Raw genomic sequence first — 56951 nt, 5'->3', positions numbered from 1 at the left:
CGTGCTGGACGAGGCGGCGCGCGCCAGCACGTCGCCGGACGATGTCGTGAGCTGGGCGCGCGGCGCGATGGCGAGCTACAAGGCGCCGCGCGCGGTCGTCTTCGTCGACGAGCTGCCGCGGACCGCGAGCAACAAGATCAACTGGCGGCTTTTGCAGGATGCCGAATGGGGGCGAACGGCATGAAAACTGCTTGGCTGGGAACCCGGCGCACGACCGCGCTATGCTGCGCGCGCCGATACCCGCTTGAAGCTGCAATCCGCAGCCTCGCCAGGACATTCATGAAGAGATCAGGAATTCGCTGATGCGTATCGTCACCGTCGCCGCCGCCCAGATGGGCGCGATCCAGAAAGCCGATAGCCGCGAGGCCGTGGTCAAGCGCATGATTGCGCTGATGGACGAGGCCAAGGCAAAGGGCGCCGACCTGATCGTCTATCCGGAACTGGCGTTGACGACGTTCTTTCCGCGCTGGTATTCGGAGGACCGCGCGGAGGCCGACATCTGGTTCGAGCGCGAAATGCCGAACGCGGCGACCAAGCCGCTATTCGAACGTGCGGCGCAGCACCAGATGGCGATGAATTTCGGCTACGCGGAGCTCACGCCCGACGGACATCATTTCAACGCCGCCATCCTGACCGACAAGTCCGGCAAGATCGTCGGCAAATATCGCAAGGTCCATTTGCCGGGCCATGTGGAGTACGACACCAGGCGTTCGCACCAGCATCTGGAGAAGCGCTATTTCGAGCCGGGCGATCTCGGCTTCAAGGTCTGGCGCGAGCTCGGCGGCATCATCGGCATGGCGATCTGCAACGACCGCCGCTGGCCCGAGACCTATCGCGTCATGGGTCTGCAGGGTGTCGAGATGGTGCTGATCGGCTACAACACGCCATCCGTGAACGCGGAGAAGAGCGAAGAGGGCGTCGAGAAACGGCTGTTTCACAATCGACTCTCGGTGCAGGCCGGCGCCTACCAGAACGCGACCTGGGTGGTCGCGGTGGCCAAGGCCGGCAATGAGGATGGTCACCCGCTGTTCGGCGGCAGCCTGATCGTCGACCCCAACGGCGAGATCGTCGCCGAGGCCAGGACGGAAGAGGATGAGCTTCTGGTTCATCCCTGCGACCTCGACGCGACGACGTTCGGCAAGACCACGATCTTCAACTTCGCGCAGCATCGCCGCATCGAGCACTATGGCCTGATCACCAGCCAGACCGGCGCTGTGCCGCCGCCGGAGAAGTGATGCGGATGGCAGACGAGGGCATATCGCTGCGCGAGCTCGATCCGCGCGATCGCTACAAGCTGCTGTGCGGCGTGATCGTGCCGCGGCCGATCGCGCTGGTGACGACGCTGGACGAGAACGGAGCGGTCAATGCGGCGCCGTTCAGCTTCTTCAACGTGTTCTCCGAGAGCCCGGCTCTGGTTGTGCTTGGGCTGCAGCACAGGCCGGATCACAGCCCGAAAGACACCACCCGCAACATCCATCGTGACGGTGAGTTCGTCGTGCACATGGTGGACGAGGCGCTGTCCGGGGCGATGAACGATTGCGCGGTCGACTTCCCGTCCGGTGACAGCGAGGTCGCCGCGACCGGGCTTGCGACGCTTCCCTCCGTCGATGTGAAGGTGCCGCGCCTTGCCGCTGCACCCTTCGCGCTGGAATGCCGGCGCCACGTCGTGATGACCTTCTCGCCGGATCGCGAGTTGCTGGTCGGCGAGGTGCTTCGCGTTCACGCCCGCGAGGGCTTGGTCGACGAAGCCAACATGTATGTCGATCTCGACGCCTACCGGCCGATCGGCCGCATGTTCGGCAATCTCTACACGACGCAGCGGGACACGTTTGCGCTTGCCCGCGAGAGCCATGCGCAATGGCTCGCGCGGCAGGACGCCAAAGAGCTGAAGGACGCCTAGTGAGCCGAGAACTGCACCGTACCCAGCGCCATGGTGACGGCCGCCTGTGTCGGGTCGATCACGGCAATGCCGAGCGCGTCTTCCAGCGGGCGGCGGTGGCGCGCCATGCCGGCGCAGCCCATCACGATGGCGCGGGCGCCGTCCTCGTCGCGCAGCGCGCGGCCGATTTCGATCATCCTGCCGAGCGTGTCTTCGCCCGACGCGGTTTCCGCAACGCTCATGTTGAGCGGCCGCTCGCCGGCAAGGCGCTCCGTCAGTCCCATCTGCCTGAGATAGCGCATGTGGCGCGGGATCGAGCGCTGGGCAATCGCGATGACGCCGAAGGTTTCGGCGCGGGCCAGCGCCGTCAGCACGCCGCACTCGGCGATGCCGAACACGGGCCGGCTCGTACCTTCCCGGCAGACCTGAAGCCCGGGATCGCTGTAGCAGGCGATGACGAACGCAGCCGAGCTGTTGTCGCCCTCGACCAGCTTTCGCAGCGGCATCGCGACGCCGTCGACATCGGCCTGGCTTTCGATGCCGAACGGCCCCTCGGCCAGCGATTGGCAGACGACTTCCGGTCCGCCGTCGAAGCCGAGCGGCTTCAAGGCTTCCTCGAGCCCTTGCGTGACCGCGGGGTTGGAGTTCGGATTGATGACGAGAATGCGCGGCCGGGCCATGGTGGTCTTCCCTCGAGATGGCGATCACTTGCCTCAGGCATATCATGGAGTGCCTCATGACTGAACCAGTTTACGACCTGATCATCCGCGGCGGCCGCGTTGCCACCACGACCGATGTATTCGAAGCCGATGTCGCCATCTCCGGCGAGACCATCGCAGCGATCGGCAAGCGCCTTCCGGCGGCCAAGCGTGAGATCGATGCGCGCGGCAAGCTGGTGCTGCCGGGCGGCGTCGACAGTCACGCGCATATCGAGCAATTGTCCGCGGCCGGCATCATGAATGCCGACACGTTCGAGAGCGCGACCGTCTCTGCCGCCTTCGGCGGCACCACCACGGTGATTCCGTTCGCCGCCCAGCATGTTGGCATGAAGCTGCCGCAGGTGGTGGAAGACTATCACGCGCTCGCCAAGAAGGGCGCCGTGATCGACTACGCCTTTCACATGATCATCGCGGATGCGACCAGGGAGACCGTCGAGGAGCACATTCCGGCGCTGGTGAAGCAGGGCCATGCGTCGATCAAGATCTTCATGACCTATGACCGGCTCAAGGTCGACGACGAGCCGCTGCTCGACATCCTGCTGGCCGCGCGCCAGTCCGGCGCGATGTTGTGCGCCCATGCCGAAAATCATGGCATCATCGCCTGGATGGTGAAGCGGCTGCTCTCGCGCGGCTACACCATGCCGAAATACCACGCCGTCAGCCATGCCCGCGTCTCGGAAGCCGAAGCCTTCACGCGGCTGATCGGCATGGCGGCGCTGATCGACCAGCCCATCATGATCTTCCATGTCTCGACCGCCGAAGGCGCCAAGGTGATCCGCGATTCGCGCGGGCAGGGCCTGAAGGTGTTCGCCGAGACCTGTCCGCAATACCTGTTCCTCACCGCCAATGATCTCGACAAGCCGGGCGCCGAGGGCGCCAAGTGGATGTGCAGCCCGCCGCCGCGCACGCATTCGGACCAGGAGGCGTTGTGGCAGGCGCTGTCGCTCGGCGATCTCCAGACCATCTCGTCGGATCATGCGCCGTATCGCTATGACGAGACCGGCAAGCTGCGCGCTGGTCCCAACCCGAACTTCAAGCAGGTCGCCAACGGCCTGCCAGGATTGGAACTGCGGCTGCCGCTGCTGTTCGACGCGATGGTGTCGAAGGGCCGGCTGGGCCTGGAGAAGTTCGTCGAGCTGACGTCGACCGCGCCGGCCAAGATCTACAATCTGCGTCCGCGCAAGGGCTCGATCGCGGTGGGCGCCGACGCCGATATCGCGATCTGGGATCCCAATCGCGAGGTCACGATCGCCGACGCGATGATGCACGATCTCGCCGGCTACACGCCGTTCGCGGGACGCACGCTGAAGGGCTGGCCGGTGTCGGTGCTCTCGCGCGGCCGCGTCGTCATCGACGGCGACAAGTGCCTCGCGTCCGCCGGCAGCGGAAAATTCCTCGCGCGCAGCGGCGGCGAGGCGGCCAGGCCGACCGGCCGGCTCGTGGCCGACATGGACCCGGAACGGAATTTTGGAGCAAACCTGCTGTGACGGTGGATTGCGTGCGATGAAGATCGTCATCTTCGGCGGCACCGGCTTTGTCGGCCTCAATGTTGCGGAGGCGCTGCTCGCGCGCGGCCATGACGTGACGCTGTACGACCGTGCTGAATTGCCGCCGTCGGCCCGGCGCGCGTTGGCGGATTACGGGGAGCGGCTCACTGTCGTGCAGGGCGACATTACGGACGCAACAGCCATCGACGCCCTCATCGCCGAGGGCGTCGATGCAATCGTGCTCGGCGCGGCGATCACCGCCGGCGATGATCTCGAGAGGGCGTCGACCGCGCGCATTCTCGAGATCAACGTGATGGCTCAGATCCCGATCCTGCAAGCCGCGATCCGTCATGGCGTTCGCCGCGTCGTCAATCTGTCGTCGGCTGCGGCCTATGGCGCCGCGGGCGCGCGGGTCGAGAGCTTGGACGAGGACACGCCCTGCGATCCCGTCTCGTTCTACGCGATCAGCAAGTTCACCTCGGAGCGGTCAGTGGCGCGCCACGCCGAGCTCTTCGGCGGTGATTTCCTGAGCGTGCGGCTGAGCGCCGTGTTCGGTCCGTGGGAACGCGCCAATGCTGTGCGGGACACGCCAAGTCTCCAGTTCCAGATCCTCGCTGCTTTTGCGCGCGGCGAGCCGGCGATCCTGCCGGGTCCGGGAAGCAAGGACTGGACCTATGCTCCCGATGCGGCCGAGGCGGTTGCGCTGCTGATCGAAGCCGAGCGGCCGCGTCACCGGCTCTATAACATTTCCAGCGGCGCGGCTTGGTCGGCGCTGCAGTGGGGCGAGGCGTTTGCGGCGCTGCATCCTGGCCTGCAATGCCGGCTCGCCGCGCCCGGCGAGAAGACCGCAATCAAATTGCATGGCGGCGACCGCGCGCCGCTGTCGGTGGCGCGGATGGCGGACGAATTCGGCTGGCGCGCGCGGTTCGGCTGCGCCGAGTCTGCGGCCCACATGAGCGCCTGGTGGATGCAGCACAAGGAGGCGATCTGACATGCGGCTGCAGGGGCGCACGGCCATCATCACGGGCGCAGCTTCGGGCATCGGCTGCGCCAGTGCAAAGCTGTTTGCCGAGGAAGGCGCGCAGCTTGCTCTGGTCGATCGAGATGCCGCAGGACTTCAGGAAACGATGGGCTTGGTGGGGGAGGCGACGATGCATGTCGGCGACGTCGGCGATGCCGGTTTCGCCGAGGCCGTCGTCGGCGACGTCGTGGCTCGGCACGGCCGGCTCGATATCCTCATGACTGCCGCAGGCTTTTCCTGCGGCGGCACGGTGCTGACGACGAGCGTGGACGACTGGGACGCGGTGTTCCGCGCCAATGTCGGCGGCACCTGGCTGTGGGCGCGCGCCGCGGTGCCGCAGATGCAGCGGCAGAAGGGCGGCTCGATCATCACGCTGGCCTCGCAGCTCGCGATTGCCGGCGGCAAAGGCAACAGCGCCTATATCGCCGCCAAAGGCGCGATCATCAGCCTGACGCGGACCATGGCGGTGGATTTCGCCACCGACGGCATCCGCGTCAACGCGATTGCCCCCGGCGCGATCGACACGCCGATGCTTCGCCGCAGCTTTGCCCGTCATGCCAATTCGGACGAGGTACGCGAAGCCTCCCGCAACCGCCACGCCATGAAGCGCTTCGGCCAGGCGGAAGAAATCGCGCAGGCTGCGCTGCATCTGGCCAGCGATGCGTCCTCGTTCACGACCGGCACCGTCATGGTGGTCGACGGAGGCTGGCTCGCGGCATGAGTGATGGGTTGATCAAGCTTGAAGCCGAAATTCGCGCCGATCTCGCCATGATCGCGCATCCCGGCGCAGCGTGGCTCGAACCGAAGACGGGACCCGACGGCAAGCCAGCGCTGGACGTGCTGATCATCGGCGCCGGCCAGTCCGGCATTGCCATCGGCTTCGGCCTGATGCGGTCCCGTGTCAGCAACATCCTGCTGCTCGACAAAGCCGAGGAAGGCAAGGAGGGCCCGTGGCTCACCTATGCCCGCATGCCGACACTGCGCAGCCCGAAGGACTACACCGGACCTGACCTCGATATTCCGAGCCTGACCTACCAGTCCTGGCACGAAGCCCGCTTCGGCAAGGAGAGTTGGCAGGCGCTGAACCTGATCCTGAGAGAGCACTGGGCCGAGTATCTGCTCTGGCTGCGGCGCACGCTCGGCTTGCCGGTGCGTAACGGCTGCGAACTGCTGGAGCTTGCGCCTGCGTCGGACGGCCTGCTCGCCGCGCGCGTCAAGCGCGCCGATGGCATCGAGACGCTCTATGCCCGCAAGATCGTGCTGGCGACCGGGCAGGAGGGCATGGGCGATTGGATGATCCCGGAGCCGCTGCGCGGTCTGCCGAAAAATTCGGTCGCAACGGTTGCCGACGACATCGACTTCAATAACCTTCGCGGCAAGCGGGTTGCCGTGATCGGCGCGGGTGCCTCCGCCTTCGACAACGCGGCCACGGCTTTGGAATCGGGCGCAGCAGAGGTGCATCTGCTCTGCCGCCGCGCGCAGATCCAGGTGATCCAGCCCTATCGCTGGCTGACCTTTCGCGGCTTCCTGCGTCATCTCAGCGATCTCGACGATGCCTGGCGCTGGCGCTTCATGCGTACCATCCTGGAAATGCGCGAAGGCTTTCCGCAGCCGACCTACGATCGCTGCGCGCGTCATGCCAATTTTACATTGCACGAAGGCGCGCCGCTCGAGGCGGCCAGGCAGACCGCCAGCGGTGTTGAACTGCAAACGCCGCACGGCGCGATCGCTGCGGATTTCGTCATCTGCGGCACCGGCATCGACATGAACTATGCCAATCGCGGCGAGCTCGCGAGATTCGCCGGCAACATCGCGAGCTGGGCCGACCGCTACCAGCCGCCGGAGAACGAGCGCAACGCGCGGCTCGGCCGCTTTCCCTATCTCGCCGACGACTACGCCTTCACCGAGCGCGTGCCCGGAAAGACGCCGTGGATCTCGGACATCCATCTCTTCGCCGTCGCCTCCACCATGAGCTTTGGTGCGTCGGGATCGTCGATCAACGCGATGACGACCGCTGTACCGAAGCTGGTGAATGGCCTGACGCGCGGCCTGTTTCGCGCGGACGTGGAACGGCACTGGGCTTCGCTCAGCGCCTATGACGTGCCGCAGGCCGTGGTTACGCGGCCGGCGCGAAAAATGGAGGAATCGCGATGATGATCCATGCGCCGCCGCGGCGAAGTATGCGCGGACGTCTCATGAGATTGGCGCGCAACTTGCTTCTTTCTTGACCAGCCTTGCCGGCCTTCCTGTTCTAGAATTCAAGGGAAAACGAATGCGTTTTGTGTCTTTCAGGTCCGCGACCTCAGTTCTCGCTACCGCTGCGCTGTTGCTCGTCGCCACAGCGCCTTCACAGGCACAATCCAGGGCGGAAACGCTGCGCTATGTCACCGGCGCGTCTGTCAACACGCTCGATCCAAACATCCCCGGCGCGACCCGCGAATCCTTCGGGCTCAGCATGAGCACCTACGATCGGCTGGTGTCGTTCGGCCGCAAGCAACTCAACGGCAAATGGGTGTTCGATCTCGACACCATCACCGGTGAGCTCGCCGAGTCCTACGACGTCAGTCCCGACAAACTGAAGATCACCTTCCATCTGCGGAAGGACGCCAAGTTCCAGGACGGCTCGCCCGTGACGGCCGACGACGTGAAGTGGTCGCTCGACCGCTGCGTCACCGCGCCGATCCTCGGCAAGGCGCAATTGCTGACGGGATCGTTGACTTCGGCCGACCAGTTCAAGGTGATAGATCCCTTGACGATCGAGGTGACGTTGCCAAAGCCCGACAAGCTGGCGCTGCCGAATCTCGCCACCGTCTATCCGATGATCATCAACTCGAAACTCGCAAAGGAGCATGCGACCGCGGACGATCCGTGGGCGATGGCCTGGCTGAAGGAGCACGCCGCCGGCAGTGGCGCCTACGTCGTCGAGACCTTCAAGCCCGGCGAGCAGGTGACCCTCAAGCGCAACGAGGCCTGGAACCGCGGTTCTCCCGCCAGGCCGGCCTTCTTCAAGCGGATCATCGTGCAATCGGTGCCGGAGCCGGCGACCCGCGCCAATCTGGTCGAACGCGGCGATGCTGATATCGTACTCGATCTCCAGGCCAGCGACGTCCAGTCGCTCGAAGCCAAGGGCAAGCTGAAGGTGGTCTCGACGCCGCAATACAACGCGATCACCTTCGTCTCGATGAACAACCAGATCCCGCCCTTCGACAACGTCAACGTCCGCCGCGCTATCGCGTTCGCGCTGCCCTATGAGGACATGTTCAAGGCCGCCTTGTTCGGCCGCGGCGCGCCGCTTTACGGCGCGAGCTGGCCGGACGGCAAGCCGCTGAACGGGACCTATCCGTTCCAGCAGCCGGTCAAGCTCGACCTCGACAAGGCAAAGGAATATCTCAAGGCCGCCGGCTTCCCCGAGGGCTTCTCGACCACCTTCAGCTTCAATGTCGGATGGGCCTCTCAGGCGGAGCCGATGGCCGCGCTGATCAAGGAGTCGCTCGGCAAGATCGGCATCAAGGTCGACATCCAGAAGCTGCCGGATGCGCAGATGTCGACGCTGATCAACGAGAAGAAGCTGCCCTTCTTCACCGAAGGCATCGTCGCCTGGTTGCCGTCGACGGACTACTTCTACCGCAACTTCTACACCGGCAATCAGCGCTGGAACTACTCGTCGATCAACAACCCCGATCTGGCCGAGATTGCGCAGGGAGCCCGCTTCGAGCCGGATAAGGCGAAGTACGAGGAAGCCGGCCGCAAGCTCAACGCGATGCATTTCGACCTGATGCCGCAGATCATGCTGTGGCAGCCCAACCAGGATGCGGTCATGGCTCCGACCATCGAGGGCTATACCTACGAGTTCCATCGTCAGGTCGACTATCGCAACGTCAGCCGCAAGTGATGTTGGCGAAACCCAAGGAGCTCTGAAGAGTGAAGACCGGTCTTGGTGCGACATTGCTACGGGCGGGCAGGCGGCTGCTGTCGTCGCTGCCGGCGCTGTTCGGTGTGCTGGTCTTCACCTTCCTGCTGATGCGCGTCCTGCCCGGCGACCCCGCGGTGTTCTTCGCCTCGGGGCCCAATGCGGGCAAGGAGGAGATCGAGCAGATCCGCAAGCAGATGGGGCTCAACAAATCGGTGCCGGAGCAGCTCGTGTTCTATCTCTCCGACATCGGCCACGGCAATCTCGGCCGCTCCATGATGACGGGGCAGCCGGTGCTGAAGGATCTGCGCGAGCGGTTGCCGGCTTCGCTGGAGCTGACCTTCACCGCGCTCCTGATTGCGCTGATCGCGGCGGTGCCACTCGGCGTGGTCGCGGCGCTGCGGCCGGGGTCTGTCGTCGATCACGGCGTACGGATGTTCTGTGCGCTCGGCGTCTGCGTACCGACCTTCGTGTCGGGCCTGCTGCTGATCTATGTCTTCTACTACCTGCTCGGGCTGGCGCCCGATCCGACCGGGCGGATCGACGTTTTCACGTCGCTGCCGCCGCAGCGCACCGGATTCCTCTCGATCGACTTCCTGCTTGCTGGTGATGTCGAAGGCTGGTGGGCAGCCTGCAAGCAATTGATCCTGCCGGCGGTGAGCATGGCGCTGTTCGTGATCGCTCCGCTGGCGCGGATCACGCGCGCCTCGATGCTGGTGTCGCTCGGCAGCGATTTCGTACGCACCGCGCGCTCGGTCGGATTGTCCTGGCACAAGGTGGTCGTTACTTATGCCCTGAGGAATGCCATCCTGCCCGTCATCACCATCGCCGGCATCGTGTTCTCGACCATGCTGGGAGCCAACGTGCTGGTGGAGAAGGTTTTCTCCTGGCCGGGCGTTGCCTCCTACGCGCTCGATGCGCTGCTGTCCTCCGACTATGCGCCGGTGCAAGGCTTCGTGCTGCTGATGGCCAGCCTGTTCGTGCTGGTCAATCTGGTCGTCGATGTCTGCTACGGCATCGCCGATCCCAGGGTGTCGATCGAATGACCAGCGCAACCCTCCGTCATTCCGTCTGGATCCTGCGCGGCAACCCGCTCACGGCCGTCGCCGCGGCCGGCGTCGCGCTGTTCGTGCTGATCGCGATCTTCGGGCCGTGGATCGTGCCATATGATCCCGTGGTCTCTAACGTCTCCGAGGCCTTGCAGCCGCCGAGCGCGGCGCATCTGGCCGGCACGGACCAACTCGGCCGCGACGTGTTCAGCCGCCTCATTGTCGCCGCACGGCTCGATCTTGCCATCGCGGTCTCGGCGGTCGGCATCTCCTTCGTGATCGGCGCGGTCGTCGGCGCGTTCTGCGGTTATGCCGGCGGCAAGCTCGATCGCGGCGTCGGCCGCTTCGTGGACGTCATGATGGCGTTTCCGCTGTTCGTGCTGGCGATGGCAATGGTCGCAGCGCTGGGCAACCGGATCGAGAACATCGTGATCGCGACCGCGATCATCAACCTGCCGTTCTACATCCGCTTCGCGCGCGCCGAGGTGAACGTCCGCCGCAATGTCGGCTGGGTCGAGGCTGCGCGCGCCTGCGGCGAGAGCCATTTCTCCGTGGTGCTGCGCTTCCTGCTGCCGAACATCCTGCCGGCGATGGCGGTGCAGATCTCGCTCAACCTCGGTTGGGCCATTCTCAATGCAGCGGGCCTGTCCTTCATCGGCCTCGGCGTCCAGCCGCCGACGCCGGAATGGGGCATCATGGTCGCCGAAGGCGCGCGCTTCATCTCGACGGGGCGGTGGTGGCTGGTGGCGTTTCCGGGTCTTGCGCTGATGATGGCCGTACTGTGCTTCAATCTGCTCGGGGACGGGATGCGGGATATTCTCGATCCCCGGATGCGAACATGAGCGGGCAACTGCTAGGGATCAGCGACCTCCACGTCTCGTTCTCGACGCGGCGTGGCATGGTCGAGGCCGTGCGCGGCGTGACGCTCTCGGTCGACGAGGGCGAGATGCTCGGCCTCGTCGGCGAGAGTGGCTCGGGCAAGTCGGTGACCGGCTTTGCAACCACGCGGCTGCTGGATGCGGCCGGGCGCGTCACCGGCGGCAAGATCATGTTCCGCGGGCAGGACGTGACGAAGCTTGGGGGAGACGACCTCCGTCAGCTCCAGGGCGCCGCGATGTCGATGATCTTCCAGAACCCGCGGGCGGCGCTCAATCCGATCCGGGCGATCGGCCTGCAGATCGCGGACGCGATCCTCACGCACAAGAAGATATCGAAGGACGCGGCGCGCGCCGAGGCGCTGGAGCTGCTGCGTGCCGTCCAGATCCGCGACCCCGAGACGCGGATGAATGCCTATCCGCACGAGCTCTCCGGCGGCATGTGCCAGCGCGTGATGATCGCGATCGCGATCTCCTGCAATCCCTCGCTGTTGATCGCCGACGAGCCGACCACCGGGCTCGACGTCACCACCCAGAAGGTGGTGATGGATCTTCTGGCGGACATTGCCGCCGCGCGCGGCATGGCGACGATCCTGATCACGCACGATCTCGGCCTTGCGGCGCGCTATTGCCGCCGCATCGCCGTGATGGAACGCGGCCGCATTGTCGAGGAGGCAAGCCCCAAGGCGCTCTTCAGCGCGCCGCAGCATGCCTACACCAAGCGGCTGGTCGCGGCATCGCCTACCGCGAATTCGCGGATCGAAGACCTCGTGACGGAGGAGGAACGGGAAGGCTACGCGGCTGTGCTCGGCAAGCCGAGGCAGGAGCCTGCGTACGGGACGCCGCCGCTCCTTGAAGTGCGCAAGCTTGCAAAACGTTTCGACGAGGGTTCCGCGGCAGTCGCGGATTTCTCGATGACGATGGCCGGCGGCGAGAGCGTCGGGCTGGTCGGTGAATCCGGCTCCGGCAAGAGCACGACGTCGCGCATGATCTGCCGGCTGATCGATCCCAGCGAAGGCGACATCGTGTTCGACGGGCAGTCGATCGGGCATATCGCGTCGCGCGACTTTCATCGGTCACCGCTGCGCAAAGACATCCAGATGGTCTTCCAGGACCCGAACGAGAGCCTCAATCCGCGCTTCACGGCGTTCGACTGCATCGCTCATCCGCTGCTGCGGCTGGGCGGCATGCGTGCGGGCGACGCGTTGCGCAAGCGCGTGGAAGAATGTGCCGAGCGGGTCGGCTTGCCGCTGGATCTTCTGCCGCGCTTCCCGCATCAGCTCTCCGGCGGCCAGAAGGCGCGCGTCGGCATTGCCCGCGCCATCGCCTGCCGGCCACGGCTGCTGGTGCTGGACGAGCCGACTGCTGCGCTCGACGTCTCTGTGCAGGCGGTGGTGCTGCAACTGCTCGACCGCCTCAGGCGCGAGAACGACATCGCGCTGCTGTTCGTCAGCCACGATCTCAACGTGGTGCGCATGCTCTGTGACCGCACCATCGTGCTGCGCAACGGCGGCATCGTCGAGCAGGGCGACAGTCGGGCGCTGTTCGACAATCCCAAGACTGACTACACGCGCAAGCTGGTCGAGGCGATCCCCCATATCGACACCGGGCCGGCGCTGGCGGTTGCGCTTTGAAGCCTGAACCGGTCGAAATGCCGAGGAGATCCCGCTGGCGAAGGTCCGGTTAGTGGCATACCATTTGCACGCTAATGGGCTCTGGTTTCACCTGCTCTTGGCCAAAGACGGCCGGCATCACGGCACTATCGGGAGGATTTCATGGATCGCAGGACCGTATTGAAGGGACTGGCCGGCGCGGGCGGTCTGGCATTGACCGGCGTCTCGGCCCCGGCGATCGCACAAGGCGCCTCCGCCCGCACCCTGCGCTTCGTGCCGCAGGCAAACCTCGCCAATTTCGACCCGATCTGGGGTACGCAATATGTCGTGCGTAATGCCGCGGCGCTGGTCTGGGACACGCTTTACGGTGTCGATTCCTCGCTTCAGCCGCAACGTCAGATGGTCGAGTCCGAGCAGGTGAGTGACGACGGCACGACTTGGACGTTCAAGCTGCGGCCGGGCCTCAAGTTCCATGATGGCGAGCCGGTGCTGAGCAAGGACGTCATAGCCAGCCTGACGCGCTGGTCGGCGCGCGATCCAATGGGCCTGATGATCAAGGCGAGCCAGCAGGAGCTGACCGCGGTCGACGATCGCACCTTCAAATGGGTGCTGAAGCAGCCGTTCCCGAAAATGCTTTACGCGCTTGGCAAGGGCAATTCGCCTTGCGCCTTCATCATGCCGGAGCGCATCGCGCAGACCGATCCGTTCAAGCAAATCTCGGAGTATATCGGCTCAGGCCCGATGAAGTTCGCCAAGGGCGAGTGGGTCCCCGGCGCGAAAGCCGTGTTCGAGAAATTCGCCGACTATGCGCCGCGCCAGGAGAAATCGTCATGGCTTGCCGGCGGCAAGCAGATCCTGGTCGACCGTGTCGAGTGGGTTATCATGCCGGATCCGGCAACCGCGGCGGCCGCGTTGCAAAATGGCGAAATCGACTGGTGGGAGAACCCGATCGCCGATCTCGTTCCGGTCCTGAAGAAGAACAAGAACATCAGTGTCGATATCGGCGATCCGCTCGGCAATATCGGCTCGTTCCGTATGAACTTCCTGTACCCGCCGTTCAATGACGTGCGGGCGCGGCGCGCCGTGCTGATGGCGCTGAGCCAGGAAGACTACATGCGCGCGCTCGTCGGCGACGACAATTCGCTGTGGAAGCCGCTGCCCGGATTCTTCACGCCTGATACGCCGCTCTATACCGAGGCGGGTGGCGAGATTCTGAAGGGCAAGCGCGATTTCGATGCCGCCAAGAAGCTGCTCGCCGAGAGCGGCTATTCCGGCCAGCCGGTGACGTGCCTCGTGGCGCAGGACCAGCCGATCACAAAGGCGCAGGGCGACGTCACCGCCGACCTGCTGAAAAGGCTCGGCATGAATGTCGATTTCGTCGCCACCGATTGGGGTACCGTCGGCTCCCGCCGTGCGGCGAAGACGCCGCCGGGACAGGGCGGCTGGAACATGTTCCACACCTGGCACGCGGGCGCGGACTGCATCAACCCGGCGCCCTACACCGCCATTCGCGCCAACGGCGACAAGGCCTGGTTCGGCTGGCCCACCAGCGCCGGCACCGAGAAGGAAGTCACGTCGTGGTTCGAGGCCAAGAACCTCGACGAGGAGAAGGCTGCGATCGGCCGCCTCAACAAGGCGGCGCTCGACGACGTCGTCTACGCCCCGACCGGCTTCTTCCTGAGCTACACGGCGTGGCGCAAGAACGTCTCCGGCATCACCAAGGGGCCGCTGCCGTTCTTCTGGGGCGTTTCGAAATCCGCATGACCTTGCGCTGAAGCCAGATGCTCTCCTACATTCTCCGTCGCATCGTCTCGACTTTGCCGGTAATGGCGATCGTCGCGCTGTTCGTGTTCAGCCTGCTCTACATCGCGCCGGGGGATCCCGCCGTGGTGATTGCAGGCGATCAGGCGAGCCCGGAGGATGTGGAGCGCATTCGCCAGAGTCTCGGTCTCGACCGGCCGTTCCTGATCCAGTTCGGAAGCTGGGTCTGGCGCATCCTGCACGGCGATCTCGGCACCTCGATCTTCACCAACCTGCCGGTCTCCACGATGATCGGACAGCGTCTCGGGCCGACATTGTCGCTGATGATGGTGACGCTGCTGCTCACCATCGTGGTCGCGGTGCCGCTCGGCGTCGTGGCGGCATGGAAGGCGGGGAGCCTGATCGATCGTGTCATCATGGCGTTCGCCGTGTTCGGTTTCTCGCTGCCCGTCTTCGTCGTCGGCTACATCCTCGCCTACATCTTCGCGCTGGAGCTCGAATGGCTTCCGGTGCAGGGCTACACGCCGCTCTCGGAGGGGGTCTGGCCCTGGCTGCAAAACCTGATCCTGCCGGCGGTCGCGCTTGGCTGCGTCTACATCGCGCTGATCGCGCGCATCACCCGCGCCACCATGCTGGAAGTCTTGCAGCAGGACTATATCCGCACCGCCAAGGCGAAGGGCCTCGGGCAGGGCGGCATCCTGTTCGTTCATGCGCTGAAGAACGCAGCGGTGCCGATCGTCACCGTGATCGGGATCGGCATCGCACTGCTGATCGGCGGCGCGGTCGTCACGGAAAGCGTGTTCGCGATCCCCGGCCTCGGCCGTCTCACGATCGACGCGATCCTGCGCCGCGACTATCCCGTCATCCAGGGCATCGTTCTGCTGTTCAGCTTCGTCTACGTCCTCGTCAATCTGATGATCGACGTCGTCTATACTATCGTTGACCCGAGGATCCGCTATTGACCGACACGACCGTCAATCCGCAAGCGCTGCCGGCCGGCTTCGTCCTCGCACCGCAACTGCCGGAGATTCTTCGGCCCGTCGTGATCCGGCGCGGCTTCATCGGCCTCCTGCGCGGCCATCCCACCGTCGCGATCGGCGGCGCGCTGCTGCTCATCCTGGTCCTGATCGCAATCTTCGCGCCCTATCTCTGGACGGTCGATCCGACTGCGCTTGCGCCGGCAAAACGCACCCGCGCGCCGTCCGCTGCTTTCTGGTTTGGCTCCGATGTGCTTGGCCGCGACATCTATTCGCGCGTGCTCTACGGCGCGCGCGTCTCGCTCACGGTAGGTTTATCGGTCGCGATATTCGCGTCCGCGGCCGGTCTTGCCATCGGAATCGTCTCCGGCTTCGTCCGCTGGGCCGACGGCATCCTTATGCGCTTCATGGACGGATTGATGTCCATCCCGCCAATCCTGCTCGCGATCGCGCTGATGGCGCTGACGCGCGGCAGCGTCGGCAACGTCATTCTGGCCATCACCATCGCCGAGATCCCCCGTGTCTCGCGCCTCGTCCGCAGCGTGGTGCTGTCGCTGCGCGAGCAGCCCTATGTGGATGCTGCGGTCGCCTGCGGCACGCGCACGCCGATGATCATCCTGCGCCACATCCTGCCCAATACGCTGGCGCCGATGTTGGTGCAGGCAACTTACATTTGCGCCAGCGCCATGATCACCGAGGCCATCCTGTCCTTCATCGGCGCCGGCACGCCGCCGACCATTCCGTCCTGGGGCAACATCATGGCCGAAGGCCGCGCGCTGTGGCAGGTCAAGCCCTACATCGTGTTCTTCCCGGCGGCGTTCCTGTCCGTCACCGTGCTTGCCGTGAATCTGCTCGGCGACGGCCTCCGCGATGCGCTCGATCCGCGCATGGCCAAGAGCCTCTGATGATGCGGGGCTGATCGCGATGGCATTGCTCGAAGTCGAGAACCTGCAGACCCATTTTCGGACGCCCAGCGGCATCAACCGCGCGGTCGACGGGGTATCCTTCCACGTCAACGAGGGCGAGACGCTCGCCATCGTCGGCGAATCCGGCTGCGGCAAGTCGGTGACCTCGATGTCGCTGATGCGGCTGATCCCCGAGCCGCCGGGCAGGATCGCGGGTTCCATCCGCTTTGCGGGGAAGGACCTGTTGCAACTGTCCGACCGCGAGATGCGCGCCATCCGCGGCAACGATATCTCGATGATCTTCCAGGAACCGATGACGAGCCTCAATCCGGTCCTGACCGTCGGCCGTCAGATCCGGGAGACGCTGATGATCCATCAGGGCCTGGACAAGGTCGCCGCCGAAGCCCACGCGGTCGAGATGCTGACCCTGGTCGGCATTCCCGAGCCGAAGCGGCGGGTGCGCGAATATCCGCACCAGCTCTCCGGCGGCATGCGCCAGCGCGTGATGATCGCGATTGCGCTCGCCTGCAATCCAAAACTCCTGATCGCGGACGAGCCGACCACCGCGCTCGACGTGACCATCCAGGCGCAGATCCTGAAGCTGATGCTCGACCTCAAGAGCCGGGTCGGCGCCGCGATCATCCTGATCACCCACGATCTCGGCGTCGTGGCCGAGATCGCCGAGCGCGTCATGGTCATGTATGCCGGCCGCAAGGTCGAGGAGGCGCCGGTGGCCGAGCTGTTCCGCTCGCCGCGCCATCCCTACACGCAGGGTCTGCTCGGCGCCGTGCCGCGGCTCGGCTCGTCGCTGGCCGGCACCGCGCGACGTCTGGCCGAAATCCCCGGGCAAGTGCCGGATCTCAGGAAGCCGATCGTCGGGTGCGTCTTCGCCGGGCGCTGCGCGCTCGCGACCGACCTGTGCCGCCAATATGCTCCGGGCCTCGAAGAGAAGGCGCCTCGTCACGTCGCCGCCTGCCATTATTCCGCCAAGGGGGCCATCGCGGCATGAGTCCTCCGCTGCTCCAGGTCAACGACCTCAAGAAGCATTTTCCCGTCAACAAGGGCCTGTTCGGCCGCAAGTCCGAATGGGTCTATGCGGTGGACGGCGTGTCGTTCGAGATCGCGCGCGGCGAGACGCTGTCGCTGGTCGGCGAATCCGGCTGCGGAAAGTCGACAGTCGGCCGCGCGATCTTGCGGCTGTTCGACATCACCTCGGGTCAGGTCATTCTCGACGGCCAGCGGATCGACGACGCCGCGCCGAGCACGATGCGCCAGATGCGCCGCCGCGTGCAGGTCGTGTTCCAGGATCCGTTCTCCAGCCTCAACCCGCGCATGCGCGTGCGCGACATCCTGGCCGAGCCGATCCGCAATTTCGGCCTCGCCAAATCCGCCATCGATCTCGAAACGCGCGTGACGGCGCTGATGGACACCGTGCGCCTGCCGCGCGAGGCGCTCAACCGCCGGCCGCACGAATTCTCCGGCGGCCAACGCCAGCGCATCGGCATCGCGCGGGCGCTTGCGGCCGAGCCCGAGCTGATCGTCTGCGACGAGGCGGTCTCGGCGCTCGACGTTTCGGTCAAGGCGCAGATCGTCAATCTGTTGCAGGATCTCCAGCGCGAGTTCGGCCTGGCGCTGCTGTTCATCAGCCACGATCTCGCAATCGTCGAGCACATGACCCACCGCGTCGCGGTGATGTATCTCGGCAAGATCGTCGAGGTGGCGCCGCGCTTCGAAATCTTTGCCGCGCCAAAGCACCCCTACACCAAGGCGCTGCTCTCGGCGGTGCCGCTGCCGGAGCCCGGGGCCCAGCGCAATCCGATCATCCTCAAGGGCGACGTGCCGAGCCCGATCAACCCGCCGAGCGGGTGCCGTTTCCACACCCGTTGCCCCTACGTGTTCGATCGCTGCCGGACGGAGGAGCCGACGCTGCGCGCGGCTGCACCCGAGCAGTGGGTGGCCTGTCACCTCGAAGACGGTGTGCCGGCGACAGCTGCATAGCTGCTGCGCCAGCGGCCAAGAGGCCGGATGGAGGGGCGGGGCGACAATCGGGCGATGGTGCCAATATGCCCCTGTTTTGCCCGACGGGTCAAAGTCCGCGCGCAGCTAAAATTCGCAAGTCAAAGCAACCTCGTTCTACTGTGCATGGGGTTGTTTTCGCGTCTTGGCTTGAGCCGGCCTCAACCCTGGCGGCGCAGGAAGCCGGTGATCGTGACTTTTTCCCAGATACCCGCCGCCGCAAAGGGATCGGCACGGTTGAAGGCTTCGACTTCGCTGCGCCCGGGCGCTTCGATCAGGAACAGGCTGCCGATCATGGTCGCGCCGTCGTCGGAGACCAGCGGTCCCGACATCACGATCTTGACGCCGAAGCGCGAGGTGTCGCTCAGGAAAGCCTTGTGCGCGTCGTAATTGGCGAGCCGGGTCGGCAGCGCGCCGGCGCGGTCGAGGGCGTGAATGGCGAACAGCATGGTGGTCTCCGTTGATGTCTTTCGTTTTCTTGGGACGGCCGCCAAGGCGGCCGTCCGTACTTGCGTGACTGACTGGCTTACTTGCCGCCGAGCTTGCCGGCTTCTTCGAAGGTCGGGCAGATGCGCTGCTCCAGCGGCACGTCGAACGGTTGGTAGTTGTCCTTGGTGATGACGGTCGGCTTCAGCACGATCTCGCTGATGACAGGCTGGCCGCGCAAGGAGCGGATCGCCATCATGGTCCCGAGGCAGCCCTGCGCAAATCCGTTGTAGTCGCCGCTGGCGAGCAGCTTGCCGGACTTGATCGCGTCGATCGCCTCCTTGGTGCCGTTGATGCCGATCACCTGCGCCTTGCGATTGGCGCCGTCGAGCGCCTCGATCGCGCCGACTGCCATGGCGTCGTTGGCAGCTAACACGCCGTCGATCTGCGCGTTCGACTGCATCAGGTTCTCCATCACCTGGAGTGCCTGCAGCCGCTGGTAGTTGCCGGGCTGCGAGGCCAGCAGCTTGGCGCCCGCGTTTTCCTTCAGGGCGTCGTTGAAGCCGCGCACGCGGTCGACATTGGTCAGCGAGCCCTTGACGCCCTCGATGATGACGATGTTGCCCTTGTCGCCCAGCGTCTTGAGCAGGAAGCGCGCGGTCTCGAGCCCGAGGCTGTAATCGTCGGCGCCGATGAAGGAGAGGAACTTGCCGCCGGCGGAGCGGTCGGTGATGTTGACGACCGGGATCTTGGCTTCGTTGATCTTCTCGACGCCCGGCACCATCGCCTTGTAGTCGACCGGCGTGAAGACGATCGCGCTCGGCTTCTTCACCACCACGTCCTCGATCTGGCTAAGCTGCTCGGGAATCGAGTCCGGCTTGGTCGGGATGTATTGCAGCGTCTTGGCGTTCAGCACCTTCGCCATGTTGTCGGCGCCGACCCGCACCGTCTGGAAGAACGGATTGGTCTGGTTCTTGGTGAAGACGGCGATGGTCTCGCCGTCGGCGCGCGCCTGCGTGGTGAACGCGGCCGCCATCAACAGCGGTAGCGCCAGATAACCCAGTTTATGTTTCATGTTGCCTCCATCCCTCGTTTTGCTTGTTGGTCGTCCAGGAACTCATTGCGCGCGGCGGCGGGTCTTCATGTCGAGCCAGACCGCGAGAATGACGATGATGCCGGTCACCAGCGGCTGCCAGTTGGCGCTGACTGAGAGCAAATTCATGCCGTTCAGCACCAGTGTCAGGATCAGCGCGCCGATGAAGGTGCCGAACACCGTGCCGACGCCGCCGAACAGCGAGGTGCCGCCGATCAGCACGGCCGCGATCGCCGGCAGCGTCAGGCTCTCGCCGATGTCGGCCTCCGCGGAATTGAGCCGCGACAGGAAGATGATCGAGGCGAGCCCCGCCATCGTGCCGGAGACGGCATAGACCAGCAGCAGGCGGCGCGCGACCGGGATGCCGGAGAGCCGCGCCGCGACCGGATTGGCGCCGATCGCATAGATCTCCTGGCCCCAGATCGTGCGCTGGGCAAACAGCGTCCCGATGCCCAAAAACACCAGCAGCAGATAGACCGGGATCGGCAGGCCGAACAGATAGCCGCTGCCGATCTGGCGGAATCCGGCGGGGAAACCGTGGAGGGTTTCGCCCGCCATGTACCAGTAGGTGAGGCCGTTCAGCACCCAGAGCATGCCATAGGTGGCGATGAAGGAGGGGATGCGCAGGGCCGTGACCATCACCCCGTTGAGCAGCCCGACGATGCCGCCGCAGGCAAGCCCGGCGAGGATGCCGAGCGCCGGCGAGCCGGTCTTGTGGATCACGGTGCCGGCGATGCAGGCGGACAGGGCGACATTGGCGCCGACCGAGAGATCGAGGCCAGCGGTCAGCACCACCAGCGTCAGGCCGGAGGCGATGAAGAAGGTCAGGCTCGCCTGCCTGAGCACGTTGAGGATGTTGCCGAGGCTCAGGAAGGAATCGCTGAGCACGGCGAGCACCGCGCAGATCAAGAGCGCCGCGAGCAGGCGGTAGAACACCTGGATCGCGTCCTGCGACAGGAAGGAGCGGGGCGGCATCATCGCCTCTTTGGTGATGTCGGTCATGCGCGGCTCCGGAGGCCGTCGAGGAACAGCGCGACGATGACGAGGACGCCGACGCTTGCGACCTGCACCGAGGACGGCAGCGAGATCAGGTTCAGCCCGTTGCGCAACACCCCGACGGAAAGGACGCCGAGCAGGGTACCGAGCAGCCAGCCATTGCCGCGCTCGAACGAGGTGCCGCCGACCGCGACGGCCGCGATGGCGTCGAATTCGAGGCCGAGGCCGGCGGTGGGGTGGCCGGAATTCATCCGCGCGGTCATCAGCAGGCCGGCGATGCCTGCCATGGCACCGCCGATCGCATAGACCGCGATCAGCAGCCTGTTCGGCGAGAGGCCGGCATAGCGCAGCGCCTCGCGGTTGCCGCCCAGCGCAAAGATGTAGGTGCCGAAGCGGGTGTGATAGAGCAGGCCGTGAAATGCCGCGTAGGTCACCAGTGCCATCACGATCGGCACGGGAACACCGAGCAGCGTGGCCGAATAGATGTCGCGCACGCTGTGGGGGATGCCGACCACGCTCTGGCCGTCGCTGATGATCAGCGACAGGCCCTGCGCCATGCCGAGCGTGCCGAGCGTCGCCACGAAGGGCGGAATGCCGACGATGGCGACCAGCCAGCCGTTGGCGAAGCCGAAGGCCGTGCCGACCAGCAGGCCGGCGCCGAGGCCCAGCAGCATCGACTTGGTCGCGAGCGACACGATGGCGACGCAGAGCGAAGTCAGCGTCAGCACCGCGCCCATCGACAGGTCCAGCCCTTCGGTCATGATGATCAGCGTCATCGGCAGCGCCAGCATCGTCAGGATGGTCGACTGCACCAGCACGTTGGAGAGATTCGCGACCGACAGGAAGCCGGGTGCGATTGCGCCAAACAGCGCGATCAGGAGCACGAGCACGATGGCAACGCCGGGGATGCGCTGCAGCGGGTTGGGTTGCGAGACGATTGCGGCCTCACGCATGATGCATCCCCAGTCGCACGATGTTCTCCTCGGTCAGTTCGTTGCGCGTCAGGTGCCCGGCGATGCGGCCCTCGCGCATCACATAGGCGCGATCGCAGACATGGCAGATTTCGATCTGCTCGGATGAGATCATCAGGGCCGCGGCGCCTTCGGCGACGAGACGATCGATCAGGGCAAAAATCTCGGACTTGGCACCGATGTCGATGCCGCGGGTCGGCTCGTCGAAAATGAAGAGCTTCGAGCCGGCCGCCAGCCACTTGCCGATCACGACTTTCTGCTGGTTGCCGCCCGAGAGCAGGCCGACGGTCTGGCGCGCGCTGGGCGTCGCGATCCTGAGCTGCCGGATCAGGCCGTCGGCGGTGCGCTGGGCGCTGCGCTGGTCGAACAGGCCGCTCGGGAACAGCTTTCGCAGCGCCGAGACCACCAGATTGTCGCTCACCGACCGCAGCAGCGCGAGGCCCTCGCTCTTGCGGCTCTCCGGGATCAGGGCGATGCCGCGGCGCGCGGCCAGATCAGGCTCGCCGGACATGGTCTTGCCGTCGAAGATGATCTCGCCGGCGCTCACGGGATCGGCGCCGAAGATGGCGCGCGCGACCTCGCTGCGGCCGGAGCCGACCAAACCGCACAGGCCGACGATCTCGCCCCGTCGCACCTCGATGTTGATGTCGGAGATGCCGCTTGGGGAACTCAAGCCCTTGACCTCGAGCAGCAGCTCGCCGGGCTTGTCGGCAAAGTTGCGCGGATAGGTCATGTCGACGTTGCGGCCGACCATCATGCGGACGAGCTGGTCCGGGGTGACGTCGGCAGGTTTGACGCCGTCGATGCGGCGGCCATCGCGCAGCACCGTGATGCGGTCGCCGAGCGCGAACACCTCGGCCATGCGGTGCGAGATGTAGACGATGGACACGCCATCGGCCTTCAGCCGCGCGATCAGTGCGAACAGCAGCTCGGTCTCGCGGTCGGATAGCGCCGCGGTCGGCTCGTCCATCACGAGGATGCGCGCGTTCTGGCTGATCGCCTTGGCGATCTCGACCATCTGCTGCTGGGCGACGCCGAGCTTGTCGACGGTGGTGGAGGGATCGATCTCGAAGCCGATCGTATCAAGCACACGCCTGGCATCGGCCAGGATCTTGCGGCGGTCGATGGTGCCGGGGATGCGGCCTTTCGGCTCGCGGCCGAGGAAGATGTTCTGGGCGATATCGAGGTGGGGGACCAGCGAGAATTCCTGGAAGATCACGGCAATGCCGAGCTTCTGCGCATCCGCTGTCGATGAGATATCGACCTTATCGCCCCTGTAGTAGAACTCGCCGGAATCGGCGCGATAGGCGCCGCACAGCACCTTCATCAGGCTCGACTTGCCGGCGCCGTTCTCCCCGAGCAGCATGTGCACTTCGCCGGGAAAGACGGAAAAGGACACGTCATCCAGCGCCTTGACGCCGGGGAACTCCTTGCTGATGCCGCGCAGCTCCAGCAGCGGCGCAGGTAACGCGGTCTCGATGGCCAACGCAGCATTGCTCATGCGCGCGCTCCGCTCGCAAAGATCTTCCCGGGGTTCATCAGTCCATCGGGATCGAGTGCCGTCTTGATCGACCGCATCACGTCGACGGCCTCGCCGAGCTCGTCGGTGAGATAGTCGATCTTGCCGATCCCGATGCCGTGCTCGCCGGTGCAGGTGCCGTCCATCGCAATGGCGCGGGCGACCATGCGGGCCTGCAGGGCCTTGGCACCTTCGGTTTCCTCGGGCCTGGCCGGGTCGATCAGGATCAGCATGTGGAAATTGCCGTCGCCGACATGGCCCACGATCGGCGCGGTAAAGCCGTGCTCGTCCGCATCGCGCCGCGTCTCGGTCAGGCATTCGGCCAGCCGCGAGATCGGCACGCAGACATCGGTGATCACGGCGCGCGCGCCAGGTCGCAAGCCGAGGCCGGCATAGAGCGTATTGTCGCGGGCGTGCCAGAGCCGGCTGCGGTCTTCCGGTGCCTTGGCCCAGGCAAAGCCATGACCGCCATGGTCGGCGGCGATCGCCTGTGCGGCCTCGGCCTGCTCGGCGACGGAGCTCTCGGAGCCGTGGAATTCGAAGAACAGGGTTGGGGCCTCGCGATAGCCGAGCTTGGCGTAGGCGTTGATGCCGCGCATCATGACGTCGTCGAGCAACTCGATGCGCGCCACGGGGATCGCGGACTGGATCACGGAGATCGCGGTGTCGACCGCGTTGTGCAGCGTATCGAAGCTGCAGACCGCAGCCGAGATCGCCTGCGGCACGGGATGCACCTTCAGCGTGATCTCGGTGATGACACCGAGCGTTCCCTCCGCGCCCACGAACATGCGCGTCAGATCGTAGCCGGCAGCCGATTTGCGCGCGCGCCTCGCGGTGCGGATCACGCGGCCGTCGGCCAGCACCACCTCCAGCGCCATGACATTGTCCTTCATGGTGCCGTAGCGCACCGCCATGGTTCCGGATGCGCGCGTCGAGGCCATGCCGCCGATCGAGGCATCGGCGCCAGGATCGATCGGGAAGAACAGGCCGGTGCCGCGCAGCTCGGCATTGAGCTGCTTGCGCGTGATGCCGGGCTGCACCACGACGTCCATGTCGCTGTCGTGCAAATTGAGTACCTTGTTCATGCGCGCGAAGTCGAAGCAGACGCCGCCGGCAACCGCGGCTGCATTGCCTTCAAGCGACGTGCCTGCGCCGAACGGGACGATCGGCATGCCGGCGCCGGCGCACAGTTTGACGATCTCAGCGACTTCCTGAGTCGTCTCCGGGAAGACGACGATGTCGGGCGGCAAGTTGCGATAGTGCGACTCGCTCTGCCCATGCTGGTCGAGCAAGCCGCGCGCAACGCTCGCGCGCGGACCGATCATGCCGGTGAGGCGTTCGGCCAATGTGCTCGTGTTGACCCGCGGTCCCATCCCTAACTCCCGTCTGCTCCCTGTCGCCGGACTCTTGTTCGGTCCGTCGCCGTCCAGTCTAGGCGGCTCTTGCGTTGCTCGCGAGCTGCTTCAGGCCGAAATCGTAATTGAGGTGAAAATAGTCGCGCTCCACCATGCGACCATCCGGCGCACGGCCGGCAGAATGCCGGACGAATTCGCGGATCAGGCTGTCCTTGACGCCGAACACCACGTCGCTGTCGAGATATTGGTCGCCGGCGACGAACACGTGCGTGACGAGTTGCTCGAAGCCTGGCGCCGAGATCATGAAGTGGACATGCGCAGGGCGCCAGGGATGACGGCCCTGAACCTCCAGCATCTCGCCGACCGGGCCGTCATGCGGGATCGGATAAGCGGCAGGCTTGATCGACCAGAAATGGAAGCGGCCGTTGCCATCGGTGTGGAAGCGGGCGCGCATCGCGAGATCGCCGATGTCGTCGAGCTGCTGTACGTCGTAATAGCCGTCGTCGTCGGAATGCCAGACGTCGACGGTGGCGCCTACGAGCGGTTGGCCGTCGACGGTCGAGACGGAGCCAGTGACCAGCATCGGATCACCTTCCATCGGGCCCGAGATATCGGCGCCGCTATCCTTCTCGGGCGCGGCCTGGACGAAGAACGGGCCAAGCACCGTGGTCTCGGTCGCGCCCTCCGGCACGGGATGGTTGATCGCATCCACCAGCATGGAGACACCCAGCGCATCCGACAGCAGGATGAACTCCTGGCGCTTGTCGTCGCACATGTGGCCGGTGCGGGTCAGGAAGTCGATGCCGTATTCCCATTCCTTCTGGGTCGGCCGCACCTCGCGGACGAAGGCATGGAGATGGCGCACCAGTGCCTCGCTTACCTGCTTGATGCGCGGATCGGTTGCGTCCTTGATCCTCTCCAGCACCGCGTCGGTAATCGTGTTTTCGTCGAAGTTGCGCATCTATGTCTCCGCGATCAGAATTTGGGTTCGCCAAGCCCGGACAGCCGTTCCAGGTGCTTGACGGTCGCGATGAAGTCGGCGTCGCCGTCGCCCTGCGCCACCAGCGAGCCGTAGGTCTCGCGCACTTGGGCGGCGAGCTGGAGCGGCACGCCAACGGCATGGCCAGCGCCGAGAATGAGGTCGAGATCCTTGGCCATCTGCTTGCAGGAGAAGGTCGACTCGAAATCGCGGTTGCGCAGCGGTGCGGTCTTGTATTTCACCATGGGCGAGGCCACGGCGCTGTCGTCGAGCACCTTCAGAATATCCTGCCAGGCGATGCCGCCCTTGCGCGCGAGCGCCAGGCTCTCCGCCATCATCGCGGCGGATACCGCGATCATCAGATTGACCGAGAGTTTTGCGTAGCGCGCTTCCTCGGCGGGCCCGAGATAAGTCTGGGCGCGGGTGAAGGCTGCGAACAGCGGCTTCGCGTTCTCGAAGGCGTCCTTCGGCCCTGACACGAAGCAGGTCAGCGCGCCGGTGTGGACGATGCTGGCGTTCCCGGAGACCGGCGAGCGCAGATAGGCAATTCCGCGCGCCTGCCCGGCGGCCGCAACTTCGGCGGACGCCTCGACGCTCACGGTGCTGGTCTCGATCAAGACGGCTCCGGGCGCCATCGCGGCGATCAGCCCGGTCGGGCCGAGTAGGGCGCCGCGCAAGGCCGCGTCATCGGGCAGGGACGTGATGACCGCAGCCTTGCCGCTGACAGCTTCCGCCGGCGATGCTGCGATTGAGATGCCTTGCGCCCGCGCTTCGCTGATCCGCGCCGCGTTCTGATCGAACGCGGTGACGGCATAGCCGGCCTTGGCGACGAGGGCCGACATCGGCAGGCCCATCTTGCCGATCCCGATGAAAGCGACGTTCGTTGATGCGTCTGTCATTGCTGTTGTCCGTTGGCCGCTCAGGCGGCGCGTCCCTGTCGTTCGATGTCCTGCACCAACCGCCGGCCGGATTGCGCCAGCAGCTCTTTCTTCGCTTCCAGCCCCTCGACCAGCAACCGGCTGTTCCGCTTCTTCCAGGCGCCGCCGATCATGACGGCCTCGATATTGGCAAGGCCCGTCTGCATCACGACGGTCGCGACGGGATCGTGCACCGGGACAAGGTTGAGATCGGACGCATTGATGACGACGAGGTCGGCGAGCTTGCCCGGCGTCAGAGATCCGATCTGGTCCTCGCGGCCGAGCATGCGGGCGCCTTCCGTCGTGATCCAGCGTAGCGCTTCCCGAACGGGGATCGTGGTCGTCGCCGGAATGGTGCCGCTCTCTTTACGCGACTCCGCATTGTCGAGTGCCCGCTGCATCGACAGTGCGATGCGGGCAACGCCGAAGAGGTCGCCGGCCAGCACGGACTCCAGATCAATGCCGATCGTCGGCCGCACGCCGCGCTTGAGCAGCCGCCCGGTGATCGGAAAACCATGCCCCTGGATCATCTCATTCTCAGGCGTCACCGAGAACGACACGCCGAGATCGACCAGCCTGTCGAGGAGATCGTCGGGCAGGTCGTTGCCATGGACGATGTTGGCGCCGGGGCCGACCAGGCCGGCCTCGATCAGCTTCTCCCAGCCCCCCGGCGTCTTGGCCGGACCGCCGCCCTGATGCATCGATGCGATCAGCTTCAGCTCCCGCGCCAGGCGGAAATCGTGCATGGCGACGTCGAGCGTCGAATAATGCGGGCCAAGGATGGCAAGCCCGAGCGTGACGAGGCCATCGCGGTCGGCGAGGGGGCCCGCCAGCAGCCGTTCGATCTCGCGGCGCGGATGCGGAACCTCGGAGAAATGCGGCTCGCCTGGCTTCGGCTCGGGCTTCGGCGAGCCGTGGAAGAAGGCGCCGCGGATGCCGCTTTCGATCAGGCCGCGCACGGCCGCGTCGGTGTGATCGGGTGTCGGATTGTTGTGGCACCAGTCGACCAGCGTGGTCGTGCCGCAATTGATCTGGTTGAGCGCGCCGACCAGCGTCGCAATGTGGATGTCCTCCGGTCGGAACACGGTCGCGAGCCCGGCATGCATGTGGCGGAAATATTCCAGCAACGTCCAGTTGGCGGCATAGCCGCGCAAGCCGGTCTGCCAGGTGTGCATATGCGCATTGATCAGGCCGGGGATGACGATGCGGCCTTTGCCGTCGACGATCTCGGTCTCGCTCGCACCGCTCCCGAGCTCGATCGACGGACGCACGTCGACGATGCGGCTGCCCTCGATCAGCACATCGCCGGTATTGAGATCGCCGATCGCGTCATCCATGCTGATGACCGTGGCGGATTTGATCAGCGTGCGCTGCATCTCTTCATGCCGCCGCTTTGATGGCAACCGGCGGCTCGCCGGCCCAGGCGCGCGCAATAAGGTCGCGGATGGCGCCCCGCTCGAGCGGGCGCGGATTCCAGTAGGCATTGGTGACGGCGAGATCGGCTGCCTTGTCGATGCCGCTCTCGGGCATGCCGATGTCGCGCAGGGCCAGCCTGGCGCCCAGCCGTTTCGCGAGGTCGAAGAGTCCCTGCGAGGCATCGGCCGCGCCGATCGCACGCGAGATCCGCGCCATCGCATCGGGCACGGCCGGTGCGTTGTACGCCAGCGCATGCGGCAGCACGATGGTGTGGGTTTCCGCATGCGGCAGATCGAACGTGCCGCCGAGTGTATGGCAGAGCTTGTGATGCAGCGCCATGCCGACCGTGCCGAGGCAGACCCCGCACAGCCAGGCCCCATAGAGCGCCTCGGTGCGGGCCTCGCGGTCGTCACTCTTTAAGGCAATGGCGGGCAGGGCGCGGGCCAAGGCCCGGATGCCTTCTTCCGCCATCAGCGATGTCACGGGATTGGTGTCGCGCGCGTAAAGCGCTTCCACCGCATGGGCTATCGCGTTGATGCCGGACGTTGCGGCGAGGCTGGCCGGCAGCGTCAGGGTGAGATCGACATCGTAGATCACGGTCTCCGGAAGCACGGCCGCGTCGCGCACCGTGGTCTTCAGGCCGTTATCGGTCTGGCCGAGGATCGGCGTCATCTCCGAGCCGGCATAGGTGGTGGGAATGCAGAGCTGGTTGACGCCGGTGCGCAAGGCGAGCGCCTTGCCGAGGCCGGTCGTGGAGCCGCCGCCGAGCGAGACCACGCAGTCGACCTCGCACCCCTTCATCGCCGCGAGCGCGCGCTCCGTGACCTCGACCGGGGTGTGCATGGTCGCGCCGGGAAAAATGCCGGCATAGAGCGGGCCGAGCGCGGCTCCCAGGCTCTTGCCTTGTGCCTCCTGCTGCGGCGTCGTCAGCACCAGGGCGCGCTTGCCGCCGAGCCGCTCCACCTCGGCCCTAGCCGAGGCCAGCGTTCCGCTGCCGAACACGACACGGCAGGGCAGGTTTTCGAAGGTGAACGAACCGATCATGCGCCGGTCTCTTTGATGGGATAATCGACCTGGAAGCGTCCGATCCGCAAGTCGCCCAGCGCCTCGCGGACACGCAAATGCTCAGGGTGGGTGGCGTAGGCCGCCAGCGCGGCGTGGTCGGTGAATTCGGAGAACAGAACGACATCGCAGGCGTAGTCGACATCGCTGACGTCGACACCGACTTCAATATGGGTGAGGCCGTCGATCCGGCCGCGCAGGCCTTCGAACAGGGTCTTGACCTTGACCCGGGCCGCGGCGCGCTCATCCGGGGTCTCCCCGCGTAGCCGCCACATCACGATGTGCCTGATCGGGCCCGACATTTCCTGATTTCCTCGCCTGCCATTGTGCTTTGTTGGCGCTATTTTGCCTTGCGGAAAGTGGAAATAAAGACCAAAATTTGTAAGTCTCTTTTCCGATTTGTGAAAAAATGGACCGACTGCTCCAACTCGAAGTCTTCTCCAGAACCGCTGAGCTCGGCAGCCTGTCCAAGGCCGCCGATACGCTGCGGATGTCGAACGCGGCTGCCAGCCGCCATCTCAGCGCGCTGGAGGAGCGGCTTGCGGTCCGGCTGATCGAGCGCAACACGCGCCGGCAATGGCTGACCGAAGCGGGGCAGGAGCTGTTGCAGCGCTGCAGCCCGCTCCTGAACGAGCTGGCCGAAGCCGAAGACGCCGTCTCCGACCGAGCGCTGTCGCCGAAGGGCATGCTGCGGGTGACGAGCTCGCTGTCCTTCGCGATGATCTATCTCGCGCCGATGCTGCCGGCCTTCCGCGCGCTCTATCCTGATCTCAGCGTGCAGATCACCAGCGCAAACCGCTATCTGGACTTCATCGAAGCCGGCATCGACGTGGCGATCCGCACGCGCGAGCAGGAACCGGATTCCAACATCATCGTCCGCCGCATCGGCCAGATGCATCGCGTGCTCGCGGCTGCCCCGTCCTATCTGGAGAAGCACGGACGGCCGGAGCATCCCGCCGATCTCGCCCGCCACAACATGCTGATCTACAATCTCGCCAACGATCCCTATTCGCTGCGCCTGAGCCAGGGGGGTGCAACGCAGACGATCCGGATCGCACCGACGCTCGACAGCAATGACGGTCAGATCATCTGCGGCGCTGCGCGTGCCGGTCTCGGCATCCTGATCCAGCCGCTCTACATTGTGCAGAGCGATATCGCGGCCGGCCGTCTGGTGCCCGTGCTGATGGGTTGGGAGCTGCCGCTGCTCACCATGAACATCGCCTATCAGAACCGCGTCCGGCTGCCCGCCAAGATCAGGGTGTTTTCCGATTTTCTCGTCAGCCACATCCGGGAGCATTCAGAGCCGGGAATATGGATCGACGCGACAAAGTGATGGGCAGACGGAGTTCCGGGTGCCCCTGACCGCACTGCACAGTTTTGCTACACGTCGGCACGAATTGCGGCAATCTTCGCTGCAACAACGCGCTTGACATAATAACCGATCTCAACGACCGTAATGCACGAGCGTCGGGCAAGGCAGCCCGTCAACGCGAACAAGTTCAAACCATTTCCAACGCCACGCAAATGCGTGTTTGGTTGGCGGCGAGCGCGCCCTCGGCTTTACAGCCGGCGGGCGCTTTTTTGTTTTGGATCGAGTGATGACGCGAAGACATTATCGAATTGGCGTGATGTTCTCGACGACTGGCTCCTACAGCGTCGTCGCGCGGTCGATCCTCAATGGCGCGTTGCTCGCGTTTGAGGAGGTCAACGCAACTAGCCAAGATATCGAGCTGGAGCCAGTGGTGGTCAATCCGTCGGGCGACCTCGCGCGCTATCGTTCGCTCAGCCTCGAGCTGCTCGGCTCCGGCATCCGCCAAGTGGTCGGCTGCTACACCTCGTCGAGCCGCAAGGAGGTGATCCCGTGTTTCGAGAAGTTCGACGGGCTGCTCTGGTATCCCTCGCACTACGAGGGTTTCGAGAGTTCCGATAACGTCATCTATACCGGCGCGGCGCCCAACCAGCACGTGCTGCCGCTGGTCGACTATCTGGCGTCCCGGGTCGGCTCGCGCGCCTTCTGCATCGGCTCGAATTACATCTGGGCCTGGGAGAACAACCGCATCTTCCGCGAGGCGCTGATCGCGCGCGGCGGTACCGTGCTCGCCGAGCGCTATCTCTCGATGGGCGATACCGAGGTCGACCAGGTCATTGCCGCGATCATCGAGCAACGCCCGGACGTCGTCTTCAACAATCTGATCGGCACCAGCGCCTATGCCTTCTTCCGCGCGTTCCGTGCCGCCTGCCGCGCACGCGGGATCGATCAGGCCGCGGAAATTCCTGTCGCGAGCTGCACGCTGTCCGAACCGGAATTGCCGGAGATCGGGCCCGATGCCATCGACGGACATCTGTCGTCGAGCGTCTATTTCTCGTCTCTGAATTCGCCGGAGAATGCCGCCTTCATCAATGCGTATGCGCAATCCTTTCCGGATGGACCGGTCTCTTCGGCCGACGCCGAGTCGTCCTATATCGCGGTCAAGCTGCTCGCGGCCGCATTGTCGCAGGCCGGCACCGACGATGCGCGCAAGGTGCGCGCCGCCGTGGCCGATCAGCGGCTGCGTGCGCCGCAAGGCGAGGTCCGTATCGACCGGCAGACCTTTCACGCCTGGCTCACGCCGCGGATCGGCCGCTCGTCCGTCAACGGGCAATTCGAGGTGCTGCTGGAATCCCGCGAGCCGATCGCGCCCGATCCCTATCTCGTCCAGTCGTCGCCGCGCTTTGCCAGCGCAATGCGCTCTCCGCTGTTGAAGGTGGTGTAATCATGAGCTCTCGACTGCTACAGAACTTCAAGGGCGGCCGCGCCATCGTCGTGACACGGCGAGGCGGATGGGAGAGCACGCTCGAAACGACGCTCGCCAAGCTTGGCGTCTCCACCGAATACCCCGAAATCATCGACGGCCGCGCGCAGATCGACGTGACGACCCTGCAGGCCGACCGCGACATTCTGTTCGTCGACGGCGATCTCGAAGGCGCCGTCGCCATCGAGGTCCATCCCGCCTCGCGGCTGCCGCCGGTGCCGGTGATCGGCCTTGTCGGCGTCGAGGCGCCGAGCCGGCTGAAGGCGCTCGTCAATCTCGGTGCGACCTCGTTCCTGCGCAAGCCGGTGCATGGCGGTGCGGTCTACACATCCCTGTTCATGGGCATCAACCAGTTCCTGCTGCGCGCCGAAATGAGCGAACGCCTGCAGGACCTCGAGGAACGCCGCCGCGGTCGTCGCGCGGTGATCCGGGCCGTGGTCCTGCTGATGCAGCAGGGCGGCCTCGACGAGGAAGGTGCCTATTCCCAGCTCCGTCGCGAAAGCATGCGCGCGCGGCAGAACATGGAACTCTATTGCGAGGAGTTCCTGAGCAAGCGGGCGAAGCCGCCCGATACGTCCGGCCGCACGACCGGCATCATGCTGCAAGGCGGCAACAAGCAAGCCATCTAGGAGAAGCAAAATGAGCAAGTCTGTATTGCGGGGGCTGCGTGCCGCAGCCCTCACGGGGACGCTTGTCCTCGGATCAGTCCCGGCATACGCGGCGGAGAACCCGATCAAGCTCGGTGTGCTGGAGGATCAGTCCGGCGACTTCGCCGCGGCCACGATCGGCAAGGTCCACGCCATCCAGCTCGCCGCCGAGGAGATCAACAAGGCGGGCGGCATCATGGGCCGGCCGCTGGAGCTCGTTCCTTACGACACGCAGTCCGACAACACCCGCTACCAGGAATTCATGCGACGCGTGCTCCAGCGTGACAAGGTCGACGTGGTGTTCGCAGGCTTCTCCTCGGCCTCGCGCGAGGCTTACCGGCCGATCGTCGATCAGTTCAACGGCTTTGCCTTCTACAACAACCAGTACGAAGGCGGGGTCTGCGACGGCCACATGATCGTAACGGGCGCGGTACCGGAGCAGCAGTTCTCCACGCTCATTCCCTACATGATGGAGAAGTACGGCAAGAACGTCTACACGCTCGCCGCCGACTACAATTTCGGTCAGATCTCGGCGGAATGGGTGCGCAAGATCGTCAAGGAGAACGGCGGCAAGATGGCCGGCGAGGAGTTCATCCCGCTTGGCGTCTCGCAGTTCTCCCAGAGCATCCAGAACATCCAGAAGGCCAAGCCGGACTTCGTGGTCACGCTGCTGGTCGGCACCGCGCAGGCTTCCTACTATGAGCAGGCGGCCTCCGCCAACGTCAACCTGCCGATGGCCTCCTCGGTCAACGTCGGCCAGGGCTACGAGCACAAGCGCTTCAAGCCGCCGAGCCTGAAGGACATGTACGTCACCACCAACTACATCGAGGAGATCGACTCGCCGAAGAGCAAGGAGTTCTACGCCAAGTTCAAGGCCAAATTCCCGAGCGAGCCCTACGTGAATCAGGAGGCGGAAAACTCCTATCTCGCCGTCTATCTCTACAAGCAGATGGTGGAGCGGGCGAAGTCGACCAAGCGCGAGGATATCCGCAAGGTGATCGCGTTGGGCGACGTCTGCATGGACGCGCCGGAAGGCAAGGTCTGCATCGACCCGAAGAGCCAGCACATGTCGCACACGATCTATCTCGCCAAGGTTGGTGCTGATCATTCGATCTCCTTCCCGAAGACCTGGGAGGACATCAAGCCGTACTGGCTGGGTGAAGCCGGCTGCGATCTGACCAAGAAAGATCCGATGGCGCAGTACACGCCGTCGAATCCTCCGCCGAAACCCTGACCGGCGGCTGGTCGCCCCGGCGTACCTGCGCGCCGGGGCGACCACGGTTACCCGCGACGGCAACGTCGTCCCTCTTATCGATTTGGTTGGTTCATGGACATCGCGACCCACGTCTTTTCGGCACTTTATCAATTCGGTGACGCCTTCGCGTTCCTGGTGCTCTCGGCCTGCGGGCTCGCGGTGATCTTCGGCATGATGGGTGTAATCAATCTGGCCCATGGCGAGTTCATCATGTGCGGTGCCTATGTCACCGCGGCGACCGTGCATGCCGGTTTGCCGCTCCCGCTCGGTATCCTGGCGGGGACGATCGTGTCCGCACTGGTCGGCGTGCTTGTCGAGCTCGCGGTGATCCGCCATCTCTACGATCGGCCGCTCGACACCATCGTCGCAACCTGGGGGCTCAGCCTGATCGCGACGCAGGGCACGCTGATCATGGTCGGCTCGACGATGGCGGGGGTCGGCACGCCGTTCGGCAGTTTCCAGGTCGGCGACTACTCCTATTCGATTTACCGCATCGTGCTGTTTTGCTCCGCGCTCGGCGTGCTCGCCGCGCTCTATGCGCTGTTCAACTGGACCCGCTTCGGCGTGCTGGCGCGCGCCACCATCCAGGTGCCGCACATGGCGGCGGCCCTCGGCGTCGATACGCGGCTGATCTACAGCCTGACCTTCGCCTGCGGCGCGGGGCTCGCCGGCCTTGCCGGCGGCCTCTATGCGCCGACCATGACGCTGGTGCCGACCATGGGGGCGACCTTCATCATGGAGGCGTTCGTCACGGTCGTGATCGGCGGCGCCGACGTTTTCCTCGGTACCGCGCCTGCCGGCGGCCTGCTCGCGATCGTGAAGTCGGGGATGACGTCCTGGCAGGGACAGTTGTTCGGCCAGATCGGCCTGCTGGTCGCCGTCATCATCGTGGTCCGGGTGCTGCCGAAGGGCATCTCCGGCTTCGTGCTGCGCGAACGCACCTGACGGAGTGATGGCGTCGTGACTGCTCTCGTTTCCTTTTTTCGCCGTCTTGAAGGCCCGCAGACCGTCGGTCGTGGTCGGGCCTTCTGGGGCCTGTTTGCCATCGTGCTTGCGATCGCGCTCGCCTATCCGCTGTTCAGCGACGGCTACACGGTCGGCAATACCGTCTACTTCTTTGTCTGGGTCTTCATCGCTCTCAGCCTGTGCCTGATCTGGGGCTATGGCGGCTCGCTGTCGTTCGGCCAGACCGCGTTCTTCGGCATCGCCGGCTATGGCTACGGGGTTCTCACCCTCAATTTCGGCTCGGCCTATGGCTTCACGCTGGTCGCGTTTGTCGCTGCAATCGCAATCGCGGCGCTGTTCGCGGTCCTGCTCGGCTATTTCATGTTCTTCGGCCGCATCGCTGGTGTGTTTCTCGGCATCGTCACGCTCGCCGTGACGCTGATGCTGGAGCGCTTCATGGCGCAGACCGCGGGGCCGGAATGGCACATCGGCAGCGCGAGGCTCAACGGCTTCAACGGCATGAGCGCCATGCCGCCGCTCACCATCCCCTGGCCGGGGGAGCCGATCGTGCTGTTCGCCGATGTCGGGCTCTACTATTTCGTACTCGGGCTCCTGGTCTTCGTCTATCTGGCCCTGCGCATCCTGATGAACTCGTCGTTCGGCAACGTCATCGTCGCCATCCGCGAGAACCCTGAAAGGGCGGAGATGCTGGGCTACGACATCCGCAAATACCAGCTCATCACCTTCGTCATCGGCGCCGCGCTCGCGGGGATATCGGGCGTGCTCTACACGGCGTGGGGCCAATACATCACGCCGTCGAGCATGGGCATGACGGCGGCGGCGCTGCCGCTGATCTGGGTCGCGGTCGGCGGCCGCAGCGACCTGACCTCGACCGTGGTGGGCACGCTGGTGGTGCTCGCGGCGTTCCAGGCGCTGACGATCTATGGCAGCCAGTACGCGCTCGTCTTCATGGGCGTCCTGCTCGTGCTCACAGTCCTGATCGCTCCGAACGGCCTCGTGCTCGGCGCGATGAACTGGCTCGGGCGGCTCGCAGCGCGCCTCACGCAGAGGGCCGGCTGATGTCGCTGCTCGAGCTGCGCGAACTGAACAAGCATTTTGGCGGCCTGCACGTCACCAACGGCGTGAACCTGACGCTCGAGCCCGGCGAGATCCATTGCCTGATCGGGCCGAACGGTGCCGGCAAGAGCACGCTGTTTCGCCTGATCCTCGGTGAGTATCACCCCGGCAGCGGCGAGATCGTCTTTGCGGGAGAGAACATCACCGCGCTGAAATCCTTTGCGCGGATTCACCGCGGCCTGTCGGTCAAGTTCCAGGTGCCGGGCGTCTTCAAGGGCCTGTCCGTCCGCCAGAACCTCGAGATCGCCCTGCAGATCCGGCATCGCGGCGCCGAGCTCGAAGCTGAGATCGATCGGCTGCTCGGCTTCCTCGGCCTTGAATCCGAGCAGGCGCAGACCGCGGGCAATCTCAGCCACGGCCAGAAACAATGGCTGGAGATCGGCATGGCGATCAGCCTGAAGCCGCGCCTCCTGCTGCTCGACGAGCCCACCGCGGGCATGTCGCCGGAGGAAACCCACATGACCGGCGAAATGGTGCAGCGGCTCAATGCCGGCGGCATGACCGTGCTGGCGATCGAGCACGACATGGCGTTCGTGCGGCAGGTCGCCCAGCGCGTAACGGTGCTGCATCTCGGCCAAGTGTTCGCGCAGGGCTCGATCGACGAGATCGTGGCCGATGAGCGCGTGGCAGCGATCTATCTGGGGCAGGCCCATGCTTGATATGCCGCGCAAGGAAGTGATCCTCTCGACGCTGGGCTTGCGGGCCGGCTATGGCGGCAAGCCGGTGCTCCAGGGCCTCGAGATCGAGGTGCGGGAAGGCGAGATCGTCGCCGTCATCGGGCGCAACGGCGTCGGCAAATCGACGTTAATGAAGAGCCTGATCGGGCTCGTGCCGGCGATGAGCGGCTCGATTGTCTATCGCGGCGAGGCCGTGGAATCGCTGCCGGCGCACAAGCGGGCGCGGCTCGGCATGGGCTATGTGCCGCAGGGCCGCGACGTCTTTCCGCGCCTGACCGTCGGCGAGAACGTCGCCGTCGGTGCCGCAATCAAGGGCGGCGGCATCCCCGAGGCGGGCCGGCGCAAGATCGTGGAGGCCTTTCCCATTCTCGAAGAGCGCTGGCAACAGCGTGCCGGCACCATGTCCGGAGGCCAGCAGCAGCAGCTGGCGATCGGACGGGTCCTGATAGCCGATCCGAGCCTGATCCTGCTGGACGAGCCGTCCGAGGGCATTCAGCCCAACATCGTCCAGGACATCGCGCGCAACATGGTCGAGCTCAACCGCAAGACCGGCGTGACCATCATCCTGGTCGAGCAGAATCTCGACATGATCCGCGCTATGGCGCAGCGCTGCTACGTCATGGACAAGGGCCGCATCGTCGCAAGTCTCGACCGTTCGGCGCTCGACGACGTGGCGGAGATGCGCCGGCACCTCGCGGTCTAGACAGTCCAACCAAGGAGAACAGCAATGGCCTGGCAAAACGAGTCGATCATGGCACGCAAAGGCGTCGCCAAGGGCGCGCGCGGCAAGGAATACACGATCACGGAAAGCGAGCAGGGCAAGTACCACTATGTGTACGGGCCCTATGTGGATTCGGTGCTGACCGTCGATCCCGGCGCGGTCGTCTCCGCTGAGACCCACGACGCGTTCGAAGGCGCGATCAAGCACGAGACCGACAGCCCGTCGAAAATTCTCAACTTCCCGTTCCTCAATCCGCAGAACGGTCCGATCCACGTCAACGGCGCGGAGAAGGGCGACACGCTCGCGGTCTACATCGAGAGCATCGTGCCGCGAGGGCCGCAGCCGCGCGGCACCACCGTGATCATGCCGGATTTCGGCGGCCTGGTCAGCACGGGGAATACGGCGCTGCTCAATCCCGCACTGCCCGAGCGCGTCAAGAAGCTCGAGATCGACGCCAAGACGGGCACGAAGTGGAACGACAAGATCACGCTGCCCTATGAGCCCTTCATCGGCACCATCGGCACCTCGCCGGAGATCGAGGCGATCTCATCGCTCGTTCCCGACTATTACGGCGGCAACATGGACCTTCCGGATGTCGGCGTCGGCGCCGTCATCTACCTGCCGGTCAACACCAAGGGCGCGCTGCTCTATCTTGGCGACTGCCACGCCGCGCAGGGTGACGGCGAGCTCTGCGGCGTCGCCATCGAGCATCCGACCGTGACCACGGTGCAGATCGACCTGATCAAGAACTGGACCATCGCCTGGCCGCGGCTCGAGACCAAGGATTTCATCATGACGATCGGTTCGGCACGGCCGATGGAGGATGCGGCACGCATCGCCTATCGCGAACTCTGCCGCTGGATGGCGGCCGATTACGGCTTCGATGAGATCGACGCCTATATGCTGCTGACCCAGGCCGGACGGATGCGGGTCGGCAACATGGTGGACCCGAAATATACGCTCGGTGCCTCCATCAAGAAGTCCTATCTCGTTTGAGGCCAGCCGGATCATGTCCACCAAGCACAAGGTCGCCGCCATCCAGTTCGAGCCGACCATGTTCGAGAAGGAGCGCAACATCGCGCGCCTGCTCGAGCTCTGCGAGCAGGCGGCGGCGGCCGGTGCCAGGCTGATCGTCACGCCGGAAATGGGAACGACCGGCTATTGCTGGTTCGACCGTGCAGAGGTCGCCCCCTTTGTCGAGACGATCCCGGGGCCGACCACGAATAGCTTTGCGGCGCTGGCGCGCAAGCACGGCTGTTACATCGTGGTCGGCATGCCGGAGGTCGACGAAGACGGTATCTACTTCAACTCGGCCGTCCTGATCGGGCCCGACGGCATCGTCGGCTGCCATCGCAAGACGCATCCCTATATCTCCGAGCCGAAATGGGCGGCGGCGGGCGATCTGCACAACCAGGTGTTCGAGACGCCGATCGGGCGGATCGCGCTGCTGATCTGCATGGATATCCATTTCGTCGAGACCGCGCGGTTAATGGCGCTCGGCGGCGCGGACGTCATCTGCCACATCTCGAACTGGCTGGCGGAGCGCACGCCGGCGCCATACTGGATCAGCCGCGCCTTCGAGAACGGCTGCTACGTCATCGAGAGCAATCGATGGGGTCTGGAGCGCTCCGTGCAGTTCAGCGGCGGCAGCTGCGTGATCGCGCCGGATGGGCAGGTGACGGCCGTGCTCGACAAGGGCGACGGTGTGCTGATGTCGGAGATCGATCTTGACGCAGCCCGCGCGCGCCGCGTGCTCGGCGAGACGGTGTTCGCACAGCGTCGGCCGGAGCTTTATCCTGAACTGCTCACCGATACGTTCAGCTGGAATCCGCGTGATTTCTTTGGGCTCTATGGCCGCGAGCCGTGGCCGACGGGCAAGACATCGCAAGTCAGCGTCGCGCAATTTTCACCTCGCGATGACGTCAGCCAAAACCTTGGCGAGATCGCAGCGCTCGCGCGCAAGGCCAGGGACGAGGGCGCGGAGCTGGTGGTCTTTCCGGAACTCGCGCTGACGGGACTGGCCGATCCCGCGAGATCGGCGCAACCGATCCCGGGGCCGGCGACCGACAGCCTCGGCAGGATTGCAGGCGAGCTCGGGCTCTACCTCGTCTGCGGCCTCGCCGAGCGTGACGGCGATCTGTTCTACAACAGCGCCTGCCTCGTCGCGCCCGACAGTAGCATCTCGGTGTATCGCAAGACGCATCTCACCGCCGACGAGCGCAGCTGGGCCACCGCCGGTGACGGCTGGACCGTCGTCGACACCCCGATCGGCCGGATTGGGCTGCTGATCGGTCATGATGCGTCGTTCCCGGAGGCGGGGCGGGTGCTGGCGTTGCGCGGCTGCGATCTCATCGCGTGCCCCGCCGCGATCAAGGGGCGCTTCAGTTCGTCGCATGCCGGCACGCAGGTCGATCAGCCGGCACCGATTCCGACCGGGCCGGATCCACATCACTGGCATCATTTCCGGGTTCGCGCCGGCGAAAACAACCTGTTCTTCGCCTTCGCCAATGTCGTCGATCCCGAGCGCGGTTATCCCGGGCTGAGCGGGGTGTTCGGCCCCGACACGTTCGCGTTCCCGCGGCGGGAGGCGATCGCGGCCGGCGGCACGGGCCTTGCAACCGAGCTGGTTGACACCACCAATCTCGACAGCGTCTATCCGACCAACGTCGTGCGGCGAAAGGATCTGGTGTCGATGCGCATGCCGCACAGCTATCGTGGATTGGTCAAGGCGGTCGCGAACAATTACTGAATCAGGAAAAGGAATTCAGCCATGGATCTGGGACTCAAGGGCGCCAAGGTTCTCGTCACGGGAAGCACCAAGGGAATCGGCCGGGCGATCGCCGAGACGTTCGCCGCCGAAGGCGCCGATGTCGGCGTGTGCTCCCGCAATCTGGCCGAGGTCGAGAGCACGGTCGCTGCGCTCAAGGCCAAGGGCGTCGCGGCCTATGGCGGCGCGGTCGACGTCGCCGACGCGGCTGTGCTGAAGGCCTGGGTGGGCGATATGGCCTCGAAGCTCGGCGGCATCGATGTCGTCGTGGCCAATGTCAGCGCGCTCGCGATCGGCCAGGACGACGAAAGCTGGGAGAAGGAGTTTGCGACCGACATGATGGGCACGGTCCGGCTGGTGAACGCAGCCATGCCCTATCTGGAGAAGAGCGCCGCCGGCGCGATCGTCACCATATCGAGCGTCTCGGGGCGCGAGGTCGATTTCGCCGCCGGTCCCTACGGCACCTTCAAGGCGGCCATCATCCATTACACGCAAGGTCTCGCCAATCAGCTCGCCGGCAAGGGTATTCGCGCCAACTCGGTTTCGCCGGGCAACACCTATTTCGAGGGCGGGGTCTGGAACATGATCAAGGACAACAACCCCGAGCTTTACAAGACCGCGCTGGCGCTCAATCCGACCGGGCGAATGGGCACGCCGCAGGAAATGGCCAACGCCGCCGTCTTCCTCGCCAGCCGCGCCGCGAGCTTCATTACGGGGACGAACCTCGTCGTCGACGGCGCCCTGACGCGCGGGGTGCAGTTCTAGAACGAGAGGCCAGTGCCGTTCAGGCCGTGTGCGGGCTGGTCCGCGGGGGCAAGACCGCCGATGGGAATCTGGCTGCGAAGGCGCGGGTCTTGGGCTGAACGCGCGATCCGTCGATCACCTCGAGCCGGCCGCAGCGGTTCAGTGTGTGCAGCTTTCGTCCGGGCCACAGCGGTCCGGGCTTGAGCGAGTGGCGGACGATCTGCTTGAACGTCGTCGGCGACAGTTCGACAATCTCCGCCAGAGCGAGCGCCGCGCCATATCCATCGGCGCAATCCTGCACCGGCCGCCACAATTTGCCGTCCATGGTGACGAAATTCCCCGCCGGCCGCGTGCTCGCGCGGTCGATCATGACCGGGTTGCTGGCATGGGGCGTCCAGGGGCCGAGCAGGTGGTCAGCGTAGTAGATCGCCAGCGAATCCGAATAGCCGCCGGTTCCGTCGCGCCAGGCTCCGAACAGATAGTTCAGCCCGTTGTGCCGCGTGATCGTCGCGTCGGCGATCTCGAGGCCGGAGAGCAGCGTCGCGTGCCGCTCCCATTTGTCCGGGAACCGGACGCATTTGTAGAGCGCGACGTCGCCATGGAGCGAGCTCTCCGGGATCATCCACAACTCGCCGTCATCCTCGATCAGGAACGGATAGGAGAGATGCCAGGGCTCCTCCAGCACGGGCACGACGTCGCCGACCGGTCCGGTGTCGCCGAACTCGATCGCCGAGATGATGCCTTTTCCGACCCGGTGATCGAGGTCTTCAAAGAAGACGAATGTTCGCCCCTGCCAGGTGATGGGAAAGGGATCGGCGTAGAAATGGTTTCCGGGATCACCCAGCACGTTCCATGTGGGCCCGGAGAGATCGCCGGTCTGCCAGACGCCGGCGCCATCGTTGAAGCGCCATCCGACGTGCCAATGCGGGGCATAGCAGCAGAGGCGATAGATTTCCTTGGCGATCGATACGGCGAGGCCGCGTGCGACAAAGGCTGCTGGTCCACGCCCGTTGCCGCTCCGTGCAAGACGCGCCAGCTGCAGCACGATGCGCGGGCGTCCCGACAGGATCGCCGCCACCATGGTCAGTGTTCGCGCCATGATCGTTTCGAGCCCGCCGCTCAGGCCGGCCGCAATCTCTGCGGACGGGTGGCCACGATCGAGCACGGCACCGTCGATCTCGTTGACGATCTCGATGACGGGCAGGTCGCCGCCGAGAACGGCGGCGAGTGCGGCGTTTTCGCCCGCGGCTCCGTTGAACAATGGGCGTAGATAGAGCCGGGCAGAACAGTTCGGATCGCGTGCGGCGCTCGTGAAATCGACGACCACGTCGGCCGTGCCGATACGCGCCTGCGCCTGGTCCGGAGTTATCGTCAGCCTGTCGGCGCCGCTGGGCTTGCCCTTGTGCAGCACCAGACGCTCCAGTCCGAACAGCGCGTCGAGACCTGCGGGCCGCGGCTCGGTGGTCGCCGTCCACGCGATCTGAACCGGGACGTCCCGGCCGTCGATCGACAGCGTCTCGCGGTGCATCCACCGCCGCGCATGGTCACGTTCGCAGCGAAACTCGATGATCATGTCGAGCCAACCCGTTCAAAGCGCATGGTCAGATCACCTGGCCGAGGATTCGAACGTATTCCTCCACCATCGCATCGACCGAATAGCGCAACCTCAGCCCTTTGGCGTTGTGTTGCAGTTCGTCGCGCAGTGCCTGGTCGGACAGGAGCCTGGAGACGGCAGCCGACAGCTTCTTCTGATCCGACATATCGACAAAGAGCGCCGTCGGCTTTCCCTCGAAGGACAGTACCTCGCGCAGCACGGGAAGATCCGTGACGACGGAGGGAACGCCGGCGTTTGCGGCTTCGACCGCGGCCAGACCAAAGGTTTCGGCCTGCGTCGGAAACACGAACACGTCGAGGCAGGCGAGAAAGCCGGCGATCTGGCGCGGAGCGATTTCGCCGAGCAGATGCAATCTGTCCGAGACCTTCAGGGAATCCGCGAGCTGCCTCAGCCGCGGCTCGTCGGCCCCTTGGCCAGCCAGCGCGAGATGCCAGGACGGCTCGTCCGGCAACAGCCGTATTGCCGCATCGAGCCGCTTGTGCGGGTGCAGCCTCGCCGCGCAGCCGAGCAGGACTCGGTCCGGCGGCAGATTGAAGTTTTGCCGCGCGTCGTCCTTCGACAAGACCAGCGCCTTGTCCTCGAAGCCGTGCGGCACATGCACCATCCGCGACCGGTAGGCCGCGGGATAGTGCGAGTATTCGCGCTCCATGTCCTTCGAGTTGAGCGTGATGCGGTCGAAGAATCCGGTGCTGCCCATGGCGATGTCGGCGGTGCGGACCGGCCAGCTCATCGCCAGCGCGGATGAAACCTGGTTGGCGACAACCGGCGCGCGGCTGACGAGACGCGTCATGCCTGCGCCGATGACGTTGCCGAAATGCTGGAATGTCAGGACGGCGTCGGGCCCGATCGTCTTGATGTGGCCGCCGAGCCTCCACAGCATGCGCAGCAGCGCCAGCGGATTGCCCGGCCGGCTCGTCGCGCAGTAGAACGTATCCGGCGGCTCGTCGAACGAGTCCGATTTGCGGAAGAAGAACAGGTTGGAGACGCGATGGCCGCGCGCAGAGAGGCCGGCGCCCAGCAACCTGGAGATTTCCTGCGCGCCCGCGTTCTCGGCCTGGGTCTGCACGAGTAGCACATGCAGCTTTCGCTCGCCGCCATCGAGCGGCGCGAGCGCTGTCGCAGTCGTCTCGTCCCTGTTCGGCTGGTAGTGCAGCACGGATCCCGACTCGCAAAAGAAAGAAACGAATTCTTCACCTTCTTGATCCCGTACCTATCATGCAGGCCCGCGGGAGACATCGACTAGCGACAAACGGAGTTAATGCGGAACCTGCTGATTGCCCTGTTTTTGCAGGAGTTGCGCAGTCCCCAAGAGGCGCGTGCAGCACAGGCGTTAACCCAGTTGGCATGCGCGCGGTCCCGGATTGGCCAGGCCGATTGGGCGCCTACTCGGCCGAGTCGGCGCCGCGGACCGCGTAGCTGCCGCGCTTCCATGCAGAGGAGCGCAGAAGCACGAGAACGGAGGGATCGACCCCGGTTCGCCTCCGGCACAGGATGTTGAGGGCGACGGTCGTGAGCGCCAGTGACACGGTCGCCGCGATCGCTGCACCCAGCACGCCGAGCCAGGGAATGAGCACGACAAACCCGACCAATCGCAGCGCGACGTTCGCGGCAACGACCGGGACATAGATGCGCTCATGGCCGGTCAGCTGCAGGATTGCCGCGGATGGACCGCCCGCAGCCTGGATGGCCGTTCCGATCGCGAGCACGATCAGGACCGAGTGCTGGGCGGTGAAATGCGGCCCGAACAAATTGAGAAGATAGGGGCCGCCAATCCAGATCAGGGCGAGGCCGGCAGCCACGCAGAGCGCCGTCACCTCCGCCATGAGCCTTAACGTTCGCTCGAATTCCCCGTGGTTCTTGCTGAAGTACAGCGAAGGAAGCCGGCGCGCACCGAACGTGTACAGCGCGGCGGACAACATGGCGAAGATGTTGGCGAGGCGTGACGCCGCAAAGTAAATGCCTGCGGTCGCAGGATCCATCATCCAGTAGACCAGAATGACGTCGAAATACTGGTTTGCGACCTCAAGGATCGACGCGACCCAGAAATGAAACGAGCTCGATCGCCAGCGGGATCGCTCGGAGCGCGCGGTCGTGCCGCGCAGATCCGGCAGCGCCCGCGCGATCGCAATGATCTGCACGATCAGGCCCAACGACATGGCCATCGTAATGACCGCGATCAGCTCGGTGGGATCGAGCTGCTTGTGACCGAACAGCATCGCGAGCAGGAACAAGACCACGATCACCCGCCAGAAGAACTCGCGGTTGCCTTCGCCCATGAGAATGCTGACCAGCGAACGCGCGATCTGGCTGCCAAGCATCAGTCCGGCGCTCACGGCCGTGTAGGCCGAGACCGTGAGGATCAGCAGCCACCAATCGCCCCGGAGATTCGCGACCAGTGCGACTGCGGCGATCGCGATTAGCATCGCGACGCAGGCGATCTTCAAACTCGAGAGGAGGACGCCTTTGGCGAGGTCGGGCCTGTCTACAACCTGATACTCATTCAGGAATCGCACCAGCAGCGATTCCTGGCCGACCAGCCCCACGACCGCCGCGATCTGCGCAACTGAGAGCCAGGTCGCAAAGATGCCGAATCCGTCCGGTGTCATCGTTCGCGCCGCGAGCGAGAACAACGCAAAGGCGAGTGCGCCGCTGCCAACCTTGAGCAGGATGGTCCCGACGACACCGCGCGTTACGTCGCGCCGCAGAAACTGAACAATGGTGGTGATCATCAGTGATACGCGGCGTCCCGCGAAGATACCGGGTTCAAGTACGGCGCCAACCTAGCATGGCGGGAAATTGCGAGTGTTAATGCGCGCTTCGTTGAGCCAGTCGCCTGTGGTCGACGAAGGTCGTAAGTTGCTGCGTCACCGTGGAACAGCTGCGTCCCGCTTGTCCCGGATCGATGCTGCATCGACGCGCGATAAGAGGCGGAGCTGGGCGGTGCTCGGCTGTTCGAGCTTCGGAATGGTCCTGAGAGAGGGATTGGCGCTGCCGATCGGACGAGAGAAGGGGATTCCAGACTGTTCCGAGCAAGGCGCGTGCCGCGACAGGTTTGTCCCGCACCCCATTAACCTCAATCTCTGGAAATGATCGCCTCCGACGCTGCGATACGACATCAGGCGAGAGAATTGCACATGGAACCACAGCTGACGGTGGAGCCCAGACCATGACGACGGATAGAGCCGTGACCAAGCCGGGCGGTATTGCCGGAATCGCGACGATTGTCGCTGATATCGCGATCGTCGGCGGTGGCCTGGCGGGATCGCTTGCCGCTGCGGTGCTTGCGCGGGCGGGGCATCGCGTCGCGCTCATCGACAAGCGCGCGGTGCATCCGGATGAATTCCGGGTCGAGAAGATCGGCGGCCAGCAACTGGAGATGTTCCGCAAGCTGGGCTTCCTCGAGGCGCTCGAGAACGTCGCTTGCCGATATGATCGGGTGCTCAACATTCGGGAAGGCAAGGTCGTCGATGTCAGCGTCGGCCAGGCCTACGGCTTTTCCTACGCCAATCTCGTTGCGATGGCGCGCAGCCGGTTGCCTGATCGGTCCAGCCTGATCGTCGACGAAGTCTCCGCAATCAGCTGCAGCGACGATGTGCAGCATATCGAGCTTGCCTCCGGAAAGCGCCTGGACGCGCGCCTTGTCGTTCTCGCCACCGGCATGGCGAGCGCGCTCGGCTACAAGCTCGGCATCAGGCGGCGCGTGCTGGCCGAACGTCACTCCGTTTCATTCGGCTTCACGATCGCCCGCGAGGACGGCGGGCCGTTCGATTTCGAGGCGCTGACCTGTTATGGCGAGCGCACGGCCGATGGCATCGACTATCTCAGCCTGTTTCCCGTGCCATCAGGCATGCGGGCCAATCTCTTCATGTTCCGCGACCCGACCGATCCGATCATGCGTGAGCTGCGCCGCGAACCGGAGGCGACCGTTTTGCGCCTGCTGCCGGGACTATGGCCTTACCTGGGCGACTTCCGCGTGACCGACAAGGTCCAGAACTGGGTGATGGACCTGACCGTGGTGGAAGGACATTTGCAGCCCGGAATCGTCCTCATCGGCGATGCGTTCCAGACCAATTGTCCCGCCGCCGGCACGGGCGTCGCCCGCCTGCTGGTGGACGTCGATCGTCTCTGCACCGAGTACGCGCCGCGTTGGCTCGCAAGCGCGGGCATGGGCACCGAGAAGATATCGCAATTCTATTCCGATCCCGACAAGGTCGCGGCAGATCAGCGATCGCTGAAGATGGCGCACTTCCGCCATGCCCTGACGTCCCGCAGCGATATCGGATGGGATGTGCGGCGCCGCCTGCACTTCCTGCGTCGCAGTCTCACGCACCGCGTCGATCAGATGCATCCGGGCTGGCTTGGACGTGTTCGCGGCGCGCTGCGCGCCTGAATTCGTCGCCCTCTTGCCCGCCACCGGTCAGCGCGTGGGCGTTGGGGTGCGGGCCGGCAGGAGCCTGAAATCCGATAGCCGCTTGGCCGCGAGTTTGAGCCAGGGTGCCTGTTTCAGCGCGAACAGGCTGATGGCGCCCGCGGTGCTGCCGGCCTGCGTCACCATCCACATCGGCGAGGGCTGCCCACCGAACAATTTCTTGTAGGGCTCGTCGCCGATGGTGAAGTCGAGCATCTGATCGCCGCGCTCTATGCAATCCCTCGCGACCTGCTCGAACATCAGGGATCCCAGGGACTGGCTCTTGTACCCCTCGATATCGAAGGCGCTCATGATGATGAGGAAGCTGCCGCGGTGGCACAGGCCCAGCACGGCCGCGATCACGTTGCCGTCCATCTTCATGGCATAGAGCCGGACCAACGAGCCGAGGCCACTGAGCGCGATGCCGGAATAGAAATCGTAATATTCGGGGCGCTGCAGCAGGTCTCCGTCGCCCTGCGCCTGAAACCGAGGGCCGCGAAACTGCTTCATCGCGTTCATCGCCTCGAGAATGGAGGCGTTGTCGTCACAGCATGAAAAACTCAGCGCGCCCTTCTTCTGGAGCTGGCGATGCTTCTTGGCGAGCTCTTTCTGATAAGAGCGATCCAGCGTGCTGGCTCGCCATTGTTCGAACGGGGCGACGAGCACGGTCGCATAGGCATTCGTATCCATCGACACCCGGCGCGGTGCGCCCAGGAGACTTTCGATGGGGAGCCGTCCGTCCGGCAGCTTGGTCATGCGGAGCAGGTCGAACGGTCTGACGAGGCGCCGAATGTCTTCGCATGCAGCTTCGTCCTCCAGCAGACTGGAAAACACCTCGGGATTGCAGACCGGCGCCAGATAGTCGGAAACACGCAGATCGGCGAATTCAACGGTGCGGACCGGACCGCGGCGGATTCGGAGCAGGGGCAACACCATCGCCAGCGCCCCGGTCGCGCGGCGGCGGACCACGACGACGAGCGGCTTGGCCCCCGCATGGGAGGCGAGCCTGGCGTAGAGGCCGTCCAGCCACAGCGGATGCTGAAACGCGGTCGCGGCCGAGCTGTCGAACAGCTCCGCGTATTCCGGAGACAGAAAATCGAACGCCTGCTCGATGGCGATATCGAATGTGTTGCTGGGCTTATTCATAAATGACCAGGGCGACGAGATGGCCCGGAAAAGTCGATCGAGCCGGACCCGCTCGGTTTATAGCAGGGTCGTGGCGGTCGAGACACCGGCGGGCTGCGATTTGGATTAATGCAGCCGGGGCGGGCCCGTATCGTTACCAAATCGTTAAATCCCGCGCGCTTCCTTCGGCGCGGGACATCAGGATCGGCACGCGCTGACGAACGGTCGGCGCGCATCTCGCCCGGCGGTTAGTCCGCTGCCAGCAAAGCGAGCACGTCGTCATGCCGCAGGCGAGGCGCCGAAGCTGCGCCAAACGGTCTGCGGCATTCGGAAGCCGAGGACAATACCGGCATGCCCATGCCTCCGACCGCGGCGTATATCAGCGCATGGTCGTTCTGCGTCTTCGCATGCCAGCCCGTCATGAGCCCCAGGGCGAACAGGAGTGCCGTGACCAGGATGAGCGGCAGCAGAACAACTTCACTGACGTCGCCCCTGTTGATCGCCCGGGGCATCCGCAATTCATGGGCCATCTGCGCCAGCCTTATTTCAGATAGTCCGGCAGGGTGAAGCCGTCATAGAATCGATCCGACAGGATCGCCGTCTTGAAGGTCGCGGACTTGTAACCGGCGACGATGTCCTGCGCCCATGGTGCGTTGGCGTTGGCCTGCTTCACGGCAACGACGTTGATGTAGGGCGCCGTCATCTTTTCCAGCGCAAAGGCGTTGGTCAGCTTCAGCCCGCTATAGATCGCGAAATTGCCCTGGACCGCGGCGAAGTCGACGTCCTCCAGGGCCCGCGGGGCCTGCGCCGCCTCCAGCGGAATGATCTTGATGCCGCCGGGATTCCTGATCACGTCGAGTTCGGAGACATCCACCGGCTTGCTGTCGCGGATTTCGACCAGGCCGAGGTCGCGGAGCACCCATAGCGCGCGCTGAAGATTGACGGGATCGTTGGGCACCGCGACGCTCGAACCCGGCTTGATCGGCGTACCCAGCGGATGCTTCTTCGAGTAGAGACCCATCGGCGGAGTCGGGACGTGGACGATGCCAACGAGATCGGTCTTCTGCCGCTCGTTGTAGGAGTTGAGGAAGATCGTGTGCTGCATCACATTGGCATCGATCTCCGACTTGAACACCGCGTTGTTGGCCTCGAGGCCTGTCGAAAATTCGACGTAGCGGATGCTGTAGCCCTTCTTCTTGAGCTCGGGTTCGACACCGACCTTGAACTCGTCGATATACGGGCCGGGCACGAAGCCGACCTTGAGTTCGGCCTTGGCGGGCTGCTGCGCAAGAGCGCTGCCCGCGACGAGCTGGGAGAGGATCGTGAGGCTCGAGAGGAACGACCAGGCTTTCTTCATTTCAGCGGCTGCTTGCTTTTCTTGACTGCACTGGAGCAAACTTTATGGCGCCAGCACGCGGAAAGTCGATGAAATGGATTTGCGTTGTTGCGAACCATGCGAGCATGAATCTAACGGCGATGACGCCGAATGGAGATGATGCCGCGAGCCGGTGGCAAGGGTTACCGCGAAGCTCGATCGATCGCCCTCCAGCCGTGGCCTTGGCGCCACGCCGGCTCCTTTTTTGACCGCGACCTTCTTGCCCTTGTGGTCAGCGACTCTCTTTGCCGTCGAAGCCCGATGCCATCAGGCTTGTCGGAGCTTTCTCTCGTCCCCGCCGGATTGCGTCTGCTCTGCGCCGGCTGGCCGATTTGATCAAACCTCACGGCAACTTATGCACCGTCACCTCCAGCCACCGGCCGGTGGCCGTTCTACTGTGCATGGGGTTGTTTTTCGGATTTTATCTGGCGAGGGCGTTGTCGGCCGACTTACAGACCGGCCGCTATCCCCAGCCGGCCGATGCCGGGAAGCTTGAGCGCCGGCCGCCTGATGTCCACGCCGAGCACCGCGCCGAGGAAATTGAGCTCGATCCCCTCGATCCAGCCGACCGTCATGCCGAGGTAACCCGAGAGCGAGGCGTAGAGGCCGGTGCCGGACGGGGTGATGCCGGCCCAGCGTCCGCTGTAGGGATAGTCCTTGCCGACCGCCGTCGGAGGAAGGACAGCACGAAGCTCGGGGACGGCGTCCAGCGTCGCCTGCACGAAGGTGTTGGAATTCGGTCCCGGCCAAGCGCTGTAGTCGCCATAGGCGCGGAACTTGTAGGTCTCGACGACGTGGCGGATCTTGGGAATCAGGTCTTCGGCGAGAGCGCCATCGACCGCCACGATGGCTTCAGGCATGGCCCCGAACCAGCGGCCGTCGGGTGCAAATCCGTTGCTGCGGATCGGGTCGCCCCACGCCGTGTAATCGTATCGGTTGTAGCTCGACGCGCCCTTTTCCTTGACGACGATCCAGGTATGGACGGCGAAAATGCCCCGCCACCGCACTGTGCGCGCGGCAAAGACCCGGATCAGCGCCTCCGGATTGTCGGATGCGGGCGGCAGCAGGCCGGCGCTCGAGCGATCTGCCGTCTGCCAATTGCCGCGGCCATCGCCGAACATAAAATAGCGGCCGGCCGACAGTCCTATCGGCAGGAAGATCAGCAACAGGAAGAGAATCAAGACTTTCCTCAATGGCGAATGGCTGTCAGATGGGACGACACCGTCAAATATAGTTCGACCGGACCGCCGTACCAGCGCTTGCATTCGAGCCGCCCGGCCATATCTCATTGCACATGATGAAACTGTCCCTCGTCGAAGATCAGGCCATCCAGGCGCGAATCGCGTCCATCGCGGGCGCCGAGACATTCGATCGCCTCTTCGCCGGAATCCGATTCGACGAAATCGACGGCAATCTGCTGTTTGCGATCGCCAGGGACGAAGACTGTGCGAGCGAGATCGAAGACGAATTCTCGCATCACCTTGCCGTTGTCGCGACGCAAATCCTCAAGCAGAGCGTCGACGTGGTCGTGGTGCTGCCAAAGGTCCTGCAATAGCCTCCGGTTGCCGTCAGGCCGTTTTCCAGAGACAGTTTTCCGAGGAGCGCTTTGCAAAGCTTGCGTCTCCGCTTTCCAATGCCATCGCGAAATTGTAATGACGTCCCTGGGCCTCGGGGCCCCGCGTGCGTTGTGGACGGAGCTCGGCTGAGGGCTCGCCATCGCACGCCCATTTTTACGAAAAAATGATGGATACAAATTGGCGGCCACCAAGAAAGCTCGCGCCGCGGCGGGCGCGATAAAGACCAAAAGCAAGACGACATCGCGTTCCGCGATCTCCTCCTCATCGCCTCTCGGCATGCTGGCTCTCCATCTGCTCGAGCAATGGAGCAAGTCGGGCCGCGACGGCCTCGTCTTCCTCTGCGATGACGAGAGCAGGGCGGAGCGGCTGGGGGGCGTGATCCACGCGCTCGATCCCTCGGTCGAGGCGCTGGTGTTCCCGCGACTCAACAATTTGCCATTCGACGGTCTGGAGCCGTCGCGCGAGATCGCGGGCCGGCGGAGCTCGGTGCTGCGGCGTCTTGCCAGGACGAAGAAGCCTGTGTTCCTGGTGTCCACCGCCGAGGCCATCATGGAACGGCTGCCGCTGCCGGCGAACTGGTCGAAGACCAGCCTCAGCTTGAAAGTGGGCGCGGCCTATTCCGAGCAGGAGCTGGAGCGCCGCCTGGAAGCTCTTGGCTACGATCTCGACGAAGAGGCGGATTATCCGGGAGGCGTCCTGTTCCACGGCAAGACATTCGAAGTGTTTCCCGCCGGCGCGCTTGGTCCGTTCAGGATCGAGCATTCCGACGGCGCTCTCCGCCGAATCGTCTCCGTCGATCCGGTCGAACATGAAGTCCTGTTCGAGACCAGGGAACTGCTGATCGATCCGATGTCCGAGCGGATTGCGTTTGGGAACAAGCGCGGACAGCGGGCAACGCTGCCGGATTATTGCAGCCGTGCGCGGTGGATCGCGGATGCCGGCGTGCTGGCCCACGCCGAGAGCTGGCTCGGGACGATCGAGGAGGCGGCCGGCCGCAGGGATGCGGAGCGCGACTATCTGGGACAGGCGGACTGGAAGCGGCTGAAGAAGCGCATGAGCGTGCTGCCGCAAAAGTCGGCCTTCACCCCGACGCCGGATTTCTCGAAGGCCGCCTCGCCAAGAAAGATCCTTCGCGCGTTTGTTGCCGATATGCGAAGCGCCGGATCGCAACTGCTCCTCGTCGCGGCGGTCGAGGACGACCTGCGCGCGATGGAGCGGATGAGCGGCATCAAGGCGGAGCGCTGTGCCGATTGGAACGAGGCGACCAAGGGACGCGATCGCGAGACGGCGCTGCTGGCTGACTTCGATGCCGGCTTCATCGGGGCCGGCCGCAAGCCCCTGGTCGTGGTGACGGCATCCGACGTGCTCGGCAGCAGGGCCCATCATCCGCAGCCGATGGCAAAGGTGTGGACCACCGCGTTCGATCATCCTGATGTGCCGTCGCGCGGCACGGCGGTGGTCCATTTGCAGCGCGGCCTGGCCGTGCTCGACGGCCTGCAGATATTCGATATGGGGAAGGGCGCACGGCGCGAGATGGTCAGACTGGCGTTCGCAGGCGACAACGCCGTTCTCGTGCCGCCGGCCGATCTTGCCCTGATCTGGCCGTATGCGGCGGAGCCCGGCAAGCTGACGCGGGACAAGGCGGACGGAAGCACGTGGTGGGCACGCCGGACCGAGGCTGAAGCGGAAATTCAGATTGCCGCCAAGGCGCTCGCCAAGCACATCAGCCAGCGCCACCGCCGCCGCGCACCTAAGCTGGTCGCGCCAGGGCAGGCCTATGAAAGGTTCGTCGCACGGTTTCCGTATTTCACCACGGTCGACCAGGCCAAGGCCATTCAGGACGTCCTCGACGATCTGGCGGCAGGTCACCCAATGGACAGAGTCGTATGCGGCGATGTCGGGTTTGGAAAGACCGAGGTGGCGTTGCGCGCGGCGGCCGCGGTGGCGCTGTCAGGGAAACAGGTGGCGATCGCGGTGCCGACGACGGTCCTGGCGCGGCAGCATGTCGAAACCTTCCGTAAACGCTTTGGTCCTCTCGGCATCGAAGTCGGAAACCTGTCGCGCGCCACCTCAGGCCCGGAGACGAGAGAAACGAAAGAGGGCTTGCGAAATGGCAGGCTGAAAGTCGTGGTCGGCACGCAAGCGCTCTCCGCGAAGGACGTGAAGTTCGCGGATATTGGTCTCGTGATCATCGACGAAGAACAGCATTTCGGGGCGGCCGAGAAGGCCAAGCTTTCGGGGCTGGCGAAGAATGCGCATACGCTCTGGATGAGCGCGACGCCGATCCCGCGCACGCTCGCTGCGGGACTAGCGGGCTTCAGGGATCTCAGCGTGATCGCAACGCCGCCCGTTCACCGGCTTCCGATCGTGACCAAGATCGCCCCGCTTTCGGATGCGGCGATCGCCGGAGCATTGCTTCGCGAGCGGAGGCGGAATGGGCAGAGTTTTCTGATCTGCCCGCGCATCCAGGATCTTGAGCCGATGCTGGTACGTGTGCAATCGGTGGCGCCCGACCTGCGCATCGTCTGTCTCCATGGCAGATTGCCTGTCGACGAGATCGACGAACGGATGATGAGTTTCGTCAACGGCGAGGCTGACGTTCTCCTCGCGACAAATATCGTGGAGAGCGGTCTCGACATTCCGCGCGCAAACACCATCGTCGTGTGCTGGCCCGAGAAGTTCGGTCTCGCGCAGCTCCATCAGCTCAGAGGACGGGTCGGGCGTGGCGGAACGCGTGCCTTTGCATATCTGCTGACGGAGTCGGCTTCGGAACAATCCGAAAAGCGTCTGGCCGTCCTCGAGGAGTTCAGCAAGCCCGGCGCCGGCTTCGCCATCAGCGAGCGCGATTTGGACCTTCGAGGCGCCGGCGACCTGTTCTCGGAGCAGCAGTCCGGGCATGTCCAGGTGTTCGGGCCGGTGCTCTACAGTCATCTCCTGAAGCTGGCCTCCGAGCGAGCCAACGACACCGGCGCCTTTCTGTGGGTGCCCGATCTCAACCTGCCGTGTGCCGACACGTTGCCCGAAGGCTACGTGCAATCCGAGGCAATGCGGCTCGAGATCTATGGTCGCGCTGCGAGGTGCCGCAACGAAGACGATCTTGTGGATCTGGAGGAGGAGATCTCGCGCCGTTTCGGCAAGCTCCCTCCGGAGGCGCGCGATTTCTTTGCAGCGGCGAGACTCAGGCTCGATTGCAAGCGGCGTGGCATCGTCCGGCTCGATGTCGGACCTGAGGCCGTCGCCGCGACATTCCTTCCCGGGCGACTGCGCAAGACGAGGGCGCGGTCGCTCCAGCGCGATGGCGATCGCGTGGTCTACGCCGGCGGGGGGCACGAGGATACGTTCGACCGGGTGGAGGAACTGATGGATCTGCTGGACGAGTGAAGAGAAGCGGTCGCAGGCTGGGCAGCTACGGCCGGGGGGCTATCTCCGCGTCCCCCGGATATTGTGCGCAATCAAGCGATCGTTCCGCGAGGATGCGCCTTACGGAGTGGGAGCAATGCCCGCACCGGACAGTGCATCCGAGGCAACCGTAGACCTGCGCAGCCGAACACAGACCATCGTCCGCCGACACAACGACGCTTCTGATGTCGTGATCGCTGATGACGTTGCAGGAGCAGACGATCATGCCGGATTCCGTTGTGTGACGCTTCGGACGGCGCGAAGCCTGACGGCCGAGGAGGTTGCGTTCGCAATCGCCCGCCCACGGTGGTCTATTCCGGTCCACTGGGCGTGGCGTCCGCGCGGATCGACCTCCAGCAGCTTGACGCCGGCCGGAACTTCGCTGCCGTCACGCGCGATGCCGCGCAAGATGCCGTCGCGCGGTGCGACCACCGGAATGCCGGAGAGGTGACCAAGCACGAGATCCTTGTAGACGCGGGTGCCGATCTCGATCGGGGTATGCCAGCGGCCTGCGAACGGTGAGTAGACAAAGCGTTCGGCGCCGACATCACCCAGCGAACTCGCCACGTTGTCGGCGGCATCGGTCCAGTGCTGATCCGTGACCAGCCCGATCTTGCCGGGGCGGGTCTCGACCGCGACATCGCAATTGAAGTTCGACGAGAAGCCTGGGCCCAGTCCGATGCTCAACCGGGCGAGGCGCCGGAGGTCGGGTGTAATCCGGCGCTTCTGAAGGCGCGCATCGATCAGAACATCGATCTGGCGTACCGGAAGCAGATCGAGCAAGCCGAGCCAGGTGACCAGGACCCGCGACGGCTGGCGCAGGGCCTGGTAGACCTGCAAACCATCGTCAACGCGCTCGGCGATGACATCTTCGACCTGCGCGGTGTCGGCGAACAGCGCGTCGTGGAATGCCATCTTGCGCCGGATCACGGGCGGATCCGGATCGTGCGACAGCACCACACAATATCCGATATGCGCAAGCTGGACGCCGATCGCGGAAGCGATCTCGTTGGTACCGAGGATAACGGCAAAGAGTTGTTGGTCGTTCGTTTGCGGCATTTGAAACCACGTTTGCAGACAGGAGCGTCAAGCCGGGACGCGGGCGACACAGTCTCCGCAAGGCAAGATCACTGCATGAGCCTGGAACAAATGGGAGCAAGAGGCGGGCCATTTGGAATCGTTGAAAAACAGCCGTCAAGCGCCCGGCAACATTCAGGAACGCGTGATGGGCAACCACCAGAGCATTTGGTCCGAAAGCCAACGTCTTCCTGTTGTAAACCTGCCAACGTGTCGCGAAGCCGACAACAAGCGGAGAAAACCGCCGCAATTCGTTCGCAAGGCATGGCCCAATTCCTGCAGCAGCGGTCGCCAACGATGTGACTGATGCGCCTTTCGGGAAACGTGTTCAGGAGCCTGCTTGTCCCTCGATACATTGAATCGCGACGATGTTTCCGTTCTGCCGGATGCTGCGCTCTGCCCATTCCACGGCGACAAGTCGCGCGCGCAGCACCGAGAAAGAAAGACCATCGTGTTGACCGGAGCCTCGCGCGGCATTGGTCATGCCACGGGAAAGCTGTTCTCGGACGCAGGCTGGCGCATCATTACGTGTTCTCGCCAACCGTTCGATGGCGGCCGATGCCCTTGGGATTCGGGGGCTGACAATCATGTTCAGGTCGAGCTGAGCGATCACCGCGCGTTGCCGCGGGCGATCGCCTTGATCAAGGAACGATTGAATGGCGCGCCACTGCATGCACTGATCAACAACGCGGGGATTTCACCAAAGGCGGCTGACGGCCGCCGGCTGACCTCGCTGACGACACCGGTCGAGACGTGGATGGACGTATTTCACGTCAATCTGCTGGCACCGATCCTGCTCGCCCAGGGTTTGCTCGACGAGCTCAAGCTGGGCTCCGGCGCGATCGTCAACGTCACCTCGATTGTCGGCTCCCGCGTGCACCCGTTCGCCGGTACGGCCTATGCAACGTCAAAGGCTGCGCTTGCCTGCCTGACACGTGAAATGGCGCACGACTACGCGCCCCATGGAATTCGCGTCAATGCGATCGCGCCGGGCGAGATCAAGACCGATATCCTGTCCCCGGAGACCGAGGCACTGCTCGCACCGATCATACCGATGCACCGCGTTGGCACGCCCGACGAAGTTGCGAAGGTGATTTTCTTCCTATGCTCGGAGGCGGCGAGCTACGTCACAGGTGCCGAAGTACCGATCAATGGCGGCCAGCATGTCTGAGGAAACGGAGGCAAGAAAAAATCGCGCGGTTTGCGCCAGATCAAGGCGGAGTAGCGGCGTTCGGGCGTTCGGCGGTTTTTGAGGGTCAATTCCGCGGGACAGATGAGAAAGCGGGCAGGCACGACAGAAGTTTTTTGCAGCGATGCTGACAAGTTGGGCGCGACTTCCGATTGCACATGAACCACAATACGACAAAATCTGAAGAAAGCATCGGGGAGGATGGAAAGAGCAACGGGGAGTCCGTCATGCTGCAATCCACTTCTGCAGTCGCGCGTGAGAACGTTGAGCGCGCGGCGCCGCTCGTGCCGATCAATGAGATCGCGCTCACCGGCATCTTCGAGATCTCCAAGATATTGACTGCGCCGACGCGATTGGAGACGACGCTCGCCAGCGTCGTGAATCTCCTGCAGTCGTTCCTTCAGATGCGTCACGGCGTCGTGGCGCTGCTCGCGGACGACGGAGTTCCGGACCTTGCCGTCGGCGCGGGCTGGAGCGAAGGGACCGACGAGCGCTACCGGAGCCGTCTACCGCAGAGGGCGGTGGACCAGATCGTGGCGACCGCCATGCCGCTGG

53 protein-coding genes (2 of these 53 cut by a window edge) are annotated in these 56951 nt (G+C 64.6%); 31 read left to right on the top strand and 22 right to left on the bottom strand.

Going from position 1 to position 56951, the window contains the following annotated elements; translation table 11 throughout:
* The 3 genes from FNV92_RS23495 to FNV92_RS23485 all read left to right on the top strand — a co-directional run.
* On the top strand, positions 1-184 hold the 3' end of the coding sequence (locus FNV92_RS23495; protein ID WP_143844365.1) for a long-chain-fatty-acid--CoA ligase. The gene continues 1499 nt to the left of window position 1, outside the view; only the last 184 of its 1683 coding nucleotides appear in the window; the start codon falls outside the window, past its left edge; its stop codon occupies positions 182-184.
* Between the two features lie 118 nt (positions 185-302).
* A complete protein-coding gene (locus FNV92_RS23490) occupies positions 303-1235 on the top strand; it encodes an N-carbamoyl-D-amino-acid hydrolase (RefSeq protein ID WP_143844366.1) in 933 nt (310 codons plus the stop codon).
* Positions 1235-1900: a flavin reductase family protein gene (locus FNV92_RS23485; RefSeq protein ID WP_416377733.1), complete on the top strand. Its 666-nt coding sequence runs from the start codon at positions 1235-1237 to the stop codon at positions 1898-1900. The genes FNV92_RS23490 and FNV92_RS23485 overlap by 1 nt, the downstream gene beginning before the upstream one ends.
* Here the strand turns inward: FNV92_RS23485 and FNV92_RS23480 are convergent.
* Entirely contained in the window at positions 1897-2559 is a 663-nt protein-coding gene (locus FNV92_RS23480) for an aspartate/glutamate racemase family protein (RefSeq protein ID WP_143844368.1), read from the bottom strand. The genes FNV92_RS23485 and FNV92_RS23480 overlap by 4 nt on opposite strands.
* A 56-nt stretch (positions 2560-2615) precedes the next feature.
* Between FNV92_RS23480 and hydA the strand changes: the two genes are divergently transcribed.
* The 13 genes from hydA (at position 2616) to FNV92_RS23415 (ending at position 18194) form a co-directional block, all read left to right on the top strand.
* The gene (gene hydA / locus FNV92_RS23475) at positions 2616-4085 is read left to right on the top strand and encodes a dihydropyrimidinase (RefSeq protein ID WP_143844369.1); all 1470 of its coding nucleotides are present in this window, start codon (positions 2616-2618) and stop codon (positions 4083-4085) included.
* A 16-nt stretch (positions 4086-4101) separates the two neighbouring features.
* Positions 4102-5076, top strand: coding sequence for an NAD-dependent epimerase/dehydratase family protein (locus FNV92_RS23470; protein ID WP_143844370.1), 975 nt, complete (start codon positions 4102-4104; stop codon positions 5074-5076).
* A 1-nt stretch (position 5077) separates the two neighbouring features.
* Positions 5078-5827 carry an SDR family oxidoreductase gene (locus FNV92_RS23465; RefSeq protein WP_143844371.1) on the top strand — a complete coding sequence of 250 codons (750 nt, stop codon included), beginning with the start codon at positions 5078-5080 and terminating at the stop codon, positions 5825-5827.
* The gene (locus FNV92_RS23460) at positions 5824-7260 is read left to right on the top strand and encodes an NAD(P)-binding domain-containing protein (protein WP_143844372.1); all 1437 of its coding nucleotides are present in this window, start codon (positions 5824-5826) and stop codon (positions 7258-7260) included. Before FNV92_RS23465 ends, FNV92_RS23460 begins: the two co-directional genes overlap by 4 nt.
* A 118-nt stretch (positions 7261-7378) precedes the next feature.
* Entirely contained in the window at positions 7379-8998 is a 1620-nt protein-coding gene (locus FNV92_RS23455; protein WP_143844373.1) for an ABC transporter substrate-binding protein, read from the top strand.
* Between the two features lie 29 nt (positions 8999-9027).
* On the top strand, positions 9028-10062 hold the full coding sequence (locus FNV92_RS23450; RefSeq protein WP_143844374.1) for an ABC transporter permease: 1035 nt from the start codon (positions 9028-9030) through the stop codon (positions 10060-10062).
* Positions 10059-10907 carry an ABC transporter permease gene (locus FNV92_RS23445; RefSeq protein ID WP_143844375.1) on the top strand — a complete coding sequence of 283 codons (849 nt, stop codon included), beginning with the start codon at positions 10059-10061 and terminating at the stop codon, positions 10905-10907. The genes FNV92_RS23450 and FNV92_RS23445 overlap by 4 nt, the downstream gene beginning before the upstream one ends.
* Positions 10904-12574: a nickel ABC transporter ATP-binding protein NikE gene (gene nikE / locus FNV92_RS23440; RefSeq protein WP_015687167.1), complete on the top strand. Its 1671-nt coding sequence runs from the start codon at positions 10904-10906 to the stop codon at positions 12572-12574. Before FNV92_RS23445 ends, nikE begins: the two co-directional genes overlap by 4 nt.
* A gap of 141 nt (positions 12575-12715) precedes the next feature.
* The gene (locus FNV92_RS23435) at positions 12716-14317 is read left to right on the top strand and encodes an ABC transporter substrate-binding protein (RefSeq protein ID WP_015687166.1); all 1602 of its coding nucleotides are present in this window, start codon (positions 12716-12718) and stop codon (positions 14315-14317) included.
* A gap of 17 nt (positions 14318-14334) precedes the next feature.
* Positions 14335-15276, top strand: a complete 942-nt coding sequence (locus FNV92_RS23430) for an ABC transporter permease (RefSeq protein ID WP_015687165.1) — start codon at positions 14335-14337, stop codon at positions 15274-15276.
* Positions 15273-16196, top strand: a complete 924-nt coding sequence (locus FNV92_RS23425; RefSeq protein ID WP_015687164.1) for an ABC transporter permease — start codon at positions 15273-15275, stop codon at positions 16194-16196. The genes FNV92_RS23430 and FNV92_RS23425 overlap by 4 nt, the downstream gene beginning before the upstream one ends.
* 19 nt (positions 16197-16215) lie before the next feature.
* On the top strand, positions 16216-17205 hold the full coding sequence (locus tag FNV92_RS23420; RefSeq protein WP_168213598.1) for an ABC transporter ATP-binding protein: 990 nt from the start codon (positions 16216-16218) through the stop codon (positions 17203-17205).
* A complete protein-coding gene (locus FNV92_RS23415) occupies positions 17202-18194 on the top strand; it encodes an ABC transporter ATP-binding protein (RefSeq protein WP_143844377.1) in 993 nt (330 codons plus the stop codon). The genes FNV92_RS23420 and FNV92_RS23415 overlap by 4 nt, the downstream gene beginning before the upstream one ends.
* Positions 18195-18373: 179 nt before the next feature.
* Here the strand turns inward: FNV92_RS23415 and FNV92_RS23410 are convergent, their stop codons facing one another.
* From FNV92_RS23410 to FNV92_RS23360, 11 genes are all read right to left on the bottom strand, one after another.
* Complete coding sequence (locus tag FNV92_RS23410) at positions 18374-18661, bottom strand: YciI family protein (protein WP_015687161.1); 288 nt, start codon at positions 18659-18661, stop codon at positions 18374-18376.
* Between the two features lie 77 nt (positions 18662-18738).
* Complete coding sequence (locus FNV92_RS23405) at positions 18739-19713, bottom strand: sugar ABC transporter substrate-binding protein (RefSeq protein WP_143844378.1); 975 nt, start codon at positions 19711-19713, stop codon at positions 18739-18741.
* A 42-nt stretch (positions 19714-19755) separates the two neighbouring features.
* Positions 19756-20733 (bottom strand): ABC transporter permease, encoded by a 978-nt coding sequence (locus FNV92_RS23400; RefSeq protein ID WP_015687159.1) that lies wholly within the window; start codon positions 20731-20733, stop codon positions 19756-19758.
* Positions 20730-21680, bottom strand: a complete 951-nt coding sequence (locus FNV92_RS23395; protein WP_015687158.1) for an ABC transporter permease — start codon at positions 21678-21680, stop codon at positions 20730-20732. Before FNV92_RS23395 ends, FNV92_RS23400 begins: the two co-directional genes overlap by 4 nt.
* The gene (locus FNV92_RS23390) at positions 21673-23199 is read right to left on the bottom strand and encodes a sugar ABC transporter ATP-binding protein (RefSeq protein WP_143844379.1); all 1527 of its coding nucleotides are present in this window, start codon (positions 23197-23199) and stop codon (positions 21673-21675) included. Before FNV92_RS23390 ends, FNV92_RS23395 begins: the two co-directional genes overlap by 8 nt.
* Positions 23196-24590 carry an FAD-linked oxidase C-terminal domain-containing protein gene (locus FNV92_RS23385; RefSeq protein WP_143844380.1) on the bottom strand — a complete coding sequence of 465 codons (1395 nt, stop codon included), beginning with the start codon at positions 24588-24590 and terminating at the stop codon, positions 23196-23198. Before FNV92_RS23385 ends, FNV92_RS23390 begins: the two co-directional genes overlap by 4 nt.
* Before the next feature lie 58 nt (positions 24591-24648).
* Positions 24649-25533, bottom strand: coding sequence for an intradiol ring-cleavage dioxygenase (locus FNV92_RS23380; protein WP_143844381.1), 885 nt, complete (start codon positions 25531-25533; stop codon positions 24649-24651).
* Positions 25534-25547: 14 nt separating this feature from the next.
* Positions 25548-26450, bottom strand: a complete 903-nt coding sequence (locus FNV92_RS23375; protein ID WP_143844382.1) for an NAD(P)-dependent oxidoreductase — start codon at positions 26448-26450, stop codon at positions 25548-25550.
* 20 nt (positions 26451-26470) lie between these two features.
* Entirely contained in the window at positions 26471-27844 is a 1374-nt protein-coding gene (locus FNV92_RS23370) for an amidohydrolase family protein (RefSeq protein ID WP_143844383.1), read from the bottom strand.
* A gap of 4 nt (positions 27845-27848) precedes the next feature.
* The gene (locus FNV92_RS23365; protein ID WP_143844384.1) at positions 27849-28928 is read right to left on the bottom strand and encodes a maleylacetate reductase; all 1080 of its coding nucleotides are present in this window, start codon (positions 28926-28928) and stop codon (positions 27849-27851) included.
* Entirely contained in the window at positions 28925-29248 is a 324-nt protein-coding gene (locus FNV92_RS23360) for a Dabb family protein (protein WP_143844385.1), read from the bottom strand. Before FNV92_RS23360 ends, FNV92_RS23365 begins: the two co-directional genes overlap by 4 nt.
* A gap of 107 nt (positions 29249-29355) precedes the next feature.
* Here FNV92_RS23360 and FNV92_RS23355 point away from each other — a divergent pair, with 107 nt between their 5' ends.
* The 11 genes from FNV92_RS23355 (at position 29356) to FNV92_RS23305 (ending at position 40652) form a co-directional block, all read left to right on the top strand.
* A complete protein-coding gene (locus FNV92_RS23355; protein WP_015687150.1) occupies positions 29356-30279 on the top strand; it encodes a LysR family transcriptional regulator in 924 nt (307 codons plus the stop codon).
* Between the two features lie 265 nt (positions 30280-30544).
* Positions 30545-31699 (top strand): transporter substrate-binding domain-containing protein, encoded by a 1155-nt coding sequence (locus FNV92_RS23350; protein ID WP_143844386.1) that lies wholly within the window; start codon positions 30545-30547, stop codon positions 31697-31699.
* A 2-nt stretch (positions 31700-31701) separates the two neighbouring features.
* A complete protein-coding gene (locus FNV92_RS23345; protein ID WP_143844387.1) occupies positions 31702-32367 on the top strand; it encodes an ANTAR domain-containing response regulator in 666 nt (221 codons plus the stop codon).
* A 10-nt stretch (positions 32368-32377) separates the two neighbouring features.
* Entirely contained in the window at positions 32378-33619 is a 1242-nt protein-coding gene (locus FNV92_RS23340; RefSeq protein ID WP_015687147.1) for an urea ABC transporter substrate-binding protein, read from the top strand.
* A 93-nt stretch (positions 33620-33712) separates the two neighbouring features.
* Complete coding sequence (locus FNV92_RS23335) at positions 33713-34585, top strand: ABC transporter permease subunit (protein WP_015687146.1); 873 nt, start codon at positions 33713-33715, stop codon at positions 34583-34585.
* A 15-nt stretch (positions 34586-34600) separates the two neighbouring features.
* On the top strand, positions 34601-35665 hold the full coding sequence (locus FNV92_RS23330) for a branched-chain amino acid ABC transporter permease (RefSeq protein ID WP_143844388.1): 1065 nt from the start codon (positions 34601-34603) through the stop codon (positions 35663-35665).
* Positions 35665-36381, top strand: a complete 717-nt coding sequence (locus tag FNV92_RS23325) for an ABC transporter ATP-binding protein (protein ID WP_143844389.1) — start codon at positions 35665-35667, stop codon at positions 36379-36381. Before FNV92_RS23330 ends, FNV92_RS23325 begins: the two co-directional genes overlap by 1 nt.
* Position 36382: 1 nt before the next feature.
* Positions 36383-37102 carry an ABC transporter ATP-binding protein gene (locus FNV92_RS23320; RefSeq protein ID WP_015687143.1) on the top strand — a complete coding sequence of 240 codons (720 nt, stop codon included), beginning with the start codon at positions 36383-36385 and terminating at the stop codon, positions 37100-37102.
* 24 nt (positions 37103-37126) lie between these two features.
* Positions 37127-38116 carry an acetamidase/formamidase family protein gene (locus tag FNV92_RS23315; RefSeq protein ID WP_015687142.1) on the top strand — a complete coding sequence of 330 codons (990 nt, stop codon included), beginning with the start codon at positions 37127-37129 and terminating at the stop codon, positions 38114-38116.
* A gap of 13 nt (positions 38117-38129) precedes the next feature.
* Positions 38130-39869, top strand: coding sequence for a nitrilase-related carbon-nitrogen hydrolase (locus FNV92_RS23310; RefSeq protein ID WP_143844390.1), 1740 nt, complete (start codon positions 38130-38132; stop codon positions 39867-39869).
* A 21-nt stretch (positions 39870-39890) separates the two neighbouring features.
* Positions 39891-40652 carry an SDR family NAD(P)-dependent oxidoreductase gene (locus tag FNV92_RS23305; RefSeq protein WP_143844391.1) on the top strand — a complete coding sequence of 254 codons (762 nt, stop codon included), beginning with the start codon at positions 39891-39893 and terminating at the stop codon, positions 40650-40652.
* Positions 40653-40671: 19 nt separating this feature from the next.
* Here FNV92_RS23305 and FNV92_RS23300 read toward each other — a convergent pair whose 3' ends face one another.
* The 3 genes from FNV92_RS23300 to FNV92_RS23290 all read right to left on the bottom strand — a co-directional run bounded on the left by FNV92_RS23300 (position 40672) and on the right by FNV92_RS23290 (position 44975).
* Complete coding sequence (locus FNV92_RS23300) at positions 40672-42204, bottom strand: glucosamine inositolphosphorylceramide transferase family protein (protein WP_143844392.1); 1533 nt, start codon at positions 42202-42204, stop codon at positions 40672-40674.
* Between the two features lie 28 nt (positions 42205-42232).
* A complete protein-coding gene (locus FNV92_RS23295) occupies positions 42233-43402 on the bottom strand; it encodes a glycosyltransferase family 4 protein (RefSeq protein ID WP_143844393.1) in 1170 nt (389 codons plus the stop codon).
* Between the two features lie 226 nt (positions 43403-43628).
* Positions 43629-44975 carry a lipopolysaccharide biosynthesis protein gene (locus FNV92_RS23290; RefSeq protein ID WP_143844394.1) on the bottom strand — a complete coding sequence of 449 codons (1347 nt, stop codon included), beginning with the start codon at positions 44973-44975 and terminating at the stop codon, positions 43629-43631.
* Between the two features lie 437 nt (positions 44976-45412).
* Between FNV92_RS23290 and FNV92_RS23285 the strand changes: the two genes are divergently transcribed.
* Positions 45413-46636 (top strand): FAD-dependent oxidoreductase, encoded by a 1224-nt coding sequence (locus FNV92_RS23285; RefSeq protein WP_143844395.1) that lies wholly within the window; start codon positions 45413-45415, stop codon positions 46634-46636.
* 27 nt (positions 46637-46663) lie between these two features.
* Here the strand turns inward: FNV92_RS23285 and FNV92_RS23280 are convergent, their stop codons facing one another.
* The 5 genes from FNV92_RS23280 to FNV92_RS34645 all read right to left on the bottom strand — a co-directional run bounded on the left by FNV92_RS23280 (position 46664) and on the right by FNV92_RS34645 (position 51009).
* On the bottom strand, positions 46664-47800 hold the full coding sequence (locus FNV92_RS23280; RefSeq protein ID WP_143844396.1) for a GNAT family N-acetyltransferase: 1137 nt from the start codon (positions 47798-47800) through the stop codon (positions 46664-46666).
* 227 nt (positions 47801-48027) lie between these two features.
* Complete coding sequence (locus tag FNV92_RS23275) at positions 48028-48309, bottom strand: hypothetical protein (protein WP_143844397.1); 282 nt, start codon at positions 48307-48309, stop codon at positions 48028-48030.
* 11 nt (positions 48310-48320) lie between these two features.
* Positions 48321-49136 (bottom strand): MetQ/NlpA family ABC transporter substrate-binding protein, encoded by an 816-nt coding sequence (locus FNV92_RS23270; RefSeq protein ID WP_143844398.1) that lies wholly within the window; start codon positions 49134-49136, stop codon positions 48321-48323.
* 467 nt (positions 49137-49603) lie between these two features.
* Positions 49604-50335: a DUF3750 domain-containing protein gene (locus tag FNV92_RS23265; protein ID WP_143844399.1), complete on the bottom strand. Its 732-nt coding sequence runs from the start codon at positions 50333-50335 to the stop codon at positions 49604-49606.
* A 104-nt stretch (positions 50336-50439) separates the two neighbouring features.
* Positions 50440-51009: a hypothetical protein gene (locus tag FNV92_RS34645; protein WP_186355480.1), complete on the bottom strand. Its 570-nt coding sequence runs from the start codon at positions 51007-51009 to the stop codon at positions 50440-50442.
* Here FNV92_RS34645 and FNV92_RS23255 point away from each other — a divergent pair.
* A complete protein-coding gene (locus FNV92_RS23255; protein ID WP_143844400.1) occupies positions 51008-54112 on the top strand; it encodes a DEAD/DEAH box helicase in 3105 nt (1034 codons plus the stop codon). The genes FNV92_RS34645 and FNV92_RS23255 overlap by 2 nt on opposite strands.
* Positions 54113-54137: 25 nt before the next feature.
* Here FNV92_RS23255 and FNV92_RS23250 read toward each other — a convergent pair whose 3' ends face one another.
* Together FNV92_RS23250 and FNV92_RS23245 are read right to left on the bottom strand one after the other, a co-directional pair.
* Positions 54138-54356, bottom strand: coding sequence for a (2Fe-2S)-binding protein (locus FNV92_RS23250; protein ID WP_143844401.1), 219 nt, complete (start codon positions 54354-54356; stop codon positions 54138-54140).
* Complete coding sequence (locus FNV92_RS23245; RefSeq protein ID WP_143844402.1) at positions 54353-55189, bottom strand: xanthine dehydrogenase; 837 nt, start codon at positions 55187-55189, stop codon at positions 54353-54355. Before FNV92_RS23245 ends, FNV92_RS23250 begins: the two co-directional genes overlap by 4 nt.
* Positions 55190-55547: 358 nt before the next feature.
* Between FNV92_RS23245 and FNV92_RS23240 the strand changes: the two genes are divergently transcribed.
* Together FNV92_RS23240 and nifA are read left to right on the top strand one after the other, a co-directional pair.
* Entirely contained in the window at positions 55548-56378 is an 831-nt protein-coding gene (locus FNV92_RS23240) for an SDR family NAD(P)-dependent oxidoreductase (protein WP_143844403.1), read from the top strand.
* Positions 56379-56623: 245 nt separating this feature from the next.
* A protein-coding gene (gene nifA, locus FNV92_RS23235; RefSeq protein WP_143844404.1) for a nif-specific transcriptional activator NifA crosses the window boundary here: on the top strand, positions 56624-56951 show its 5' portion. It continues 1409 nt past the right edge of the window; only the first 328 of its 1737 coding nucleotides appear in the window; it begins with the start codon at positions 56624-56626; its stop codon lies off the right edge, out of view.

The sequence above is a fragment of the Bradyrhizobium cosmicum genome (assembly GCF_007290395.2).
GTDB classification, from domain to species: domain Bacteria; phylum Pseudomonadota; class Alphaproteobacteria; order Rhizobiales; family Xanthobacteraceae; genus Bradyrhizobium; species Bradyrhizobium cosmicum.
The sequence above is the reverse complement of the archived record's forward strand: the minus strand, read 5'-3'. Positions and strand labels throughout refer to the sequence as shown.

What these genes read in the sequence shown, in the direction of transcription:
- FNV92_RS23350 (WP_143844386.1), top strand. Translation starts at nt 30,545, where the DNA reads ATGACGCGAAGACATTATCGAATTGGCGTGATGTTCTCGACGACTGGC.
- FNV92_RS23355 (WP_015687150.1), top strand. Translation starts at nt 29,356, where the DNA reads ATGGACCGACTGCTCCAACTCGAAGTCTTCTCCAGAACCGCTGAGCTC.
- FNV92_RS23365 (WP_143844384.1), bottom strand. Translation starts at nt 28,928, where the DNA reads ATGATCGGTTCGTTCACCTTCGAAAACCTGCCCTGCCGTGTCGTGTTC.
- FNV92_RS23375 (WP_143844382.1), bottom strand. Translation starts at nt 26,450, where the DNA reads ATGACAGACGCATCAACGAACGTCGCTTTCATCGGGATCGGCAAGATG.
- FNV92_RS23300 (WP_143844392.1), bottom strand. Translation starts at nt 42,204, where the DNA reads ATGATCATCGAGTTTCGCTGCGAACGTGACCATGCGCGGCGGTGGATG.
- FNV92_RS23370 (WP_143844383.1), bottom strand. Translation starts at nt 27,844, where the DNA reads ATGCAGCGCACGCTGATCAAATCCGCCACGGTCATCAGCATGGATGAC.
- FNV92_RS23335 (WP_015687146.1), top strand. Translation starts at nt 33,713, where the DNA reads ATGGACATCGCGACCCACGTCTTTTCGGCACTTTATCAATTCGGTGAC.
- FNV92_RS23400 (WP_015687159.1), bottom strand. Translation starts at nt 20,733, where the DNA reads ATGACCGACATCACCAAAGAGGCGATGATGCCGCCCCGCTCCTTCCTG.
- FNV92_RS23410 (WP_015687161.1), bottom strand. Translation starts at nt 18,661, where the DNA reads ATGCTGTTCGCCATTCACGCCCTCGACCGCGCCGGCGCGCTGCCGACC.
- FNV92_RS23325 (WP_143844389.1), top strand. Translation starts at nt 35,665, where the DNA reads ATGTCGCTGCTCGAGCTGCGCGAACTGAACAAGCATTTTGGCGGCCTG.
- FNV92_RS23485 (WP_416377733.1), top strand. Translation starts at nt 1,235, where the DNA reads ATGCGGATGGCAGACGAGGGCATATCGCTGCGCGAGCTCGATCCGCGC.
- FNV92_RS23290 (WP_143844394.1), bottom strand. Translation starts at nt 44,975, where the DNA reads ATGATCACCACCATTGTTCAGTTTCTGCGGCGCGACGTAACGCGCGGT.
- FNV92_RS23445 (WP_143844375.1), top strand. Translation starts at nt 10,059, where the DNA reads ATGACCAGCGCAACCCTCCGTCATTCCGTCTGGATCCTGCGCGGCAAC.
- FNV92_RS23270 (WP_143844398.1), bottom strand. Translation starts at nt 49,136, where the DNA reads ATGAAGAAAGCCTGGTCGTTCCTCTCGAGCCTCACGATCCTCTCCCAG.
- FNV92_RS34645 (WP_186355480.1), bottom strand. Translation starts at nt 51,009, where the DNA reads ATGCCGAGAGGCGATGAGGAGGAGATCGCGGAACGCGATGTCGTCTTG.
- FNV92_RS23310 (WP_143844390.1), top strand. Translation starts at nt 38,130, where the DNA reads ATGTCCACCAAGCACAAGGTCGCCGCCATCCAGTTCGAGCCGACCATG.
- FNV92_RS23380 (WP_143844381.1), bottom strand. Translation starts at nt 25,533, where the DNA reads ATGCGCAACTTCGACGAAAACACGATTACCGACGCGGTGCTGGAGAGG.
- FNV92_RS23285 (WP_143844395.1), top strand. Translation starts at nt 45,413, where the DNA reads ATGACGACGGATAGAGCCGTGACCAAGCCGGGCGGTATTGCCGGAATC.
- FNV92_RS23405 (WP_143844378.1), bottom strand. Translation starts at nt 19,713, where the DNA reads ATGAAACATAAACTGGGTTATCTGGCGCTACCGCTGTTGATGGCGGCC.
- FNV92_RS23345 (WP_143844387.1), top strand. Translation starts at nt 31,702, where the DNA reads ATGAGCTCTCGACTGCTACAGAACTTCAAGGGCGGCCGCGCCATCGTC.
- FNV92_RS23320 (WP_015687143.1), top strand. Translation starts at nt 36,383, where the DNA reads ATGCCGCGCAAGGAAGTGATCCTCTCGACGCTGGGCTTGCGGGCCGGC.
- FNV92_RS23275 (WP_143844397.1), bottom strand. Translation starts at nt 48,309, where the DNA reads ATGGCCCATGAATTGCGGATGCCCCGGGCGATCAACAGGGGCGACGTC.
- FNV92_RS23470 (WP_143844370.1), top strand. Translation starts at nt 4,102, where the DNA reads ATGAAGATCGTCATCTTCGGCGGCACCGGCTTTGTCGGCCTCAATGTT.
- nikE (WP_015687167.1), top strand. Translation starts at nt 10,904, where the DNA reads ATGAGCGGGCAACTGCTAGGGATCAGCGACCTCCACGTCTCGTTCTCG.
- FNV92_RS23315 (WP_015687142.1), top strand. Translation starts at nt 37,127, where the DNA reads ATGGCCTGGCAAAACGAGTCGATCATGGCACGCAAAGGCGTCGCCAAG.
- FNV92_RS23250 (WP_143844401.1), bottom strand. Translation starts at nt 54,356, where the DNA reads ATGATCGTCTGCTCCTGCAACGTCATCAGCGATCACGACATCAGAAGC.
- FNV92_RS23430 (WP_015687165.1), top strand. Translation starts at nt 14,335, where the DNA reads ATGCTCTCCTACATTCTCCGTCGCATCGTCTCGACTTTGCCGGTAATG.
- FNV92_RS23305 (WP_143844391.1), top strand. Translation starts at nt 39,891, where the DNA reads ATGGATCTGGGACTCAAGGGCGCCAAGGTTCTCGTCACGGGAAGCACC.
- FNV92_RS23435 (WP_015687166.1), top strand. Translation starts at nt 12,716, where the DNA reads ATGGATCGCAGGACCGTATTGAAGGGACTGGCCGGCGCGGGCGGTCTG.
- FNV92_RS23340 (WP_015687147.1), top strand. Translation starts at nt 32,378, where the DNA reads ATGAGCAAGTCTGTATTGCGGGGGCTGCGTGCCGCAGCCCTCACGGGG.
- FNV92_RS23385 (WP_143844380.1), bottom strand. Translation starts at nt 24,590, where the DNA reads ATGGGACCGCGGGTCAACACGAGCACATTGGCCGAACGCCTCACCGGC.
- FNV92_RS23465 (WP_143844371.1), top strand. Translation starts at nt 5,078, where the DNA reads ATGCGGCTGCAGGGGCGCACGGCCATCATCACGGGCGCAGCTTCGGGC.
- FNV92_RS23455 (WP_143844373.1), top strand. Translation starts at nt 7,379, where the DNA reads ATGCGTTTTGTGTCTTTCAGGTCCGCGACCTCAGTTCTCGCTACCGCT.
- FNV92_RS23420 (WP_168213598.1), top strand. Translation starts at nt 16,216, where the DNA reads ATGGCATTGCTCGAAGTCGAGAACCTGCAGACCCATTTTCGGACGCCC.
- FNV92_RS23360 (WP_143844385.1), bottom strand. Translation starts at nt 29,248, where the DNA reads ATGTCGGGCCCGATCAGGCACATCGTGATGTGGCGGCTACGCGGGGAG.
- FNV92_RS23415 (WP_143844377.1), top strand. Translation starts at nt 17,202, where the DNA reads ATGAGTCCTCCGCTGCTCCAGGTCAACGACCTCAAGAAGCATTTTCCC.
- FNV92_RS23490 (WP_143844366.1), top strand. Translation starts at nt 303, where the DNA reads ATGCGTATCGTCACCGTCGCCGCCGCCCAGATGGGCGCGATCCAGAAA.
- FNV92_RS23280 (WP_143844396.1), bottom strand. Translation starts at nt 47,800, where the DNA reads ATGAATAAGCCCAGCAACACATTCGATATCGCCATCGAGCAGGCGTTC.
- FNV92_RS23390 (WP_143844379.1), bottom strand. Translation starts at nt 23,199, where the DNA reads ATGAGCAATGCTGCGTTGGCCATCGAGACCGCGTTACCTGCGCCGCTG.
- hydA (WP_143844369.1), top strand. Translation starts at nt 2,616, where the DNA reads ATGACTGAACCAGTTTACGACCTGATCATCCGCGGCGGCCGCGTTGCC.
- FNV92_RS23255 (WP_143844400.1), top strand. Translation starts at nt 51,008, where the DNA reads ATGCTGGCTCTCCATCTGCTCGAGCAATGGAGCAAGTCGGGCCGCGAC.
- FNV92_RS23460 (WP_143844372.1), top strand. Translation starts at nt 5,824, where the DNA reads ATGAGTGATGGGTTGATCAAGCTTGAAGCCGAAATTCGCGCCGATCTC.
- FNV92_RS23395 (WP_015687158.1), bottom strand. Translation starts at nt 21,680, where the DNA reads ATGCGTGAGGCCGCAATCGTCTCGCAACCCAACCCGCTGCAGCGCATC.
- FNV92_RS23480 (WP_143844368.1), bottom strand. Translation starts at nt 2,559, where the DNA reads ATGGCCCGGCCGCGCATTCTCGTCATCAATCCGAACTCCAACCCCGCG.
- FNV92_RS23245 (WP_143844402.1), bottom strand. Translation starts at nt 55,189, where the DNA reads ATGCCGCAAACGAACGACCAACAACTCTTTGCCGTTATCCTCGGTACC.